Source organism: Proteus penneri, assembly GCF_003144535.1.
Classification (GTDB): domain Bacteria; phylum Pseudomonadota; class Gammaproteobacteria; order Enterobacterales; family Enterobacteriaceae; genus Proteus; species Proteus penneri.
Genome location: NZ_PHFJ01000010.1, coordinates 115,343 through 173,013, shown reverse-complemented (window position 1 = coordinate 173,013; position 57,671 = coordinate 115,343). Strand labels below are relative to the sequence as shown.

Sequence of the window (57,671 nt, the reverse complement as noted above, 5' to 3'; positions counted from 1 at the left end):
ATGGGCCACCAAAAAGGTGAATACCAATACCTGAACCCGAATGACCACGTCAATAAGAGCCAATCAACAAACGACGCTTATCCTTGTGGTTTCCGTGTAGCGGTTTATAACTCTATTATCAAATTAACTGAATCTATCGAACTGCTGAAAGCAGGTTTTGATAGAAAAGCAGTTGAGTTCAAAGACATCCTGAAAATGGGTCGTACTCAATTACAAGATGCTGTACCAATGACTTTAGGTCAAGAATTCCATGCTTTCTCTGTACTGATGAAAGAAGAAATCAAAAACCTGAAACGCACTGCTGAGTTACTGTTAGAAATGAACTTAGGTGCAACTGCTATCGGTACTGGTCTGAATACAGCACCGGGTTACCAAAAACTGGCGGTTGAAAAACTGGCAGAAGTAACTGGTTTAGCTTGTGTTCCAGCAGAAGACTTAATTGAAGCAACTTCTGACTGTGGTGCTTATGTGATGGTTCACGGCGCGTTAAAACGCTTAGCTGTGAAAATGTCTAAAATCTGTAATGACTTACGTTTACTGTCCTCTGGTCCTCGTGCAGGTCTGAAAGAAATCAATCTTCCAGAACTACAAGCAGGTTCTTCAATCATGCCAGCTAAAGTAAACCCAGTAATTCCAGAAGTTGTTAACCAAGCTTGCTTTAAAGTTATCGGTAATGACACTTGCGTGACTATGGCTGCTGAAGCAGGTCAATTACAATTAAACGTAATGGAACCCGCTATCGGTCAAGCAATGTTCGAATCAATCTCTCTGTTAAGCAACGCTTGCCGTAACTTAGTAGAAAAATGTGTTGATGGTATCACTGCGAATAAAGAAATCTGTGAACACTTCGTATTTAGCTCAATCGGTATCGTTACTTATCTGAACCCATTCATTGGTCACCATAACGGCGACATCGTTGGTAAGATTTGTGCAGAAACAGGTAAGAGCGTACGTGAAGTTGTTCTAGAACGTGGTTTATTAACCGAAGAACAACTGGATGATATCTTCTCTATCGAGAACTTAAAAAACCCGGCTTACAAAGCAAAACGCTTCGATGATTAATAATTGTGTTTTATAACATGACACTGTTAAACATAAGAATGAGCTCTTAAAAATACAAGGCACGGACTCTTTAAGAGACGTGCCTTTTTACTTGATTGTAAAAACAAAAATTTAACTTATCTTTCTCATTTTTTTAATTATCTCAAGGAGTAAACGCTATGCTAGCCGCAGAATTGATTATCGTTCTGCTGGCCATTTTCCTCGGTGCGAGACTTGGGGGAATTGGTATCGGGTTTGCCGGTGGTTTAGGGGTTTTAGTTTTAGCCGCTATCGGTGTTAAACCTGGTTCAATCCCTTTTGATGTTATCTCCATCATTATGGCTGTTATTGCCGCAATCTCTGCGATGCAGGTTGCTGGTGGTTTGGATTATCTTGTTGGCCAAACTGAAAAACTGTTAAGACGTAATCCAAAATACATCACAATTCTTGCGCCAATTGTGACTTATTTCTTAACTCTATTTGCAGGTACAGGGAACATCTCTTTAGCAACACTACCAGTTATCGCTGAAGTTGCAAAAGAACAAGGCATCAAACCTTGCCGTCCTTTATCAACTGGTGTTGTTGCAGCTCAAATCGGTATTACTGCATCACCTATCTCTGCAGCGGTTGTCTACATGGCATCTGTCATGGAAAACCCTGCAATGGTCGGTGAAGGTAACACTGTAAGCTACATCACTCTGCTGTCTATCTTGTTACCAGCGACTTTCCTTGCTATTATTCTGATGTCATTCATCGTGTCTTGGGTATTTAACTCAAAACTGTCTGATGATGCAGTCTATCGTGAGCGTTTAGAACAAGGTCTGGTTGAGTTACGTGGTAGCCAAGCGCGCAGAGAAACATTACCAGGTGCTAAATCATCTGTAATGCTGTTCTTACTAGGTGTTGTCTGTGTTGTTACTTATGCAATCATCAACAGCCCAAGCTTAGGCATTGTGAAAGAACCGTTAATGAACACAACTAACGCTATTCTGATCATCATGCTGAGTGTTGCAACACTTATCACTGTTTTCTGTAAAGTGAAAACTGACACCATCCTCAACTCAAGTACTTTTAAAGCAGGTATGAGTGCATGTATCTGTATTCTCGGTGTTGCATGGTTAGGTGATACTTTTGTTTCAAGTAACATTGATTGGATCAAACTGACTGCAGGTGATTTAATCACTGGCCATCCTTGGTTATTAGCCGTTATCTTCTTCTTCTGCTCTGCACTGTTATATTCACAAGCAGCAACAGCAAAAGCATTAATGCCAATGGCTTTAGCGCTAGGTGTATCTCCATTAACTGCAATAGCATCTTTCTCTGCGGTTTCTGGTCTGTTCATCCTGCCAACTTACCCAACACTGGTTGCGGCAGTTCAAATGGATGACACAGGTACAACCCGTATCGGTAAATTAGTCTTCAACCACCCATTCTTTATCCCTGGTACAATTGGTGTGGTATTAGCTGTCGGATTTGGTTTCCTCTTCGGCGGTATGATCCTGTAGTTTGAAGTAAAAAATTAAAACATTGCAAAAAAGCGCCTAGCGCTTACAAAAAATAAAAAACAAGAAAATACCCCGTCGCAAGATGGGGTATTTTCATTTTACCCTGTCGCCTCTTGCTTTCATTTTTAGTTAAAGTCTGCTAATTATGATGTTCTCGCGACAACGTGATTTAAGGAGATTTCCGTGCAACGTGAAGCGTTATTAGACCACGTACTTATCCAGTTAGAGCAATATGGCTTAGCGGCGACTTTACCAGAGCTTCTTCAAGATTCGGGTATCAATGAATCTCAACTTTATCCATTCTGGCCGGATAGAGACGCCTTAATTTTTGATTGTCTTCGCCATCATGGGCAGCAAATTGATATTTGGCAACGCCAAGTGATGTTAGATGAAGAACTGACTATCGAACAAAAATTACTGGCACGTTATGATCAGCTCGCCATACGTTTAGAGAAAAACCGTTTTCCTGGTTGTTTATTTGTTGCAGCATGTAGCGCATACCCGGATGAACACACTCAAATCCACCAATTAAGCCAACGTCAAAAACAAAGCTCATTTGATTACTCTAGAACACTACTACGCGAGCTTGATATCGAAGACAGTGAGTTAGTTGCTAAACAGATGGAACTCATCTTAGAAGGCTGTTTAAGCCGTTTAATGGTGAATCATCATGCTGATGATATTATTACAGCAAAATTATTGGCAGAGGATATTCTTAAGATAGCTCAATGCCGTAAAAATGGCGCATTAAGTTAGTGTTGAATGTTGGAAAACGAAAGAAATGAGTTATTTTCTCGCGCCCCTCAATTTCTTTCTATAGAGTAGCAAAAAAGAAATTAAATCATCAAAAAAGAGAAAAATTTCTCTTTGACATGCAAAAAAGTGGATATCTTTACTGATTGTTATTTAAGCATTTTTTACTAAAAAATAGCTTATGATGAAAATTTAAACGTGAATAGAATAAAAAGAAAGCAAACAAACTTATTTTTGCATTTTTTATTAAAAAGACGTTGACGCATCCGGCTGAATACGGTTTAATGCGCCTCGTTAGCCCGAATAGCTCAGTCGGTAGAGCAGGGGATTGAAAATCCCCGTGTCCTTGGTTCGATTCCGAGTTCGGGCACCATCTTTAGAAAAACCAGCCTTAGGGCTGGTTTTTTGCTTTTATAGACTAATTTAATAGTTATTCTTAATAAATATCGTTCCCCTTTCTGCCTATTTTATTCCTATCTACTAAAAAGTAGATCAAAATAAATACAACACTATTAATAAAATGCTAGTTTAATAATGGGGTTTTTCAGTACGATAGCTATCATTTGTTTTTCTTTCAGTCATCTGCATTCTTGCTTTTATAGGCTATTTCTTTTCCTCTTTTAGTCTATTGTTAACACCTTCACCTGTTGCACTGTTTCAATCGCCTTATATCATCTCATTAATCAGCTTTTTTATTTATCTTTATCTCAATAAGTTATATTGAGACCTATAAAAAATAAAATAGAAAACTAAATATAGAATGTGATTATAACTACATATTTTTTCAGCGTATTAAAAGTGTGGTAAGAGATATTAATATAACAAAGATATTACCATCCAAAGGAAGAGTTGTTGTAATATATATTATGAATTTTATTAATAATTAAATTTATAGAAATTTAATTTTCTAAAATTAATAACGTCATGATTAACAATAAATAACAATATTATTTAACAAACGATTATACCCCGTACATAAAATCCATATTAACTCACACTCTGAAAAGAATGAAATAAATAAGATATTAATAAGAATCACTCTTAATCTATTTATGAGATCTCTCTCTAAAGATAGGAAATTAACTTAGGATTAATAGCATAGAGATGATAGCATAAAAAATGCAATAAATTAGTTCTATAATTTACATGACTTTAGTTTAAATAAATTAAAAATTTTTAAATATATTGTCTTCAATTTATTAACAAGCAAGATAATACATATCTTCATTAATAATTATTTAAACGTACTATTCTAATGTTTAGATTAACGTTATCGAAAAAATTATTCTATTTCTGTCTGAGTTAAGACATTTTTATACTCGACGAGTAGCTACACAACAAAAATACTTTCAATAAAAGTGGGCGTACTATGAAAAGCATGTTTACGACTCGGGAGCTCCCTGACGTAGATCGGTTTTCCGTATTCAGGGATACAATAAAAGACCGCTTTTTATCGTCTTATGAATGCAATGAAGTCGAATTGCCTCCTCATTCTCGATTTTATGCCAATATTGTCGAGCAAAAGGTGACAAATATTCGCTTTATTCAGTTAGAGTCTAATGGACATTGGGCAAGTAGCCGTCCTTTGAGCCATAAACTGAGCTTAGAAGAACATTTTCAAATTGAGATACAGCGTTCAGGAACCAGCCATCTAACTCAAGATGGAAGAACCGCATTTCTGCGACAAGGCGACTTTTGTATTTTTGATATGGCAAGACCCGTATCTTGGTCTTTTGATAACGACTACTCGTTATTTAAGATCCTGATCCCAAGGGAGAAACTGGCATCACGTTTAGGTAATACCCAAAATCTTACTGCAAGGGCGATACGTGGTAATAGCATTACCGGCTCTCTCGTTTATAGTTTTGTGATGCGTTATATTCCATTCTTGGATTCAATGCCACCACAACATGCACAACAACTTGCTGATATTTTATTGAATTTAATTACCTCAGCCTTTAGCGAATTCAGTATTGCGACACCACCGCAAAGCTTAGGAAGATCAACACTGTTTTATTTTGCTCAGCACTATCTTGAGCAACATCTTTCTGATCCTGATCTCAGTGTGAATGAATGTGCTAATGCATGTGGGATCTCAGTACGCTATTTACAGATGTTATTTAAAGAGCAAAATACCTCTGTACTTCGTTGGATCTACCAAAAACGTCTTGAGAATTATAAAGCGGCGTTAGTTAATCCACTTTTAGCAGAGAAAAATATTACACAACTGGCTTATGAATGTGGGTTTAGTGATATTTCTAATTTAAGTCGAAAATTTAAATCTGAATTTTTTATGACACCTTCAGAGTATCGAAAAATACATTCATTGAGATAAATAGATTAATTATCTCCCCCCTCTAGTTTCTATTTGGAGGTTATTCTAGAGAGGGGAAATAAAAGTTATCACATCAACCGTAACGAAACTCAATGCCTAGTGTGCCACACGGATATTCCCATTTCTTTAAAATCGTCTCGCCACATAACACACGACAAGTACCGCACTCTAAACACCCCGCATAATCAAAAAGATATTGCCCTTTTTCATCTCTTTTATATAACCCTGCGGGACAAGCTTTCATTAAGATTTCAAATTGTGCAGGATCGATATCATCCTTTAAGACAATATGCGGATTTTCTTCATCCACATTAAATTTATTAACGCCTAATTTAACGTCTACGTTTACTTGACTCATAAAGAACGTACTCCTTTAAAGCCATCTTTAATTAAGTTCATCACACCGACTTTCTTAACTTGAGACAGTATTTTCTTACGTACTGGTTTTTCTGGGCCATTAATCACGAATAAATCATGCATAACATTGGCTGCCATTTGCGGGTAATCCGTAAAGAATCTGGTGTTATCGAGGAAAGCAGGTAGATCTTTATATAGCTTCATATCTTTCATAACAAAACTGTCATTTAATAAAGATTGATAACAATTCAGCTCTCTTTGACTGTAGCTGTTTTGTTCTTTCGCCATTAATACCGCTTTTGCGGCAGCTTCGCCTGAAGCAATCGCCAGATCCATCCCTCTTACGGTATAACCCACATTGAGGCAAAAACCAGCAGCATCCCCCGCCACTAATACACCATCTCTCACTAATTCAGACACCATATTCATGCCACCTTCTGGCACCATATGGGCTGAATATTCTAATAATTTGCCATCTTTGATAAGCGGTGCAACAACAGGATGTTGTTTAAAATCTTCTAATAATTGAGGAACCGTTTTTTCGAACTTATCGACATTATGTAGCCCTAAAACTAGGCCTAAAGAAACGGTATTTTTATTGGTATATAAAAAACCACCACCTAAGTATCCCCCTGATGGTGCGCCCGCAAAAAGCCAAGCTAACCCTTCATCATTGGTGCAACCAAATCGGTCTTCCATTTGTTGAGGAGTAAATTCAAGTAATTCTTTAACACCAACAGCAACAGTATGAGGATTAACTTTCTGTGTCATACCTAATTGTTTTGCTAATAACGAGTTAACACCATCAGCAAGGATAACCACATGGGCTTCAATTTCATCATCACCCGCTTTAACGCCACATACTTTGCCATCTTTTACTAATACTTCATCGACACGAACGCCCGTGATCACTTGTGCGCCAGCATTTTCTGCTTTTTCCATTAACCACTGATCAAATGAAGAGCGCAATACAGTATAAGAGCGTGCAGCTTCCTCTTCTTGCTGAGTATGCTGATAATCTAACGTCACACCATCTGTCGGTGTTAACATGGAGATCTTTTCACGCGTAACAAGGCGCTCAACTGGGGCTTCTTCGGCAAAGTTGGGGATAATTTTTTCAAGGCTGTGTGCGTATAAACGTCCGCCCGTCATATTTTTACTGCCAGCGAAATTACCTCGCTCAACCACTAATACATCACATCCTGCTTGCGCTAAAACATAGGCAGCAGTACCACCAGCAAGTCCACCACCCACAATAATGGCGTCAAAAATATCGTCTGACATACTTTTCTATCCTTTTATTATGTGTGGTCGCTTAGCATACGTTCACTAAGCGACCGACGGGAATTAGCCGCCAAGTTTTGCTGTTAATGCAGGTAACACTTTGTAGAGGTCGCCGACAATCCCGTAGTCCACCATATTGAAGATAGGCGCATTTTTATCTTTGTTGATACCAACAATAATTTTTGCTCTATCTACACCGACCATATGTTGAATTTGTCCTGAAATACCGACAGCAACATATACATCCGCACCTAAGGTCACGCCTGAAACACCAATGTAACGGTCGTGTTCCATCCAGCCCTCGCCTTCTGCAATTGGACGTGAACAACCCACTTCACCTTGAAGGGCTTTCGCCAATGCTGACGCTAACGCAATATCATCCGCCTTACCAAAGCCACGTCCAACACCAACAACACAATGCGCTTTACCTAAATCAACGCTACTACCTTGTTTTGGCTTACGTGCCAACACTTTTAATGTATGCGCAGGGGCGATAAAGGCACCTTGCACCACTGATGCATTGGGCGCATCTGTAATGACCTCCACATCTAATGCACTACCAACGGTAGCAATAGCATAAGGTGAGCGAATTTCTGCTTTAGCATGTGCTAAACCACCATAAACTTGGTGTGTTGCGATCACAGTATTGTTTTCAACAGTCAGACTTAATGCATCACTGACAACACCCGCTTTTAACGTCACACCTAGGCGAGCCGCAATGGCTTTTGCTCGTTTTGATGATGCTAATAAAACCAATGCATTAGCACCTGCTTCTTTAATAATTTCAGCAAAAGAGGCCGCATAATCTTCAGCAATCACACCTTCTTGTGGCGCAAAGCAATAGACACAATCAGCGCCAAGGCTGACACATTCACGCGTGCTTTCATCATCACCGATAAATAACACATTCACTTTTTCGCCAAGATCACGAGCAAACGCTATCAGCTTCGCTAAATCATCCGCTTTCTCGGCATAAACAAAGGTAGTAGGTAGTAAACTAGCCATTTTTAATCTCCTTATTGATTAACCGCTTGGCGTAAATGCTCAGCAAACGTGGCAATATTTTCATCTGAATCACCTTCTAAAATAATACCAAGGCGATCAGTCTGTTCTGGTGCGCACACTTGTGTTTGCACTACTGTCAGTGCTGAAATATCAACACCAATATCGCCTAACCCAAGTTTCTCAACCGGCTTTTTATTCGCCGCTAAAATGGCTTTCATTGATGGTAATTTTGGGGTGTTAATGCTTGATGTCACACAGACAACGGCAGGTAATGTCAGCTCTAGCTCTTCAGTGATATTTTCTAGATCACGTTCAACAATGATTTTGTCACCTTCAACGGTGATTTTATTAACGGCATTAACACAAGGTAAGCCTAAGTACTCACCTACCGCTAAACCTGTTTGTTGAGCGTATAAGTCACCCGAACCTTCACCGAAAACTAATAAATCAAAACCCACTTTTTGTGCGGCTTGCGCAATAATATTGGCAGTATCTGTTGAATAAAGAGCATTGCAAGCATCATCAGCAACAAGTGTTAATGCATCAGGGCCACGCGATAAAATATCTTTTTTAATTTTCGCGTTTTCTACCATGACACTTGTCCCCACACTTAATGCGGTTACGGTGCTATCCCCTATAGCCGAGGCAATTTCTACTGCGGTTTCAATTGCATTTAAATCATATAAACTAATTTTTAAACCCGCATTATCAGTTGCGAGTGTACGATCAGGCCGCGTTGTGATGTCTTGTTCGTCATGAACAACCTTACAGCAGGCAATAAGTTTCATAATTCACATTCTCCGTTTTGCTCAAGGGAGCAAATTAATAAAATCCCAATGTCATTACGCTAAAATATGTTTAGCGATCACCATGCGTTGCACTTCGCTTGTGCCTTCAAAAATTTCAGTGAGTTTTGCTTCACGCATTAGGCGTTCAACAGGATAAGATTTGGTGTAACCCATACCACCGTGGAGTTGAACGGCTTTTTGAGTTACATAGGTTGCTGTTTCAGAAGCGTATAACTTGGCTTGTGCTGATTCGCGGGTATAAGGAAGCCCAGCAATTTTTGCCGCAGCTGCGCGATACACCAACATACGAGCACAATCTACGCGGGTAGCCATATCCACTAGCATCCATTGCACACCTTGGTTGGCTGCAATAGGTTTTCCAAATTGAATACGCTCTTTGGTGTAATCAATCGTGGCATCTAATGCACTTTGTGCGATGCCTAACGCAATCGCTGAACAGCTTAAACGGCCACCATCTAAGGTTTCCATGGCAATACTAAAGCCTTTACCTTCAGCACCTAAACGTGCGCTAACAGGTACAACACAATCACTAAAACTGACAGAACAGGTTTCAGAACCATTCATACCCATTTTTTCTTCTGGTAAACCAATGCTGATCCCTGGGTTATCACGCTCAACTAAGAATGCCGTGATCCCTTTAACGCCCGCACTTTTATCAGTCATGGCAAATACGATAAAGAATGCACCTTGAGGGGCTGCTGTGATCCACAATTTAGAGCCATTGATCACATAATTATCACCTTGACGAACTGCAGTTGTTTGTTGAGCTGCGGCATCACAACCCGCACTTGGTTCGGATAAACAGAAACAACCAATTTGTTCACCTGAAACCACTCCCGGTAAAATACGTGCTTTGGTTGCTTCATCAGCATATTTTTGAATAACAGGCCCAGTTAATGAACACTGTGACCCCATGATCATGGCGTGTGCAGCGCTGACTTTTGCCATTTCTTCTGTTGCTAATACATAGCTAATTGCATCAGCTTCTGTTCCACCATAATTTTCATCAATATTGAAACCAAAGAGTCCTAATTCAGCCATAGGTGCAACGCTTTCACTTGGAAAACGGTGTTCTTTATCAATTTCGCCAGCAATAGGCTTAATATCATTTTCAACAAACTCTCTGACCATATCGCGGATCAGGACTTGTTCTTCTGTTAGCTGAAAATCCATGTTTATCTTCCTCTGTGAATAGATAGGGGTATCTCTATGGCGTGCGATTTCACGTTTGTCGTCTTATCGCACGCATTAATCGGTTAACGTTATTGCTACATCGTCGCTATGGATGCAGGTAAGAAGGTGTACAGCAGCAACATAAACATCATGGCTAACAATGGGATAGCGAGAGTTAACGTTCCTACAGGGCCATAGCCCTCTTTATGGCTGACACCACAAACGCTAAAGACAGTAATAATCAATCCGTTAAATGGCGGAGTTGTACTCATTGATGCCATGGTGGCCACACGGTGTAAGGAGCCTTGATCAACCACAGTTGCAGGGAACATTGCAGCAATCATTGGCATAGCAATACTTAACGCACCGGAGCCTGAGCCACTGATAAACACCAAAGCGCCGACCGAAATTGCGGTCACAACAAGTGGATTCAGCCCCGATTGAGCAATCGCTTGGAATGATTCTTTGAACGCAGGTAAGGTCATCACTAATGCCCCAAACCCAACAATAACCGCCGTATTAAAGAGAGAGGTCACCCCTTCCATTGTTCCTGCAGCCAAATTAGGTACGAGCTTTTTCCAATCGAGATAGCGTAAATACACAATCAAGGCGGCGATAATGGCGCAGAATAGTGCAATAGCAGGGTCCCATTTCAGGATATTCAGCACGACCAGCAAAATAAGCATAGGGAGTAATGCAACGAGCACATTGGGTAATTGACGATCTTTTTTACCTTCCTCTGCCTTCGCTGTTTTTTCGTCTTCAACCCAGCCTTCACCTTTCGCTTTTACACGCTTAAATAACCAAGTGAGATAAATAATCACTAAGGTGATTTGGAACAATGCTGTCAACATACCCGGTACTAAACCGGCCGTAGCTGACGTACCTAAGAACTTCATTGGGATAAGGTTTTGGATTTGTGGTGATCCCGGCATGATCATCACAAACGTACCTGCACCGGCAAAATAGACAGCAGGAATAAGTCTGCGAGGAAGATTGGCTTTGCGGAATAAACTCACCATCATCGAATAAACAGTAAACAGTGCAACAAACACTGACACACCGCCGTAGGCTAAAATGGCACAAGCCGCAACTAATGAAGGAATAACGGCTCTTTCACCAAATTTACCAATAATAAAAGAGGCAACACTATCAGCAGCGCCACTGATAGCGGTTAATTTGCCAAAAATCGCACCTAGTACGAAAATGAAGAAGAAACTACCAAAATAGCCACCTAACCCACCGGTATACACTTGTAACAGTGCATCGACAGGATTAAGCATATCGGGTGATACAAGCCATGCAGTCACAGCAAGAAATAGGCTAGTGGTAAAGACAGAAATGAAGATATGTATGCCTTTCATACACATGATCATTAATATCGCTAGCCCAATGATTAAACAAATAATACCCATGATTGCCCCACTTATATGTGTTAGGGTTCAATTGACCTGTGCTATCCACACAGGTCTTTTGTGACTATTGATTAATGTTGTTAAGCAGAAAGCACATCAGCAAAAGTTTGCAGTGCCGTTCTAGCTTGTTCATACGTTTTAGTTTGCTGATCGATTTCGATAATGATGGAAGGAATGCCTTCTCTATCGAGGAATTTCTTCACTATCGGGGCATCGAATTCTTCAGGATCACAGAATTTTGTTAGCAAATAGACAACACCATCAGCACCTGTATTTTTCACCATATCGGCAATTAAACGGCCGCGTTTTTTCTCTGGATCATATAAAAGTGAACATCCTTCAAGCTGGGCAATTTGCTCTGCCATTGCTTCATAAGGTGCGTTATTTTCTGGGATATCTTGACGGAACTGACGAGACTCATGTGCCACTTCATCTGCCACAATCGCCATCTTGTTATCAGCCAAAATTTGTAGAATAGAAGGGCTATCCGCAATAATGCCTGTCACAACAACTTTGTGTCCTTTCCAAGGTTCTGCAGATAAGGTTTTGCATTGTGCAACAATGGCTTCAACGGCTTTTGTATGTTCAACGACATCCATAAAATAACCACTTTTGATCACAGTATTACGACGTTGTGGCGTGATTAAGTTTGGATGAAGCGCAGCCATCTCTGAAAATTCACGTAACGCGGCACGACGCTGATTAAACAGATGGATCGCATTTTTTAGTGCATCATCTGTCACAGGCAGACCTGAAATTTCCCCTAATTGCAGTGCAATTTTTTTGTATTGTTCGGTTAAAAAAGCAATACCCGCTGCGGTTTTACGATTTTGTGGATGCACCAATTGGATAAAAGGCACTTGTGGCACACCGGCTTTCCAGTTTTGCCCTAAGCATTTTAAGGTGTCACACAAAGAAGGAATTATGGCTGCTGACAGCTTATTCAGCGCACCATCCAATCCCATCTCAAGTGAAGAAAGTGCCAATGCACAATAGAATGGCGGAAAATATTTCTTCGCTTCTGAGATCTCACGTCCTTCCGCGCCCCAAATGCCAAAAGGCACCATACCTGCCGCATAGACAATTTCATTCGGAGTATATTCAGGAAAACAACCAATCACCTTTTTGCCACTACGAATAAAACCTTCTAATTGCGCAACGGGGTTATCCACCACCGCTTGCAGCTCATCAAATCTATCCGTTAATGTTTTCATTAGATGTCTCCCTTTTTCATATCTGCTTTATTCGCAGCCATAATTTCTGTTAATGCTTCAACACGGGTGACATACTGCGCTTCAGAGAAAACACGAGGATCTGCTTGGTCGCCATCAAAAGTCACCGTTGGGATCTTAAGTTCATGGCGAATACGGCGCTCAATTTCGGGCATAATGCCACTCCAGAGCTTACAACTGCGGTTAACGTGAATAATTGCACCATCAACTTTATTTTGACGGCTCACATCAATACGCATATCTGCCGCACGCTCAACAGAGACACAGTTAGGAACGTAAGAGTAAGCACGCATCATCTCGTCACTATTTTGATAAATCACACCAAATGCAGTGGCGTAAACAGTAGCGGTAACGTTGATACCTTGCTCTTTTAACGGGGTAGATGTGGCACGCAAATAAGGCCAGCAGGCGATACCTTCAAAGAGAACACGGTATTTTTCTTCACCGCGATAAGTCGATTTTTTCTCTTTGATGTTTTGTTCCATCTCTTCACACAGTTGCTCAAAAGCCAGTGCGGCTTCTAATTTACCGCGAGCACAAACAGCAACAGCCATGTGATTAAACAGATCAAAACCATTCATTGGAGACGGTTCATATTGGCAATATTCTGCGGCTTTTAGCCATGCACGCCCTGTGCGTTGTGAGATTTCACAAACTTCTTTAAATTTTTCTTCAGAGAAGACTTTGCCAGTGACTTTTTCAAGTTGTTTAATCGCATCATCAAATTGCGCTTGAACATACTTCACTGTCACGTCATCAGTGTCATAATCATTTTTATAAGGAATATCGATAAGGATCATTGGGATATTCAATTCGTATGCGATATTTTCATACCACTTGATCATGCAGTTACAGATATTGTTGCAGCACAGCAAGAAGTCAGGCTGAGGCATATCCATCTCTTCACACTGTTTAATATCCATGTAAGAGAGGCTGATCCGAGCATAAGCACAGATATCATTGGAATATCCCATGCTTTCTGCATGCTCACACATTTTTAAACCCGCGCCTTTTGCTGCAATCGCAGCAGCTTGGTTTTCGGGGTAAACGACACATAAACCTAATGTTTCAGCGATTTCTTGAGGGAAGTTAGAGGCACACCACCCTATTTTCTCACCGCTATTTTTAGCATCCCACGCACGCTGATAAGCATCAGCAGCGATTTTTTGCAGTCGTTTTTTCGCAGGAATATAATCCGGCGCATTCATATCTACATTGCTCATTTTGATGTTCCTATTGTTAACGCATCGTCTTCCAATTGATGGCGGTACGCTTCAAAGGCATAAATGGCGGCACCTATCGCCCCGTTGTATTGTGATAAAGGTGAGGTAGCGATAGAGGCGTTCAGCTCTTCGCTTACATAACGAACAACTTCAAAATTACTGGCAACACCGCCTGTCATCACGACAGGGGCTTCAACCCCCACTCGTTTTGCAAGACCAGCAATACGGCTAGCCACAGAGCGGTGAATACCATTAATCACGTCGGGTATTGTTTCGTTATTCGCGAGATGAGAAATGACTTCTGATTCAGAGAACACAGTACAGGTTGAGCTAATCGTGACTTTTTTAGTGGACTTAGCGCCCTCTTGAGCGAGATCAGAAATCTTGGTTTCTAATACTCTCGACATGACATCTAAAAAGCGTCCTGTACCGGCAGCGCACTTATCATTCATCACAAAGTTTAATAAACGGCCCACACCATCCATATGAAGTGCTTTAACGTCTTGACCACCGATATCAATCACTGTTTTTACGCCCGGAAAAAGAAAGTGCGCGCCTTTGGCATGACAGCTCAGTTCGCTCACTTCTTTATTGGCTTCTTTCAGAGAATTACGGCCATATCCTGTTGCACAGATCCAACTGATCTGACTGAGGGAGCCACCAAACTGGCTTAATACTTCAGCGATCGCTTTTTCAGGCCCAGAAGTTCCTGCACCCACTGATGCCAGTGATTTAGCGACAATCGCGTCACCATTTTTCATGATGATGCATTTTGATGCAGACGATCCGATATCAACGCCCATTGTGAAAATGTCTTGTTGCATGCCTTTGCTCTCCTGAAAATTAAAAAAATAAGTGGATTATTCTTTCCACGTCATCACGTCTTTATTGGCTTCAAGGCTGGCAATTTCTTCTGCGCTATACCCTAATTCAGCTAATACAGACGGTGTGTCTTCACCTAACAAAGGACCACGACGATATTCAGGTAAGCCACTCTCTAAGAAATCAATTGGTGGACGAACTAAGGCTTTTTCACTGCCATTTTTGTACTTCATGCTGTAGAAGGTGTTAATTGCCCAAGCCTGTTTGTCTTCCAGTACCTCTTCCCAAGTTTGCGCAATACTGAATGGGATATCGTTTTTGGTGAAAATATCGGCCCACTCTGACGCTGTTTTTTGCTCAACTTGCTGCCAAATCAGGTCATATAATTCAGGGGAGCGATTATTTTTTGCCACTTCTTGTAGGCGTGTATAACGAGTGTCTTGCGCTAAATCTGGGCGACCAATACAAGAAATAAAGGTTGGATAGTAGGCGTCATAAACAGGCATACAGACTTGAATAAAACGGTCATCTTTTGTTTTATAAGCCAGAATAAATGGGCTGGTGGTATTACGACGATCGATTGGATACGGCTGACCATAATCTGGGTATTGTGCCGCTTGGATCATGATTGCTTGGGTATAAATTGAAGTATGCAGTAAGTTAGTTGAAACATACTCACCTTGACCAATATTTTTAGCGCGAATATAAGCAGCTAGTACACCAGACACTAAACCTAATGCACATTGGTGATCACCAAGGCCAGGGATCACGTTCATCGGCACTGTGCCTTTTTGGTACAGCGAACCTAAAATGCCGCCACGAGCAAAGAATGCCGTGTAGTCAAATCCGGGTAAGTCTTTATCTGGACCTTCATCACCATAGCCTGTCACGCTGGCGTAAACTAATTTTGGAAAGCGTTGTTTTAACGTTTCATAATCTAACCCTGCGCGTTCTCTTGCCCCAGGACGCCAGTTAGTTAAGAAAATGTCCGCTTTTTCTAGCAGCTCAAACAGAATTTTTTTCCCTGCTTCTGTTTTCGTATTCAACACGATGCCACGTTTATTGGCGTTTTCTAAATCAAAACTGGTATTTTCATGTTGATCTAACGGACGGCCTTCAGTCGGTGCGGTGTAACGTAAGTTATCACCACTTGGGGATTCAATTTTGATTACGTTCGCACCCATATCAGCTAAAATACGACCCGCTGCGGGTACGGCAATAAAGGTCGCCAACTCAACTACTGTGACGCCTTCTAGTGCTTTACGACTTGTCATTTTTTCTCCTAATTATTTTTAGACTTCATACTGCTGTTGTCAGAATGTGGATAAATCCTTTGTCACTTAACCCGCTACTTTGGTTTTTTCATCCTTGATTGAAACGCCATAACCCAATTGCAATTTCAGGGCTTGCACATCAATTTTTCCGCAAGGGGTATGAGGAAACTGCGTAAAGAAATGGAGTTCTTTGGGGATTTTGTAGCGAGCTAGTCGCTCTTGTAGAAATGCACGTAATTCGCTTTCATTTAGGGTGCAGTCTTTTTGCACACAAATAGTGGCAATCACTTCCTCACCTAAATCGACAGAAGGAATGCCGAACGCTTTCGTTGCGTCAACACCGGGATATTCCGCAATGGCCTCTTCTATTTCACAAAGGCTAATATTTTCACCACCACGAACGACAATCTCTTTCATGCGATAGGCGTAGTGGTAATTTCCTTGTTCATCGACATAACCAATATCCCCTGTATGTAACCAACCTTCTTCGTCTAGAGCTTCCTTGGTTTTATCTGGGGCATTGTCATAACCCATCATCACATGGAAGCCTCGGGTACAAATTTCACCCAAAACGCCCACTGGCACAGGTTTAGCCGTTTTTGGACTAATGATTTTCATTTCAACAAAAGGTAATGGTTTACCGATAGAGCTGCGTTTTATGGGTAATGCATCGTTTGGTAATGTTTGAGTACAACAAGGCGAAGCTTCTGTTTGTCCATAAGAGACGGTGATCCCTTTCATTCCTAGCGTATTTTCAATCTCATTAATTAATGCAGGAGGAAAACTTGCTCCGGCAATAATGCCTTTATCAAGACTAGATAAATCGTAGTGAGAAAACTGCTCGTGTTTCATTAAACGGCTAAAAATCGTTGGTACGCCATGCATAACGGTGCAACGATAGTCTTGGACGACGTTTAAAACATCTTCAGCACAATAGTTATCAAGAAGAACTAATTGGCATCCGGTTGTTAACGCAAAAAAGAGGCAAGAAGAGAGCCCAAAGCAGTGGAACAGAGGAACCGCAAGACAAATGACATCGTTATGCGTTACGCCTAATCGCTGTGCTGACAGCATGGCATTATTAATCACATTATATTGGCTTAACATGACACCTTTAGGCATCGCTGTACTGCCTGAAGTCATTTGAATAGTCAGTAAATCTTTTACACTGACTTGTGAAATAGCCTGTTGATATTCTTTCTCTGATATTGTTTGGCTAATTGCTTTTAATTGAGATAATGAGACGCTTTTTTCTGCCGATTTATTTCCCATGCTAATAAATAACTGGGGTAATACATCCTTATTTTCAGTTACTTTTTTAGCAAGGCAATTAATCACTTCAATAAAGTCATTACTTTTAAACCCATCAGAAAAACATAAGGCTTTAATACCGGTTAATCGACATAAATCTAATAACTCTCTTTTTTTAAAATGAAAGTTAATACAAACAACAGGAACACCAATTTGAGCCGCAGCAAGAAAACAAATTATCCACTCTTTACTATTAGCAGACCAAATACCTAAACGATCACCTTTTTTTAAACCAATCGCTAAAAAACCACGCGCAACATTTTCTACTTCTTGTTGTAATTGTTGCCAAGAAAGTGTCTTTTTACTTTGGCTTTCAATCAAGGCAATTTGTGAAGCATATTGCTTTACAATATTGTTTAGACATTCTTTAACTGTCGTTTCTAATAAGGTCATAAATACCTACTCAACCGCTTTTTTGCTGGTGTTTGCGTCTGTAATGATCTTATTCTGGGTAGGGGAAATTATTCATTCTTGGTAAATAACGAACTGTTTTTCGTCATTTGAATAGTCTGAGAGAGATTTGTGATTGGGGTCTAGATTTGATGAGTTAAATATAATTTGTAATTGAAGATGAATTAATAACAATGAAATAAATTTGAAACTAAGGCGTTATAAAGGTGTTATATTTAAAAATAAAAGAGAGAGTGATTTTATTTAAATAATAAAATCACTCTCTTTAATATAAATAGCCTCATCCCTCTTTAAGGTATAAACAAATCTTATCAATAATTATTGGCGTGATAATTTAAATTAAAATAATATAAAAATAAATACAATAACGATTAAAATTTATAACATCTAAATAAAAAATGATTTAAATTGCTTAACTTATTTTCTTGCTTATCAATTAAAGGTGTTATTTACCCCGTCTCATTGGCATGGTTGAAGTTTGATTAAGCGTTAATCCTTTGGTTTCTGGTGCAAACAACACAGAGACTATCATGCCGAATAAAGAAATTGCGGCACCCACTAGCATCGTCGTATTAATCCCATAAGTAGCGATAAAGGCAGGTAATGCACAAGTTGAAATGACCGTACCAATACGGCTTATCGACATAATAATGCCCACTGCTGATGCACGAATATCGGTTGGAAACAATTCGTTAGGATAGAGCCATTGTAAAATTCCGGGACCACCAGAGAAAAAGGCGTAAGTCGCAAACGCTAAGATCACAAATAAAATAGGCAGATTAGGGAAAACACCCAGCACGAATAATGCCAATGTCATCATGGCAAAACTACCAATCAATAATGGGCGTCGTCCTGTCTGGTTTAACCAAAACATAGCAGGAATACACCCAAACATAAAGAATAGGCTGATGACCACATTACCCAATGCCGCACTTCGTCCAGTATCCCATCCTAATAAACCGACAATTTGTGGCCCAAAAGTATAAATGGCAAACATTGGGATAACTTGGCAAGTCCAAATCACCGCAACAAACAACACAAAAGAGAAGTGACGTTTATTAAATAGCTCGATAAAACGCGTTTTTTTGGCATCTTCCGCTTCAAAAACCACTGGCTCGCCAAAGAGTTTGATCATCATTTCATTACACTCTTGAATACGCCCTTTACGTATTAACCAAAGCGGAGATTCAGGCAAATCAAAGCGACCAATTAAAATAATAGCGCAAGGAATAAAAGCACTGCCCAACATCCAGCGCCAGCCATCTGCAACATCATATAAAAGATAACCGACTAAGTTGGCACATGTTGCCCCGATATACCACATTGCGGCAATAAAACCGACAGCGAAAGCGCGTTGTTTTTTATTGGAAAACTCCGTGATCATTGATGTCGCAATCGGGTAGTCAGCACCAATCACAATCCCAATCAAAAATCGCATCACCAACAAGCCCACTGGCGTTGACACAAACATCGTTGCAATCGAAATAAGCGCAATAGCCACAATATCCACGAGGAACATTTTACGGCGACCGACTTTGTCACAAATATAACCAAAGAGTGATGTACCAATAAAAAGCCCTGCTAATGTTGCCGCACCAAGCAGACCGATCCATCGAGCATCAAGTTGTAATAACGGTGTGAGTTGCTCTAATGCCACACCGATAATCACTAACACATAGCCGTCAAGAAAAGGGCCGCCACTCCCCCATAACATCACCCGACGATGTACAGAGGTAAAACGAATATCATCAAAGTTTCTGGGTTGCATGACTGTGTCCTGGTATTTTTCTAAATAAAATAAAAAAGAAAAGCTCCCAGGCCGGAGACAGCTCTGGGAGAAAAGTAGCGATACATCATCCGTAACGATATTCCACGCCAAAAGTTCCGCGTGGATATTCCCATTTTTCAAGCGCACTATCTAAACCAAGAATTCGACACGTTCCACACTCTAAGCACCCTGCATAATCAAAACTGATAGTGCCATCTTCTTGTTTTTTATATAGACCTGCAGGACACGCTTTGACTAAGGTTTCTAATACCTGCCTATCGGGTTGATCTTTAACAACGATATGTGGATTTTCTTCATCGACATTAAATTTATTGATGCCTAGTTTGACATCGACATTTACGGGAGAACTCATATTGCTTTTACTCCTTTGATCCCATCTTTGATCAGATTCATCCAACCGACTTTTTTGGTATGACGCAGCATGGTTTTACGCATTGGTACGGGTGCTTCACCCGTAACGGTAAAGAGATCTTTTGCGATACCAACGACCATTTCAGGATAAGCAGTGAACATACGAGGATTATCAAGTAAATCAGGCATACGCTGATACGCTTTCATATCGCGCAATGGGCCATCTTCTAAATGTTTGAGATATTCATTGAGTGATTGTTTACTAAAATCATTTTTTGCCATAGCAGAAAGCACCGTTTTTGCAGCCGCTTCACCAGATGCCATCGCTAAATCCATGCCACGGATAGTAAAACCAAGGTTCATACACATCCCTGCTGCATCACCAGCAATTAATACACCATCGCGTACTAATTCGTTTTGCATTCTTAAGCCCGCTTCTGGAACGACATGCGCACCGTACTCCACCATTTTTCCACCCTCAATGAGCGGAGCAACAACAGGATGCTGTTTAAAATCTTCCAACATTTGTGGTACGGATTTTTTCGCATCTTTAATATGGTGAAGCCCACAAACAAGACCTAAAGAGAGCGTGGTTTTATTGGTATATAAAAAACCACCGCCCATTAATCCATCGGTAGGTGATCCCGCGAATAACCATGCCGTGCCTTCGTTATCTTTTAGGTTAAAGCGATCTTTAATCACACTTTCAGGCAATTCGATGATCTCTTTTACACCTACTGCGACATTTTCAGCGGCAACACGTTTTGTCATCCCTAACTGTTCAGCTAAGATAGAATTCACACCATCAGCTAAAATAACGGCTTTAGCCTCTAACACATCACCATCAGCTTCCACACCGACAATCTTGCCATCACGCTCGACGAGCTTATCAACGCGAATACCTGTAATACATTGTGCACCCGCATTTTCGGCTTGTTCCATTAGCCATTGATCAAATTCACCACGTAATACAGACCAAGAGGCGGTTTTGGGGTTATTTTCTTCGGCATTTTGGTAATCAATTGTCATTGCGCCGGTTTCAGTCATAAATGACAATTTTTCGTGAGTAATAACGCGTTCAACGGGTGCTTCTTGCGCAAACTCAGGAATGATGCGTTCAAGAGTATGTGCATACAGACGACCACCGGTTACATTTTTCCCGCCAGCGTAGTTACCTCTTTCTATTAGCAATACTTGTGCGCCTTCCCTTGCCAAAACAAGTGCAGCCACAGATCCTGCTAATCCTGCGCCAACAATAATGGCATCGAAAATATCTTCGGAATCGGACATAACATCTCCAGAATTTGCGATAAACGCAGAGAAGTCCCCTTCCCTGCTTAAATAAATCAGTTAGATAATTGACGGGTTAATTCAGGTAAAATCTTCATTAAATCACCGACAATGCCGTAGTCAGCAAATTGGAAGATAGGTGCATTTTTGTCTTTATTAATAGCAACAATAGTTTGTGCGCCATTAGCGCCAACCATATGTTGAATTTGCCCTGAAATACCGGCAGCCAAATAGAGTTCTGGTTTCAGCATCAGGTTAGAAATACCGACATAGCGCTCGTGTTCCATCCATTTTTCGTTTTCAGCAACAGGACGAGAACAGGCGATTTCAGCACCAATGGCTTTCGCTAATTCTTCTGCAATGACGATATTTTCTTTGCTACCAATACCGCGACCTACACTGACAACAAAGCGTGCTTTATCTAAATCAACGGCATTGATTGCACGCGGCTGAACTGAATTACGAACGATAGTTTGAGATGGCGCAATCCATGCCACTTTTTGTGCATTCCCCGTCGCCCCTGTTTCTGGTGCAACATCAAAGGCACCTACACTTGCAGTCACTACGCAATAAGGCGTTTTCAGCGTTTCATCACCAAAGGCAAGACCACCGTAAACCATGTGTTTTGTTACTAATGCATCACCCTCTGCTTTTAAAGATTGTGCGTCATTAGAAACAACTGCTTCTAAACGATGGCCTAAGCGTGCTGCAAGTAATTTGCCACGACGTGTATTAGGTAATAACACTAAACCTGCATCACCTTTTTGTTTGATGGTTTCAACCATGCTTTGTGCATAGTCTTCAATAATGCGATCGTCTGGTTTGCCTTCTAATTGGAAAACCGCTGTTGCACCTAATTTAAAGGCAAGCGCACTTTGTTCATCATTTAAGGTAAATACATTAATAGATTGACCTACTGAAGAAGCGCCACCCATTAATTCTGGTAAACGGGAAAGTGCATCACTAAATACCCAAACAGTTGAAAACTGACTCATAACTCCCCCTATTACTTAAGAATTTTACGTAAATGTTCTGCCAGCTCAGCAATCTGATCGTCACCATCACCTTCAATAATGATGCGTTGACGCACTTTCTGTTTTGGTGCCGCGACTTTTTGCTCTGAACGCGCAGTAATCACATCCAGACCAAGATCGGCAACACTCCATTGCTGAACAGGTTTTTTGGCAGCGCCAAGAATGGCTTTCATCGAAGGAATTTGAGGTGTGTTAATGTCAGTAGACACCGCAATGACAGCAGGTAATGGAATGGTCAGTGTTTCAATTTCATTTTCTAATTCACGTTCAACGGTTATTGAGTCATTAGAGAGAGAAACAATTTTATTAATGCCATTGATTGCAGGGATATTTAAAATTTCACCCACCAGCAAGCTAACTTGTTGTGAACTGAGATCTGCAGAGCCGTCACCGCAAAGAATTAAGTCATAACCTTTTTTAGTCGCCGCCGCAGCCAGTGCAACCGCCGTTTGATAAGGCAGAGAGGCTTCAAATTGCTCATCAACCACAACAACTAAATCGTCAGCGCCACGAGAAAGAACGTCTTTACGTGCTTTCGCATTTGTCAGTGCTTTACCACCCACACTCATTGCCGTGATTTGAATACCATCAAGTTGCGTCTTAAGCTGATTAGCGGCTTCAATCGCATTTAAATCATATTGGCTAATTTTGGTATTAGTGCGAGAAAAATCTAGCGAACTGTCCGCGCTATTTACCGTAATATCCTGCTCATCGGGAACACTCTTGTAACATGTAATAATATTCATTACATCTCCTGAAATTAATAAATAATGTCATTTACTCTGGCAATGTAATATAGAATTAACATAATTAAGTGATTAAAAAATTAAACCTAGGTCACCAATATTGAACATTATTAAATAAAGAAGAGATAGCGTTCAATATTGCTAAATACATCACCAATATTGAAATTAGTTTTAATTGAAGTGTTCAACTTTCAATATTGCTACTTCGATCAACAATATTGAACATAATAAATATAACGGTATTTAACATTCAATATTGCCACTCAGATCAACAATATTGAAAGACGGAATATAACAAGCCGATTACATATAATGCAATATCAATAATTATCAATAACTTACAATGAAAACAAAACGTTATAAACCGTAACATAAAATCGACAAAAAGAATAGTGTGAAGTGAATAACAGAATAGATTTCTTATAATATCCATTATTCTTCATCATTAATGAATTTGTGAATTAGCCAATGACTTTATTTTTCTATTATGATGAATCACCAATAGACAAAATATTCATAAATAAACTTAACTGTTTTATTAGTTATTAGGAATTAACACTACTTAAACTTCTGCGCTAAATATATTTGGAAAATTTACCTATGAGCAAAGATAATAAAAAGGCAGGAATAGAACCGAAGGTTTTTTTTCCGCCATTAATCATTGTTGGTATTTTATGTTGGTTAACGGTTCGCGATCTTGATGCTTCAAATGAAGTGATTAATGCCGTATTCAGCTATGTTACCAATGTCTGGGGTTGGGCCTTTGAATGGTACATGGTTATCATGTTCGGGGGTTGGTTTTGGTTGGTCTTCGGTCGTTATGCCAATAAACGTCTAGGGGAAGACAAACCTGAATTTAGTACCGCAAGCTGGATCTTTATGATGTTTGCGTCTTGTACTTCTGCTGCCGTCCTTTTCTGGGGTTCGATTGAAATATACTACTACATTTCAAGCCCACCTTTTGGGATGGAAGGTTATTCGACTCAAGCTAAAGAAATTGGCCTTGCTTATAGCTTGTTCCACTGGGGTCCTCTACCTTGGGCAACGTATAGTTTTCTTTCTGTTGCATTCGCTTACTTCTTCTTTGTTCGCAAAATGGAAGTTATCCGTCCAAGTAGTACCTTAACCCCATTGGTAGGTGAAAAACACGTTAATGGCTTATTCGGTACTATTGTTGATAATTTCTACTTAGTCGCCTTAATTTTAGCCATGGGGACAAGTCTTGGGTTAGCCACACCGCTTGTCACTGAGTGTATTCAATACTTATTTGGTATTCCTCATACCCTACAATTAGATGCCATCATTATCTCTTGCTGGATCTTATTAAACGCAATTTGCGTGGCATTTGGTCTGCAAAAAGGGGTGAAGATCGCCAGTGATGTGCGTACTTACCTGAGTTTCTTAATGTTGGGTTGGGTGTTTATCGTTGGTGGTGCGAGCTTTATCGTCAATTATTTTACCGATTCTGTCGGTACATTGTTGATGTATATGCCTCGTATGCTGTTCTATACAGACCCTATCGGTAAAGGTGGATTCCCTCAAGGCTGGACTGTCTTCTATTGGGCATGGTGGGTTATTTACGCCATCCAAATGAGTATCTTCTTAGCACGTATCTCTAAAGGCCGTACTGTTCGTGAACTGTGTTTAGGAATGGTTGCAGGCTTAACCGCAGGAACTTGGTTAATTTGGACAATCCTTGGTGGTAACACCTTACAACTGATTGACCAAAACATTCTCAATATTCCACAACTGATTGAGCAATATGGTGTTCCACGCGCCATTATCGAAACATGGGCGGCATTACCACTGAGTACAGCGACAATGTGGGGCTTCTTTATTCTCTGCTTTATTGCCACTGTCACCTTAATTAACGCCTGCTCTTACACACTAGCAATGTCCACTTGTCGCTCTATGAAAGAAGGCTCTGAGCCACCTTTATTAGTGCGTATCGGCTGGTCTGTGCTGGTCGGTATTATCGGCATCATCCTATTAGCACTTGGGGGTTTAAAACCTATTCAAACCGCCATTATCGCCGGAGGATGCCCACTATTTTTCGTCAATATCATGGTCACCTTGTCCTTTATTAAAGATGCAAAAGTACATTGGAAAGACTGATCCGCTATACGCAAAGAATGACATATTAAGAGGTTATTAACATGGATTTTAGATTGAATGATGAGCAGGAACTGTTTGTTGACGGTGTCCGCGAATTAATGGCCAGTGAAAACTGGGAAGCTTATTTCGCTGAGTGTGATCGCAAAAGTAAATACCCAGAACGTTTTGTCAAAGCCTTAGCGGATATGGAAATCGACAATCTGCTTATCCCTGAAGAGCACGGCGGCTTAAATGCAGGTTTTGTTACTGTTGCTGCAATCTGGATGGAATTAGGTCGTTTAGGTGCGCCAACTTACGTGCTTTATCAATTACCAGGTGGCTTTAACACCGTCTTACGTGAAGGGACTCAAGAGCAAATTGATAAAATCATGGCATTTCGTGGTACAGGTAAACAGATGTGGAACTCGGCTATCACTGAACCCGGTGCAGGCTCCGACGTTGGTAGCTTACAAACCACGTATACCCGTAAAAATGGCAAAGTTTACCTCAACGGTAGCAAATGCTTTATCACCAGTAGTGCCTATACCCCTTACATTGTTGTGATGAGTCGTGACTCAGCATCTCCAGATAAACCTATCTTTACTGAATGGTTTGTGGATATGAGTAAGCCGGGCATCAAAGTGAACAAGTTAGAAAAACTGGGTTTACGCATGGATAGCTGCTGTGAAATTACTTTCGATAACGTTGAACTTGAAGAAAAAGACATGTTTGGCCGTGAAGGTAACGGCTTTAACCGTGTGAAAGAAGAGTTCGATCACGAACGTTTCTTAGTGGCTCTCACTAACTACGGTACAGCAATGTGTGCATTCGAAGATGCCGCTCGTTATGCCAACCAGCGTGTGCAATTTGGCGAAGCTATCGGCCGTTTCCAATTAATTCAAGAAAAATTCGCACATATGGCGATCAAACTCAATTCAATGCGCAACATGTTATATGAAACTGCATGGAAGAGTGACAACAACTTAATCACTTCTGGTGATGCGGCTATGTGTAAATACTTCTGTGCAAATGCCGCGTTTGAAGTAGTTGATAGTGCAATGCAAGTGCTTGGTGGTGTCGGTATTGCTGGCGAGCACCGTATTTCTCGTTTCTGGCGTGACCTTCGTGTTGACCGTGTATCTGGTGGTTCTGATGAAATGCAGATCCTGACATTAGGACGTTCAGTACTTAAACAGTATCGCTAATTAATCACGAAAACTCTCTCATGATTAGGTGAGAGAGTATTCACTAAACCACTTACGAGGTGACTCTATGACAGAACATTTACCAATGCCACAATTCGGCCCACTTTCAGGGGTTCGTGTTGTGTTTTCAGGAATTGAAATTGCAGGGCCATTTGCAGGACAAATGTTTGCAGAATGGGGTGCTGAAGTGATTTGGATTGAAAACGTTGCATGGGCTGACACCATTCGCGTTCAACCTCACTATCCCCAACTTTCCCGACGCAATCTTCATGCGCTATCGTTAAATATCTTTAAAGACGAAGGTCGTGATGCGTTCTTAAAATTAATGGAAACAACCGACATCTTTATCGAAGCCAGTAAAGGCCCTGCCTTTGCACGCCGTGGCATTACTGATGAAGTATTGTGGGAGCATAATCCTAAATTGGTTATTGCGCATTTATCGGGTTTTGGTCAATACGGCGATCCGCAATATACCAATCTACCCGCTTATAACACCATTGCTCAGGCCTTTAGTGGTTACCTGATCCAAAACGGTGACAAAGATCAGCCGATGCCAGCCTTCCCTTATACCGCCGACTATTTCTCAGGGATGACAGCAACCACATCCGCATTAGCTGCACTGTATAAAGTCCAACAGACAGGCAAAGGCGAAAGTATTGATATTGCTATGTATGAAGTGATGTTGCGTATGGGGCAATACTTCATGATGGATTATTTCAATGGTGGTGAAATCTGCCCTCGAATGACCAAAGGGAAAGATCCGTACTACGCAGGCTGTGGGCTTTACCGTTGCCAAGATGGTTTTATCGTGATGGAAGTTGTCGGTATCACTCAAATTGAAGAAATTTTCAAAGATATCGGCCTTGCTTATCTTTTAGGTACACCTGAAGTGCCAGAAGGTACTCAACTTATTCACCGTATTAATTGCCCTCATGGTCAATTATTTGAAGACAAGTTAGATGAATGGTTAGCAAAACAACCGATCACTGAGGTTCTTAAACGACTTTCAGAGCTTAATATTGCCAGTGCTAAAGTACTGACTATTCCTGAGCTTGAAGACAATCCGCAATATATCGCGCGTGAATCGATCACCGAATGGCAAACCATGAATGGCGAAACCTGCAAAGGGCCAAATGTGATGCCGAAATTTAAAAATAACCCAGGAAAAATCTGGCGCGGAATGCCATCTCACGGCATGGACACTGACGCAATTTTGAAAAATATCGGTTATAGCGACGAACAAATCAGGGGGCTGGTCGATAAGGGACTGGCTAAAATTGTAAAGTAACACTGTAAAATTCAGGCGCTGTATAGACATAAAACACGTCTGAATTTACAGCGAAAGAATAGGGTAATAGTTTAATGGATGTGATTGGCAAACAAAACTTACGTCAAATGTGGGATGATTTGGCAGAGGTTTATGGCACAAAAACAGCGCTAATTTTTGAATCCGCACAAGGACACGTGAGACAATTTAGCTACAGTGAATTAAATGAAGAGATAAATAGAACCGCGAATCTTTTCCATGCTGGTGGCATAAAAAAAGGTGATCATGTTGCCTTACATCTTGATAACTGTCCTGAATTTTTCTTTTGCTGGTTTGGGCTAGCAAAAATAGGCGCTGTTATGGTGCCCATTAATGCGCGCTTTATGTATGAAGAGAGCGCATGGATAATCAATCATTGCCAAGCTCATTACGTGGTAACACGCGATAATTTCTATCCTATTTATCAACCTATGTTGCAGGATGAACAAAATCCTTTAACTCAGTTGTTTTTAATAACAGAAAACACACTTCCTACTGAGAAAGGGGTTATTGATTTTCTAAAAGAGAAAGCCAAGCACCCTGTTACGCTTAATCATCACACCCCATTAAGTGTGGATGACACTGCTGAAATTCTTTTTACCTCAGGAACGACCTCTCAACCCAAAGGCGTCGTTATCACTCACTATAACTTACGCTTTGCGGGTTATTACTCATCATGGCAAAACGCATTACGAGAAGATGATATTTTTCTTACCGTTATGCCTGCATTTCATATTGATTGCCAATGTACGGCATCACTGCCTGCCTTTTCTGTGGGCGCCACCTTTGTTTTACTCGAAAAGTACAGTGCTAGAGCCTTTTGGAAACAGATCCTTAAGTATCAAGCAACCGTAACAGAATGCATCCCCATGATGATGAGAACTTTAATGACACAACCTGTTTCATCAGAAGAAAAACAACACAAATTACGCGAAGTGATGTTCTATCTCAATCTCGCAGATGAAGAAAAAGACGCTTTCATTGAGCGCTTTAACGTGCGATTACTCACCTCTTACGGCATGACAGAAACTATAGTGGGTTTAATCGGTGATAGACCTGGCGATAAACGCCGTTGGCCCTCCATTGGTAGACCCGGTTTTTGCTATCAAGCCCAAATCAGAGACAAACAAAACAACGAAGTCCCTGATGGGGTTGTAGGCGAAATTTGTGTAAAAGGCGAGCCTGGAAAAACCTTATTCAAAGAGTATTACAACCGACCCGATGCTACAGCAAAAGCACTAGAGCCAGAAGGTTGGTTACATACTGGTGATTATGGTTACCGTGACGATGAAGGTTTTTTTTATTTCGTTGATCGTAGTTGCAATATGATCAAACGCGGTGGCGAGAATGTCTCTTGTGTTGAGATTGAAAACATCATTTCTTCGCATCCCAAAATTCAAGATGTGGCGGTAATTGGTGTACCTGACAACATTCGTGATGAAGCAATTAAAGCTTTTGTGGTACTGGTTGAAAATGAGGCCTTGAGTGAAGAAGAGTTCTTCCATTTCTGTGAGCAAAATATGGCGAAGTTTAAAATCCCCTCTGAAGTTGAATTTAGAGATGGCTTGCCTCGTAATTGCTCAGGAAAAGTGATTAAAAAGCATTTGAAATAAGGCATAGGTAAGTTTAACCACAAATTAATAACCTCAATCATAAATGCTTATTTTTGATGACGAAAAGGAATACAACATGAGCCAGTCATTACACCTAACAACTCGTGGTTCTGTACTTGAAATTGTATTAGATAGACCCAAAGCCAATGCTATTGATGCGAAAACCAGCCATGAAATGGGCGAAGTTTTCCTGCGTTTTCGTGATGATCCGAACTTACGTGTCGCGATTATTACAGGTGCAGGTGAACGCTTTTTCTCCGCAGGCTGGGATTTAAAAGCGGCGGCTGAAGGTGAAGCCCCTGACGCTGATTTCGGTGCGGGTGGTTTTGCGGGTTTAACCGAGCTTTTCAATCTAGATAAACCTGTTATTGCTGCAGTTAACGGCTATGCTTTTGGTGGTGGATTTGAATTAGCACTCGCTGCCGACATGATGGTCTGCTCAGACAATGCTTCTTTTGCGTTACCTGAAGCACAACTAGGCATTGTGCCTGACAGTGGTGGCGTATTGCGTTTACCTAAACGTTTACCCCCTGCTATCGTCAATGAAATGCTAATGACCGGCCGTCGCATGAATGCGGACGAAGCATTACGTTGGGGCATTGCAAATCGTGTTGTCAGTGGCGCTGAATTAATGGATAGCGCTCGCGAGCTGGCTGATCAAATCGCTAATAGCGCACCACTAGCTGTGGCTGCTTTAAAAGAAATTTATCGCGCTACCAGCGAACTTTCCATTGAAGATGGCTACAAATTAATGCGCAGTGGTGTATTAAAACATTATCCAAGTGTTCTCCATTCAGAAGATGCCACAGAAGGGCCACTTGCCTTTGCGGAGAAACGTGCACCTGAATGGAAAGGTCGGTAATGATCTAGTGTTTCGATAATGCAACAAAGAGGAAAACGGATGAGTATCTACGCGTTTGAAGGCCTTGTTCCTGTGGTACATCCAACGGCCTATATTCACCCTTCAGCCGTATTAATTGGCGATGTGATGATTGGTGCAGGTGTTTATATCGGCCCGCTCGCTTCACTCAGAGGGGATTATGGGCGCTTGATTGTTGAAGCGGGCGCTAACCTTCAAGACGGTTGTATCATGCACGGTTATACCGATATGGATACCATTGTTAGAGAAAATGGACATATTGGGCACGGTGCCATTCTTCATAGTTGTATTATCGGGCGTGATAGCCTAATCGGCATGAATAGCGTCATTATGGATGGTGCAGTGATTGGTGACGAAAGCATTGTCGCAGCAATGAGCTTTGTAAAAGCGGGTTTTCAAGGACAACCTCGCCAAATGTTAATTGGCAGTCCAGCCAAATATTTCCGTGATATTACCGACCAAGATATGGAATGGAAACGGATGAACACTCGTGAATACCAAAATTTAGCGGTACGTTGTCGTCAAAGCTTAGTTGAAACCACGCCATTAACTACTCCTGAGCCTAATCGTCCGCGTTTACGTGGGATAACAGACGTTAAACCGAAAGGTCAGTAACAAGTAGCGACAGGCGCCATTGCGCCTGTCGTACTCTCTTTATCGTTAGATCAAACATGATCTATTAGCGTCGTTGTGATTTTGACAACATCCATTGCCATTTTTGCTCATGGTTTAATCCATGAGGGATCATGCTGGCTAATTTTTCAGGTGAGCTTTGACTGCTTTTACCTTGTACATGACCTTTTAAGCGTGAATAAAGCTGAGGATCGATATGACTGACTTTGATCATTCGTTGGCATTGGCAACCTCGGCCTTCAAGCTGATTAGGAACACTTTTTGTTTCACACTCAATTTCTTTTACATCAGAAAGAATGTAAGAAACGATATTAATCGCATTGCATTGAGGGATATCGAATTTTTTCGCGATCTCTTTTGCACTTACCCAACGCTCTTGCTCTTGAACCCAATCAGCAATAGACAGATAGAGTGGCTTATTCATGTATTCTTCACACATATTTACTCCAGTATCACAAATAAAGTTTTATTTATCGCTAAATAAAGATAATAACTGAATATGTTAATTATCATTGCACCGCGGAGTATCGGTTTTCCCTGTTAATTAGGTAATTTAACTACCCCATTAATATAATATTAGTTTTTTAACAACCAAACTCTTTAATTAACACGCCCGTCACAATTTATTATTTTGTTATTAAAACCAAAGTAATAACAATTAAACTGAGTAAAAACAAAAAAACAATTAAATTTAAAAAATATAAAAAAATCGTAACAAACAAAATATAATGGATTGATATATAACTTATTTATAATAACAAAATAAAAAACATAGATTATATTAATAATCCATTTATAGACTAACATTATAGTAATAGATCTGAATTTAGATTGCCAGAAAGGTGGCTTATTATTAGATGTAAATCAATATTCGTTTATTTTAAGCTATATTAACCTAGTTATTAATACATTAGTAAAAATGAAGATTAATAACTCCATATACCAAATTTGATAAATTAAGTGCTATATAGCGCTATAGCACTTAATCTCATATTATTAATTTAATTATAAAAAACGACGTTCGAATGCTGTTTGCCAATCATCCGAAAATCTATTTACTGCATCATCGACAACCGGTGAGCGAATAATGGAGTAAGCAAGCTCAATCGGTAATGTCACCGAAGAAGCGCCAGCTAATAAACAATCGACCACTTGGCGTGGCGTTTTAAAACTCGCGGCGAGGATTTTGGTCGGTAAATTATGCATGGAGATCAAAGTTTGTAACTCTTTAACCACTCTTACCCCATCAGAGCCTTGCCTATCCATTCTATGTACATAAGGAGCAATATAATCTGCCCCTGCTAATGCTGCCATTAAACCTTGTGAGACACTGTAAATTGCCGTGCCTAATACCAACATATTTTTTTGTTTTAATTGTTTAATGGCGACCAAACCCGCTTCAGTAACTGGAATTTTAATCACCGTATTATCAGCAATATTGCCAATACGTAGCGCTTCTTCAATCATAGTATCGACATCACTGGCAATCACTTGTGCAAATACGCGCCCTTTACCACCCATTGCCGCTTTTAATTCAGGTAACAGGGTTTCGATATTTTGTGCCGATTTAGCAATAATGGAAGGATTGGTGGTGACACCTGCAATAGGAAGAACTTGAGAGAGTTTTCTGACTTCTTCGATATCCGCGGTATCTAAATAGATTTCCATAATCGCACCTCAATGATGTTGGTTTTAAGCTAAATAATTATAGGTATAACATAGAAAATAACATTGTAAGCGGTCGATTTCTAGTCAATTTAATGAAAATAGCGCCCATGAAAAGGCGCTATTGATTAAATATCAACAATAAATAACCGTTATCTTTATTTAATAAATAAAAAACTAATCTAAACTTAGATTTTAAATTAAATAGATTAGTTTTTAAATTCTGCATCAATAACTTGATAAAATGCATTCTTTGTATCGGCGATATCCCAGACACCTAAAATAACCTGATAACCTGAACGCTCTGGTATATTACAATTTATCTCTACGGTTTCTTTTGGTATTTCACCATTATCATTTTGTTGGCAGAATGGTGTTAAATCAAAATCATCACGAGTCAGCGGTTTATTAACATCCCACCCTGGTTTAGTAATAAAAAACCGCCATGATTTTGTGCTGTGCTTCGCAGTTAATGTCCATTTAAATGTATTCTCTCCACTTTTCATTGCTACTTTATGCCAGCGATCAGCACTTTGTTCATTTAACTCAGAAAATGCCGCATTTCCACCACTGGCAATTTTACCATCAACAGGCCCTTCTTGAGGAAATTTGTTAGGCCCTTCAATTGATTGAGGTTCATACTGTATTGAACCACAGTTTTTATTTAAATTGTTTCCTTTTGATGAGCAAAGAAAAGCTCTGCTAGGTGGCACATCAATATAGCCATGTTTTAACGTTACATCAGCTGACGCTGTTGAAATAAAACCCGCTGATGATAATAATAACGTCGCAGTAAATACCATAAGTTTATTTTTCTTCATAATAAAGCCTCATAATTATTAATAAGTTTTTTTAAATATAATGATTGCATCAATCACAATATATACTAGTCAAAAAAAGATAATTAAATATTCATTTATTTATATTTGTGAGCGATATCGATATTTAATTTAATATTAAAATGGAACTAAAACAGTCATTTAATATTTATTAAATGACTATTAATAATAAAAACAATAAATAAATTTATTTTTAATACTTTATTTTATCTTTTATTAAAAAGATTCAAATTATCGGTATGAAGTAAAAACAACCCAAATGAGACAAGAAAACTGTCTCACTGGGTTGCCTGTTTTGGGTTTACCCAAAAAATACGAAAATCTCCTTGAGATATTGCCGAACGATTCAAATCAGCAATTTGTATTTGAAAATCAATATAACCTATCTTTCAGTTTATCTTGAACCACTTGACGTCTAGGCTTTCTCGTTTAAATGTGACGATAGTTTGTTCTCCATTCTATTATATTGATTTTTGGGATGGTAATTCGACCACTCACTTTTTCCAAAAATTTCCTCATGAGATATTTTTTTACCATCACGGTAAAATGTCAGGTTGGAGCGAACTTCGGGGAGATCTCTATGTCGGTATAACCAACGAAGCTCACTGGATGTTATACTCGTCCCGTACCCCTTTTTTGATACAACCACACCAATATCATCTCCAATAATATCGGCAATAAAATGAAGCGGTTTTTTTCTGACTAACAACTGAAACTCCAGCCCGGCTTTACTCGTCTTGTTCCATAAAGGAATACTCAAGTGCTTTTTTCTCCATGGTTTTAACTTAAGTTCAGTCGCTTCATCCTGAGCTATGACGTTGTATCTCTCATGAGAAGAAATAAATTGTTTGAATTGAATGGCTCGCTCAGGATCGTTTAACCGTTTATTTGTCCTTTTGTCATCAGAATACTCCGTAGGTTTGTTAATATCCCAGACAGCATTAGTGACATCACTTTGAATGAAAATATTAGTTTTCTCTTTCGCTTTCCGGAAAAATCGTCTAATTAATTTAAAAATATTATTAGTAGATGGTTTAATTGCTTCTTTTCTTTTAAAGCCGGAAGAGTTCAACACAGATACAAAGCTCTCTAGAGGCTCATCTAAGCCATAAAGAATATCCCCCCACTGAAATATTTCTGTCAAAGGTGTATCATTTGGTATGGAGCTAATAGTTGGTGCTCGCCCATCAGGATCATGAAGTGTTACGGGGTTATTGCGCACCATTCGATATAAATTCAGCCCGTCAATCGTACCGGCGGGATCAGCACTTAGCCAACGACCAATCCACGGCTGATAATAACGGTAACCGTAGTAATACATTCCTGTAGAATCTTTTTCTTTCCCTGAATAACGAATGGTTTTGTAATCCGCCTCTACCGCATTTTCGCTGGACCAAATGGCTGTACCCCCATAAGGGTAATATTCCTCATAACTGACTAATTTTCCTTGACCGTCCGTTTCTAATCCACTGTTACCAATACCATCATCATAGCTATAACGCAGTGAGTTATTTTCAATCCCTTTCGGTGAGCCAATCTCCCAACACAATGCCCTGACTTTTGCACTGGTGCCTGCTTGAATTTGTACAACGGTATATTTCTCTGTCACAGAACTTGTGCTCACTTCCCATTGTTCAATATTCGGTAAATAGTGCGTAGTCACCTTTTCTAAATCACCGTCAGCAACTTTGCGCCCGCGTATTTTCGTCACACGTTGGCTCGCACTGTTATATTGATAGGTTTCGCCCTCAGACAAATGCCCACTTTCCATTATCTCTTTAGTGGCTTTCAGATGATTACGGCTATCCCAAATAATGGCATCCCCATTAAGAAGCTGGGTTAAATTACCACTCTCATCAAAATAGCTATCCACGTTTTTTGGATCTGAACATTGTGACTTTAATAAGGCACGATTGTTTTTATTTGAAACGGTAATATCTTGAGTAAAACTTTGTTGCGCAATAGCGGAGTGATGGCGAATTTGCGTTAAATTACCGCCTCTATCGTAAGCGTATAAGCGGGTGTAATTAGTATAGCTTTGCGTATCTTTGACTAACGTTGTCACAGGCTGAGATTGCATTGAAGCAGGCGTTTGTTGATTGGCGGATTCACGCCCTGTTGCACTGACCAATTGATACAGTGAATCATAAATATAGCGATTTTCAGGCACCACTTTCTGATTGCGCCAATAACGCGTCGCTTCTGCATCATTTTTCAAACAAATAATGTTGCCCACCGCATCGTACTCATAACGCAGATCTTGCATAACCTTCGCCCCTAACGCATGACCTTGAGGGCGCTCTGTTTTAACCTGCAACAAACGTTGCGTTTCTGGCTCATATTCATAGGTGGTGACTAAACCATTACCCTGCTCTTCACGCAGTTTTTGCCCCGCGGCTGAATAGGTTAAAGCACGTAAAATCGCTTGCTCTGATTGTCCTTTTAACGTCAACCAAGTTTGTTTTACAAAGCCTGCAATATCATAGGCAATACGGCGTTTACTTCCCTTTGCATCGGTTTCTTCTAATACAGCACCTGTGGCATCATAACGATATTCCGTCGTGTATTTTTCGGTGTGTTCAATACTGGCTTCACGACTTGGAGCCCAATCAATATGATTATCTGTCACAAACTGTTGCGTTTCTGATATCACTGCGCCGTGTAACGAATAACGGCGATACGTTTTTTTACCCGCAGTATCAAAATGTTCAATACATTTTCCCACTTGGTTGGTATCGATTAACTCACTCGCGTTTCCTTGTCCCCATTTAAGTTTTTGCACCACGGCAGTTCTGCTTTCACCGAGTTTTCCTTCTTTTACTTGCTCTAAATATCGTTCAATGCTTTGCTTGGAATATTCGTACGTTGTCACTGTGCCTTGTGCATTAATCTGTTGTGAAACGGTACCCTCAATATCATTAAGACTAAAGCTTGTACCATTATCAACCCCTTGAGATAAAGTAATGGCGCCACCTAAGCTTATGGTTTGTTGAATATTAGGTTGAATAGAGGTGTCTGACTGTTGTGCGTCATACAGTCTTGCATCAATGCTGCGTTCTAAATAACCACGCACATGATACTGATGGCGCGTAATGCGTTCATCGGTTTTATCCAGTGAATCAGGATGACGACAATAACTAATCTCACGAATGGATGATCCGCGATTATCATAAACCACCACGCTGGGGGTTCGGGTGTGTAATAATTGATTTGACATCTTTTTAATTCCTTGTGGTTTTCTCTTTATCGTTAATAATTATTTTATTAGTCATTAACGGTGAATAAATACCTTTGTTTATTAAGATATATTATTAATTTATTTATAGGTTAAATACCTTGTGATTAAATTAACCACACTTAGTCCTTAGCCTCTAATCATTATTAATCGAGTTACAATAAGATTATTCTAGTCTCTGCAGTTTAGGATCATAATTCATATTGGACCTACAAACTTCGCCACGACAAAATGAGCAGACAATATTGTCATAGTGAATATTATTTTTCTTTAACTCCTTGAAAAGCGCTCCTATTGACGTTATTGAAGGTATAGTGAACCCATCAAAAAGAGTCCGGTTATTTACTGCGACAATATCCGTTTTTACTGTTTGTTTTTGATTGGTTTGTATAACCGCTCGATTGACAGCCAATGCATCACCTATTCTATCGGGTGTATCGTCCGCATATTTGGTTAATATATAATTTGTAATATTAATTACACTATTCTTATCGTTTTCTGCTGCTTCCCAATGCATTTTATTATACGGTTCAATTTCTTTCCAAATTGTATCGTTATACGCGCCTGTTACTGTCCTTATTCCCAACAATTCCATTTGCTCAACCGCGAATTGATTATGAAAATCTAGACGATGATTGGAAATGGAAAATAACGTATACTTCTTATTTATTGCGAGGTTCTTAATACTCGGGTCCTTTAAGTTAGTCCTGTGTGGATTTAAGAATTCTAATGTCACCCCATCGGGTATTGGAACGGCGCCGCGGTTTAAGGTAAAACCGCCATCGGCAGTAACAATAAGTTGTTTTGATGGAGAATCCGGGGTTGAATAGAGCGTAAAATACGAACCTAACTTACTGGCGGTATAGTGAGTCTCTCTTTTAAAATCTCGTGAATTTTTTTGATTCCAAGCCTCAGCCTTTTTAATAGTCTGCTCCCCCCGATCATTTGTTTTTATTTTATGAAATGAAGTCGGTAATCGATTGATAAAATGCTCACTTGTTGTTGCAGAAGTCGATGCGGTTGAAGGAGTGGGCGCTCGCCCATCCGGATCATGCAATGTCACTGGGTTATTGCGCACCATTCGGTATAAATTCAGCCCATCAATCGTACCGGCGGGGTCTGCACTTAACCAACGACCAATCCACGGCTGATAATAACGGTAACCGTAGTAATACATTCCTGTAGAATCTTTTTCTTTCCCTGAATAACGAATGGTTTTGTAATCCGCCTCTACCGCATTTTCGCTGGACCAAATGGCTGTACCCCCATAAGGGTAATATTCCTCATAACTGACTAATTTCCCTTGACCGTCCGTTTCTAATCCACTGTTACCAATACCATCATCATAGCTATAACGCAGTGAGTTATTTTCAATCCCTTTCGGTGAGCCAATCTCCCAACACAATGCCCTGACTTTTGCACTGGTGCCCACATTGATTTGAACGACAGCATATTTCTCTGTAATAGCACTTGTACTCACCTCCCATTGTTCAATATTCGGTAAATAGTGCGTAGTCACCTTTTCTAAATTACTGCCAGCAGCTTTACGCCCGCGTATTTTCGTCACACGTTGGCTCGCACTGTTATATTGATAGGTTTCGCCCTCAGACAGATGCCCACTTTCCATTATCTCTTTAGTGGCTTTCAGATGATTACGGCTATCCCAAATAATGGCATCACCATTGAGAAGCTGGGTTAAATTACCACCCTCATCAAAATAGCTATCCACGTTTTTTGGATCTGAACATTGGGATTTTAATAAAGCGCGATTGGTTTTATTTGAAACGGTAATATCTTGGGTAAAACTTTGCCGTGCAATCGATGAATTATGGCGAATTTGCGTTAAATTACCGCCTCTATCATAGGTATAGAAACGGGTGTAATTAGTATAGCTTTGCGTATCTTTGACTAACGTTGTCACAGGCTGAGATTGCATTGAAGCAGGCGTTTGTTGATTGGCGGATTCACGCCCTGTTGCACTGACCAATTGATACAGCGAGTCATACACATAACGATTTTCAGGCACCACTTTCTGATTGCGCCAATAACGCGTCGCTTCTGCATCATTTTTCAGACAGATAATATTGCCGACAGGATCGTACGCATAACGCAGATCTTGCATAACCTTCGCCCCTAACGCATGACCTTGAGGGCGCTCTGTTTTAACCTGCAACAAACGTTGTGTTTCTGGCTCATATTCATAAGTGGTGACCAAGCCATTACCCTGCTCTTCACGCAGTTTTTGCCCCGCAGCTGAGTAGGTTAAAGCACGTAAAATCGCTTGCTCTGATTGTCCTTTTAACGTCAACCAAGTTTGTTTTACAAAGCCTGCAATATCATAGGCAATACGGCGTTTATTTCCCTTTGCATCGGTTTCTTCTAATACAGCACCTGTCGCATCATAAGTATATTGAGTAGTAAATTTTTCAGCTTGTTGAATGTCATTTACTTCACGACTTGAATTCCAGTCAATAACACTCCCCATATAAAATTGTTGCGTTTCTGCAATAGCATGCCCCAAGAGAGAATAATTTCCATATGTTTTTTTACCTGCCGTATCAAAGTGTTCAATACATTTCCCAACTTGGTTGGTATCGATTAACTCACTCGCGTTTCCTTGTCCCCATTTAAATTTTTGAATAACCTTCGTGTCTGAATTCCCTAATTTTCCTTCTTCTACTTTCTCTAAATATCGTTCAAACCCAGACTCACTATATTTATAGATTGTGACCGTTCCTTTGGCATTAATCTGCTGTGCAGCCGTGCCTTCAATATCATTGAGATTAAAGCTATTCCCATTATCAACACCTTGTGAAAGTGATAATGCCCTCCCTAAACTCACCGTTTGTTGAATATTAGGCTGAATGCTGGCGTCTAACTGTTGTGCGTCATACAGTCTTGCATCAATGCTGCGTTCTAAATAACCGCGAGCATGATAATGGTGACGAGTAATACGCTCATCGGTTTGGTTAACCGTATCAGGATGACGACAATAATTAATTTCGCGAATAGCCGATCCTCGATTATCATGAACCACCACCGTTGGCGTTCGTGTATGTAATTGTTGATTTAACATATTTCTATAATTCCTTAGTTTGTATATTTTTTATTATCTAGCGCATTGGTACCGAGCTAACTTTTTGTTGCCAATATTTCTGCCACCGCTTTTTTATCGGTATTACATTTCTCTAATACCAACATTAAACGCGCCACATAATCAGGATAATCCCCCCACACTTGCACATTAAAAAACGGCGCGGAACATGGTTGTAATAAGTGTGTTGGTACAAATTTATCTGGCGCTTTAACGACGGTTAAGGGTGTTTTGCTGCAACTGGATAACAGCGTCAGGCACAGACTCATTAGCACAAGGCGCTTGAGCCAAAATTTGCCGTAACTCTTGGCGTATCGCATGATTTTCTTCCTCTAAATAGTGTTGCTCCTTTTGTTGACGCGTTAATGTTTCTGACATTTTTTCGGCTTGTTGATGCCATTGCACTAATTGTGATTGCAACGTGCTTTGTTGATATTCAAGCTGACTATTTTGCTCAGAAAGTCGACTTATTTGGTTATGTTGATAACGAATAACTAGCAATGTAACGACGACAATGAGCGCTCCCCCACCCTTAACCCCCAAACGTAAAAAAGTGCTTATATTCATGGGTATGCCTCACGGCATAATTCGTAATGGGGCCCATCGCGAAATGAAACCCAATTTCCCCCCCAATTAATTGAAACACCTAATTGGGAAGATGCTTGTTTCATGGCTTTTGATACTGATTCAAATGCAGACCAATCTTGCCAAGGGATCGCACCATTTACTAATGGCACAATATCAACTGCATGGCCCGTTAAATGGCGACTATTCAGTGTTTTGCTTTTGCCCTCTTTTATGAGTGCTTTTTGACGTTCTAATGAACGAACGCCTTCAATCACCACAAAATCATATTTACTCAATGTCAGTGCCAAATGGACAACGCGGACAAGATCTTGATGTACATCCTTTAGGTTATTTTGGCTTCGTTGACTCAATGTATAAGTATTCATTTCGGCTCCTTAAGGTTGTTCACACCAAAAATACGGTGCCACAACCAAATCAGTGTTGTACCCCCCATTGAGCCAAAAAGTCCTGCAATCATGTAAGACATATAACGACTTGCACCACTTTCAAAACTTAACAAGCCCCCCAATAGTCCAGTAAAAACTGAGATAACCACTTGGCTTGTAATTCCACACCAAGACCACTTTATTTGTTTCTGTTTTATTTCCATTAAATACCTCACGATACCTCCCCAGGCTGAAAATCCACCGATAATCATCCAAGCGAGTGCATCACTTTCAGATGGGATTGCGACCAGCATAATAAAATTCCTACGTTAAGCGGGTTAGAGAGAGAAGAGTCAATAACCCGCATTTCATCACCTTATGTTAAAGTGTCATTTTCATCTTCCTGCACAATAAACCAAGGTGTCACAAGGGTATTACGCTGATAACCTTTGGCAGTAATAACCCGATATAAACGCCCCAATGCGTCATAGTAGTGAGTATCAGCAAAACGATTTTGCTGAGCTGAACTATCAGCAAGATAACGCCAGTCATTAAGAAAGTAAGGTTGATAAACTCGCTTTACATTCCCTTTGTTGTCATATTCTGTTTCGCCTGAAATAGCCCAACGAATCGTGGTGCTCTTTTGTTGCGCTCTCTGATTTTTATCAACCCTCAGTGTGGCATTATCGCTACGTAAAAAGGCTTCACCGGCTTCTACTCTGATAGAGGTTTGCAGTAAGCGACCAAAACCATCACTAAAAGCAATTTGCTGGCGAATTTGCTGCAGTGAGTCACTGTCATAACGGTCTGTCATGATTTGCAATGCATGAGGCGGTAATTTTGCTGATGTTGACATCCAGCTATCTGTCACATACACAAAACCCGTTGCAATCGGCAGTGGCGAGGTTAATGCTAAAGCCCCATCGATGGTTGTCGGCATAGTAAACGCTTTATCGCTATAACCGCTTTGTTTGCCGTCTTCCGTTCCTGAAAAACGCGTCGTCGTCACACGACCAAAGCCATCAAAAGTCACTTGATGAAGGTTTTTATTTTCATCAGTTATTGTGTTAGGTGATAAAAAGCGCCAATCGTAAGTAAGATGGAAATCTTGTGTATTTAAGGGTGATTCTTTGCCTATGAGTGCACAAAATTGCTTATCCCATAGTAAGTTATATTCACAGGACAATGCAGATTTCTTATAAATCAGAGGCTTATAAAATTGCACTAATGAACCATATTGGATAATACCTAACAATGGTTTCACCCACAGCGTTTTGCCTTTTTTCTGACTCATCAGCAAATAAATACGCTTTTTGCTGATAACCTGCATTTTTCATAATGTTATCCAGTTTTAAATTTGGATAAGGATGTGAAATAGCGTTTGCTGTTTCTTCATCTAATTCCGCCGTTTCGCTATAGGCCAAACGCACAGGGAAATCAGGTTCTGATAATGTCGCTTTACCTTCAGCATCCATATAAGCAAGCTGCTGTTGCCCTACAAAGACTGATCCTGCTTTTTGTGTCAGCAAATTATTGGCTGCTAATAAAGCTTCGACACTTAATCCTTCTTTCGGCTGTTTTTCTGCTCCCAATGTCCAAATGTCTTGACGACTCGCATTAGTAATCGCGAGCTGATAAACCTGTTTTTCAGGATGAACAAGATGATGGCAAGTTTGACGCGATAAACTCAAACATAGTGTCTGTTGTTGTTCGTCATAACTTGATGCCCATAACGTTTCTGGCAGGCTTTCGTAATGCTGATAAGGATTTTTCGCCCCCTTAGCGCGTCTTGGATAGTTAATCGAAACGGCTTTAGAAACAAAACCATAGTCGTCTTGCTCTAAGGTGATCTGTTGATGACAAACAGGATCAGAAGCAATACGCTCATAATGATAGGCTCGACTTTCCACGGTAGACGGCATCACGACTGGCGAGCGCCCTTGCGCTTCAATTAAACGCACTTGTGGTCGTTGTTCAGTGACAGCATAAGGCACATCAGCAACCACTGCGTTATCTAACCCATAGATTTCTTTTCTGCGTAACTGACCTTGTAACCCACGCTCAAACCAATAGGCATGTTCCTGATAAATAGCATCATCACAGGCTTTTTCTGAGCTGCCTTCACCTTGTGTAAATCGAGGAGAAAACAGTGCAAATGCAGCATCGTCGCCTTGCCAAAACTCATCAGGCATTTGGGTATCAACGACGGATTTTCCTGTTAAAAACCATTGTCGAGTTAACGCACTTGGCGTTTTGTCTGCCAGATCTTCTTCACTTTTAAATGACTCTGCATTGGTCATTTCAACACAACCAAAACCACGAAACTCTTTTTCTATACCATCCCAGACACCATGACGATAGTGGTAAGTTTGTGTTAAACGGCTTTGCGTAATTTCATCAATAGTTTCAATTTTCCACAGCGTATGCAGTGCAAAAGGTAAATGGCTAACCGCTTTCTTTTTATTTTGTTGTTGACGAGCCAATTTCTCATCCAGCCAATATTGCGCTGAACTACGGTAGTGCAGAGTTTGAATCAAACCCATATTGTTATTAATCGATGTTAATAACCACGGTTTTTGATTTTGTAAAGAAAGCACCCAATGTTGTGGTGTTGGATACGATTTTGTCAGTAAAATACTGGCAATTCCTAAACCTTGCACATCAGCAACTTGTAATTGGCAATGGCTATCAAAACGTATCCCTTTAGGTAATGCGATATCATCACCACGCACAAATTGTTTCCCACTTTGGTTAAAATACACTTCTAAATGGGTCGATTGAGCGTAAATAATATCAGTGGTACCACTACCATCGAGATCCGCTAAATAGAGTTGATTAGGGTTGAATTTAAGGCGATCGGCAGAAAATCCAGGAATAGTGATGGGTAAACTGAATTTCCCCTCACCTAAATGAACCCAACATGTCAGACCTTGGTAATCCACTTTAATTAAATGTTGCTGACCTGAACCCAACACATCACTAAATGCCACTAAGGTACGACGATTGACGTTTTTAATGGGTAACGTTACGCCTTCAGCCTGCATCACCTCTTTGCTTTTTTTCCAACCTTGAGCAGAGCCAGCATAAAGACGAATACTACGAGGACCAATTAAGGCGAGATCAGCAAAACCACTGCCTGTTAATGAAGTCATTTCCGCTCTAGGATGAAAATATTCCACAGGTAATGCATCAAGTGGCACAAAATTCAGCCAACTTTCTGCTTTCGTTTCATCCTGAGTGTAATAACCATTGGCATGACCTTGTGTCACTAACCAATCCAGTTTTCCATTACCTGTTACATCCGTCAGCATGGCTGAGTTTCGTAATGATGGAATAATGGGGAGTTTTTTCGCTTTGTCCCAAGTGACCGCATTTGGGTTTTGCTTATCTTCTTTTCTGATGGGGGCGCGATACCACCAAGCGCCACTGTCTTGATACAACACACCTGCAAGCCCTTCACCCAATAAATCGACATATTGATAAGGCTGTTGTGGTGTAAAAGAAGCCAGTTCATCCAATGATTGCCATTGTGCTTGTTTAGTCGCACCTAGCATTTGCCAATCAAATTTCACAGGGGGCAATGTGACTAACGACTGAGCATCTTTATTATCGTTAAACGCAGATTGTTGCGCCGAAACTAAAATTGAACCCGATCCCGACTCGGCATAAGTCAGTGTTAATCGAGCAACTAACTCTGGAGTTTCTGCTAATGCAGCCTGTTTTTCCAAGCTTTCAAGACGGTGATACATCAACACTTGGCGGCATAAACGACGAGTGCGTACTTCAAAACCGTAATGAAAAAGAGAAAAACAGTCTTTACGTAATGCCCATGCTGAATTGCTCTGCCATTGAGGATAAGTCGCTAACGCACTACTGCGTTCACCGTAATCAAACACCAGCACAAACAGGGCGTTTTTCGATAATGTATTATCGGATTTGACACAAGAAAAAACACGTTCACCCACCGGATTACCGTAATACACTTTCTCTAAATAACGTTGTGTATTGGCATTCGCATGCGATTGAATTTCTTGTTGATCACACCCCTGTTCATCTTCAGCACGATAATGATATTCAATTTGTTCACCTGTTGCAGAAACAGACGCATTCAGGTTCCATTGCGCAATGCGCGCGCGATTTTGGCTATCCACAATCTGTGCCGTTATTTCATAGCCGAACAAATGAGCATCACCATTTGCATTCAACATCACCCAAAACTGAGTAGGGATATTTGCAGGGGCATTCTCCTCATGTAATGACCAAAACTCAAAACGACTAAAGCTTTTTTCAACACGCGAGCGATAAGTGATAACTTGATAGTGATGAGCAAGTTTTACGCCAAATAACTCATCCCGTTGCGCAATTTCAACTTCACCGTTCTTATTGATAATCGGCACAATCACTTCGCCATTAGCACCCACAAACTCATCTAATTGTGTATAAGTCGGTACGCCTTTTGAAGTACGACGACGGATCGACATCACACCGACAGACCAACCAAACCCAAATGCGCCGTTACCTGCTTGATTTTGATAGGTTAAGCTTAAAGAAGGGGCATAACCACGACCTTTACTAATAGGCAATGGTAAGCTAAAAGTGGCAGCACCATCAGGGCCGACTGCGCCCATATTGCCCGTTAACCCTGTGACTGCACCACCGCCTTTCGGTAAATTTGGAGCATCAAAGGCCAAGTTCTCTGAATTTTGCATGTAGAACTCCTGACAGGCTCCTTACGGAGCCTGTAATTAATTAAGATTTAGATAATTAACGAATGGTGTAATTAATATGGAGAATGATGTCGTTTAATGTCAGTAACATCTCTTTTTGCTTATCTGTTGCATCAGGGAAGCTTAAAGTCAGTGTACTGGTATCATCCACTGGTAAACCTTCAAATGGTAGATAACGATCATCATTAAAATTCAGTTGGAACTGACCGCTGTCATTCATGCCATGAGAAATCGCAATCGCACTACAGCCACGAGGTTTCACTGCACTACCACCATAATTCAGCACTGCACGAATATTCTGATAAGCACCTGTCAACATAGGTAATGTCACACTAATTTGTTTAACGCGACGCAATTTACCTAAATCAGCAGGATAATCTTTTCCTATTGCTAAGTCAGAGAGCTTAATAGAGGCTTGTAGCTGTCCGTCTTTTAAGCTAATACCATTTTCAGCCGTACCAAGCTGTGTTTTCGATTTGTTAATCACATCAGCGACTTGCTCAAAACCAAACTTATTGCTGCTTAAACCTTGATACACATCGGCCAACGACACAATCTTGGTGATTTCCAATACACGGTTATCTTTTTCAAAGTAGCTGTTTTCCATTTGGATCAGGTTATGCATTAAGCTTTCACCCGCCATCAAACCAGAATAGTTACCTTGCCATGCCCTTGGACGAATAAAGGTTTGTGTTTCACCTAAGTCGTACTGATAAGCCAATTCTGCCATACGACAACGAGAAACAGTTAAGTCGTAAAAAGGTTTATAAATCGCCATTAATTTACTGCGTAACCAGCTATACAGGGCTTTATTGGTAAACTTATTTTGCAAGAAGGTTAAGTGCTCTTGTGTTTGCTGTTGTTGTAACTTCATACTATCTAACTGCAGTTTCGCCGCTTGTCGACGAACCTCTAATGCGGCAAGTTGAGCATCAAACTGATCTAATTCGGATTGTGCGGTGTCACATAATGAGCCCCACTCTTCATAACGTCGACGATAAGACTCTGATTGACTTAATCTATCTGCGGAAATACGGGTGGCAGAACTTGATAATTGCAGAACAATTGATGTTGCATTAAAAATAGCGCCAAAACGTGATCCCCCGACAGCCATACCATAAATATTTGGCACAAGATCTGCAGCCGCTGCTGCCATATTGAGCCCTTGGCTTGCGGTATTTAACACAGAAGAGCTCAAATAGAGATCCATGGCTTGTTGTTCTCGTGTGCTAATATTCTGGTTATACAATTTTTTATAATAAGTAAGGCGTTTATCAGCACCTGAACGTAAATCCTGTAATGCTTTTTTATTATGCTCAAACTCTTCCAGCGTTTTCTGCTGGTATTTGATATTTTGCAGAATAATTTCGCTACCTTGAGTGATCAATAATTCAGACAATGCTTGTGCATCTTGGCGTTCTGTAATGCTAAAAAGTGAGCTACCAAATTGCATTAGCTGATTGACCACGGATTTTGCGCTATTTAAAATAACAGGGAAGCGCTGTGTTGGCATCACTGCATTTGGCAAACCACCACCACCTTGTGATTGATACACGGCAGCATTTTGCAGTGCTTTAGGATCTGCTGGTGTCGTATAAATTGGCAGTGACAACGGTTGTCCATCAATCGATAAATTGTGACGTAAATTAAATAAACGAGCTTTTAATATATCTCGATACTGCGCTAATTTTTCATTAATTTGCGGTAAAAAAACCGAAGTTAAGGTATTTGCAGTACGCGGTAACTCCCCATCGTCACACACTTCATGAATTACGCGTGTTGAGGTTGTTTTTGATGCTGCATCAATTAGTTTTGGTGCAGACCAAATAGCGTCACTGACTGATTCCGTTTCAGCACCTAACAGCTTCAGCGCCTGCACATACCACATTTTAGCTTCATTTAAAGAGTCTCGTTCAAGTAGACGATAAGCGCTGTCTCCCCTTGCCATAACAATATCGAGGTACTTCATAAACGTAGCCAGCTTATAGTGCATTGGATCAGCTTGTGCCACAGCATCAGGATCGGTTGAATCCAATTGGTCATTATCCCAAGCTATATCTGCTAACAATGGCTGCGAATTCCAAACACGATGAGTATGAGTATCACTATCAATATAACCAATTGGACTAAATACATAACGTAGCCAACGATTAGCTTCATCGTAATTTTGTCCTTCTAACATCACATTTGCTAACATCATCGGAGTGTAATAGAACAGTTCCCAAAAATAGAGGGCATTAGCACCATTAAAATCCATCGGTACGTCAGCACCTTCATCCAAAGCAGGTTCAGGTAGCCTCTGAGAACTTAATGTTAAAATAGCATCAATTCCTTTATTCGCACGTTTGACTAATTGGCGTGCAAATAACGTATTTAAACGTACTAACAAAGGTTTATTTGCTACTGTCATTGACATATATTGAGCATGTTTTCGATTTGTTTTTAAGCTAATAACACTTTCATTTATATTTTCCAATTCACTAACTTTGAAAGAACATAAGATTTCAGAAATAACTTTTTGTTTCTTATTAACCGCTATTACTTTTGTAGTTAATATTAATTCACCATCATCATTAAATTCACTTAGCGGCACATCAAGCTTAAGTACATTATTTTTACTATTGAAGCTATTACTGCCTTCATTTAAAGAAGTATTGGCTTTAGACCATTGTTCAAGAGAATAGGTGACTTTATTATCTGGATTAGAAGATAATGTTATCTTAATATCTTCAATCATTTCATCATCAGTATAGATAACTTTATTTAAATCACTCTCACTAATAGTCAATGGGTAAGATATCATTTTCCCATATGCACCCAGAAGCAAGTCACTCTTTGTTTTACCTGAAACAGAAAAAAGAAATCTTGGCGTTTCTATGTTTAAAAATTTTTGTAACGATACATCGCCTAACTCATTAGAAAGTGTAAAGGCTATTTCATTTTTCGATGTATAAGTTAATAAATCATTTGACTGTTTAGTGAAAAAAGCCAGTTCTACGTTATAATCTTCTCCATTATTAATATCTGAGCCTTTAATTACCGCATTTTTATTATTATCATAAATAAAGAAGTAAACTGTATTTGTATTAATATCAAAACCCAAATAATAACTGTAATTAGTTTTTATATTAAAAGCCAAAGTTTCTAACTTACCGACACTACCAGAAGTATAAACAATATCCTCTAATAGAGCCCCATCTTTTAACAAACCTTTAAAAATATCTTTAATAGATGCAGGAGCAAGATGTCCATAATTAACATCACAATTAATAAAAGCAGAAAGATAACAAGATAACCTTTCATTTTTCGATTCTATATTTACGCCATTAATTAAACTGCCTGAAAGAGAAACATTTTTAGAATCAGTTGTTTTTATATTATCAATAGGATCATGAGAGATAGAATAAGCAAATTTTCCTCTCAACATAAATTTGTTATTAACATTATTAATGGATTCTTTACCAACTATGTCAAATTCAGATTTCACATTAATATAAATGTTTTCTGCATTTTCTTTATTTGAGTCCGATATATTAGAAAATATCATTTCATTATCAATAGAATAAACATTATACTCCTTATTTCCATCATCATAGGTATCCTTAGTGATATAAGTTAAAAAGTATAATTTATCAAGCTCTTGATCATAGCTTAAATGAAAATTCCCTTCTTTTTTCTCTATGATATTATTAGAAAATTGGAAATCAATAGGTAAACTCCAAGTTCCATCATAACGAATATGAGATAGATTTAAACTATAATGTGCCTGCTTAGAAATTGGTACAGACGTCGTTTTTTCTTTATTTTCAATTTCTCTATTTTCAACTTCTTTACGTTCAATCCAAGCAACATATAATCGATTATTAAAAATAACAGGGCGAATTAAATTATTGTAAGGGTTAGCACCATTCTCAATTTTCGTCCACTCAGTCCAAGCATTTGCTGCCATGACACCTTTTTTTATTTTACTATGATCTGCACTACGCCAATAATAACTTGCTTTTTCTGATGCATTATGACCAATAAAATAAGTCTTTCCATCTTCTAATGTCACACCATCATGGTAACCACTAATTACATCTAAATTAGCAATTTGTTCAAAAGAAGTTAAATATGTTTTAAATGCATCATCAATCGTATCACTATTAATGCTATTTTGACTGATCGTCTGTAACAGCGTATCCATCATTTTAGTTTGACCAATACGTACTGTAGGATCAATATAATTTTCAGGATAATAAGTTAATAAAGAGATGCCACTCCAAGTGCTATAACGCTTATTATATTTATCCCAATCTATAAAAAATTGACGAGATTTAATAGGTGTGTGATTAGCTTTCATATCTAAGGATAAAAATTCATTGATATATAGCTGTATACTTGCAATAGCTTGCTCTATCTTTGTGGTTTTTATTTCAGATGAGATCTTATTATCAATCAGTAAATAATAATAAACATCATCACTAGTTACTAAATTTAACTCACTAAACTGATTAATATAAAATGCACATAATGCAACACTCTTTTTTTCATCCATTTTATTTTTTAGTGAAATAGCTTGTTGAGCGTTTAATCCACTTTGTAAGTTTTTACTGACTCTATCCCAATTCAAATAATCTTCTTCTTTATTACCACTTATGGAAAATTTTAATTTAGTTAATAAATCAAAATTATTTGGTGTAATATTAAAAACTTTAACCATATCAATATAGCTAGAAATTTCTTTGATATTATCAAATTTAATCACATCATCAAGTTTCAATAGAGAGATTATTTGATTAATCACATCTTCACTAACTTTATATATTTTTGATAAAGTTGAAGCTCTATCTCTACCTATAATAATATTTAACAGCTCCTCTTTATTACTTATTTTATCTAAATAAAAATGATGAAAATCAGATAAATCCTTTATTGACTTGATATTTGGAAGGATTCTTTCATTACCAATCGCACGTTGCCTCCCCAATATATCTATCTCATCTTCATTTAAGCCTATTTTAGCAAAAATAGCGATCATTTGGCATAAATTTTGTATATAAGTAATAATATTATTTTTATCCTCTTGTGTTTTATCTTCCTTATTGATTAAATCAACAAAATTATAAATAGTTAAATTTAATGAAGCTGTAGATTCCAGAGTAATCCATACGGAACCAGCTTGCTTTAAAGAAGAAATATGAAAATAAGAAGATATTATAGGTAAATAAGATTCTAATATTGTCTGTGGATATAATAAGGCATTATTAACTAACTTAACATTCATTAATTCTTCAATAAGATTTTTTATTTCATTTGTATAGCGCAAATCATATTGATTTGCCGTCATTACATATAGTTCCGGAATATTTAATTTATAATCTTGAATAAACTTTAAATAATTATCTATTGTATAAATTAAATTAGCCGCATCATCCGATGAAGATTGTTGATTAATGGGTTTACTAAAAGGATCTGACAACATATCGAGTAATAAAGAAAGAGTATAAATATCTAGGCCATGTACTGTTGCCAATAAATATACTCGATATAACAGTGAAATATTTTCTATAGAACAAGTAAATTCCGTTGTTTTACCAGAAGCTAATTTCCACATAGCAGCAATACCAATATCATCGGCATGAAATGCTCTTTTTAAGGTATTAATACGTATAATATCATCTGGAGATGATGAATTAAAATCAAGTGCTTTATTATCTGCAATAAATTTTAATTCACCTAAAGGAGGAGAATTAAATAAAACATCAAATAGAGACAAGGAATTATTTAATGTTTTTTCATTAATATTAGCACCATTAAGTACTATAGATTGTTCAATATTAATATTGTACTTCTCCATAATATATTGCACATGAAGAATAGCTCGGATCACCTCAGAATCAATATTGTTATCATTATTTTTTGTTTTAATTAAAATAATTAAATTATCAACAGAGATCCCCGTTGCTTTATGCAAGCGAATAATTTTATTTAAGATCAACATGCCTTTTGAAGATAATTCATTATTTACTTTAAGTGTATTAAATAATGGTAATATTTCTTCTTCTGGAATAGAATAATATTCAGATAAAAATTTTAGATTGTTTTTTAAACTAATATCTTTATTTCCGAAATTTTTCTCTACTAGTTCATCAATATTATTTTCAGAAATTACTTCTGTTAAAATAGTATATAACTCAGGAGAAATCGATGAAATAATTGTTGAGATCCATTCTGTATCCAAAATATCAAGAGAATCCTTAGCTTTCACTAATTTATCAACCAAGCCATCACGTAATAATAATGTTTCTCGAATAGTTTGATAAGGTTGATGATAAGGATTTTCACCCATTGTACGGTGTGTTGCTAGTTCTTGAAATAAATCTTTATCATTACCTAATTTATGTTGTAATGCTGTGGTTAATATTTGATTTGATAAAGACAGTGTTGAAATTTCTTTATCCATATTTTCTTGAGAAAGTACTAATTCTGCTAAATCAGGGCGGCGTCTATTAAGGCGATACATTGGGTTTTCAGCATGTATTTCTTTCGCTTCACGATAAAGTTCTGTTAAATAACCCGCAGGCGAAAACATCGATGCTACAGATTTAGAATCGACATAATGGTTATCTCGATTTGGGATCCAATTTTCTAATGTATTACTTTGAGCAATCTGAGATCGCATTCCTAAAGCCACTGCATTTTGCACTTGTGGATTACGACGTGCTAAATAGTGCGCTTCATTGATTTTACTCATTTTGGCGGCTTTTTGTGCTTCTTTATATAATGTTTTTGCTTCATGCCAACTGAGTTTTTCTTCACTAAGTGCATAAATTTCATGAAGCGATAATGGTGCTAAATCGTTAAGCGAGATCATGTCTGATGTATTCGCCTTCATTTTTGTTAAAAGCGTATTAATGTTTTTCATTAAATATTTTCCTAATATAAGTTAATTCAAAATAGAGAGAGTAAAATCTGTATTTCATCTCGAGAATTAAAATATCAAGAAAAAAAAATAAGAAAATTGACTTTTTTATAAGCTACTATTGAGTTTTTTTATTCTTTACCGACTAATTACTGTTTTCAATTAAAAGATAAGTGTAAAAATAGAGATAAACAACAAGTAAAATATATTGATAAAAAGCAATCAATCATTTGATTTTGTTTTTTATAAAAAATACGACTATTTATTATTAATATTAGTCAATAATATCGTTTTTTAACTTTAGCTTTTGAATTTTTTCATTTTTAGTCGTTAAAAAATCATTATTGATAAACATCAATATAAAAATATCACTCAAGGCGATTATTAAAAAATAATTTATATGAGATTTATATGATTTGTGGAGAATGTCTGAATGTTTTTCTCACGAAAAATAAACCAGTTCTTTGCTGTTGCGACTTGTCAAAGCCTAGTAAAAGCAGCAGAACAAACTCGTGTTACCCCATCCGCACTACGCCATGGTATTAATGAACTTGAAAGCCAATTGGGTAAGTCACTGATTAAACGTTCTAAAAATGGGATGGATCTTACCCCTGCGGGAAAATCACTCTATAACCGTTTGTATCCTTATTATGAAAAAATCCGAAAAATTGAAAACCAAATAATGAACTCAAACGAGGAGAATACCTCGCTTTGTATCAAGTTAGATGGTCTTTATTATCCTGACTTAAAAACAAAATTATTGGAGATCCGACAAGAAAACAATCAATATAACTTATCGTTAGAAGATGGTTGTATCGATAATATTAACGAAGAACTTTTTGATAAAGAGTTTGATCTTGTTATTTCGTCTCTTGAGTTTGATTATTCTTATGAAAAAATCAATGCGATTAATTTATGCACACAAAAGGTTGGTTTATTAGTAAATAAAAAGCTGATTGAAAAATATCCAGATACCAAAACCTTCTTTGCCAAAGAAACCTTAATACAAAGAAGCAGTTCTTTGCGAAATCCGATATTTACAACCATTTTAGAAAGACTAAAAAATAAGGGATATCAATATCACACGTTAGGGTTAACGGAGATGGCAGATGTCTTACATTGTGTTGATGAGGGCGAGGGTTACTGCTTTATACCCGAAAATATTGACTATATTTCAACCATTACAAACGATGAAGTACAATTTATACGCTCTCCTTTTCCTTTTGACTTCTTCTTACATCAAAAAGTCTATTTTAAAAAAGAGAATAATAAAAATTTAGCCGATATCGCAATGACACTGCGTTAATGACTTAAAATAGCGAATTAATATATTCAGAGGTAAACCCTCGATATTGCAGATAGCGAATTTGTTTGGCTCTCTCTTTAAAATCTTTGGGTTTGTCTGTACCAAATTTTTTCTCTTTAAGATCTTGGCAGAGTGCGTACCAATCGGTATCTGTTTCTTCTAATACACGGTCAATAATTTCGCTAGGGAATCCTTTTAGGCGTAATTCTTGACGAATACGTAACGGCCCATAGGATTTATTTAAATAACTACGAAAGAAACTATAAATAGTTCGATTGTCATCAAGATATTGGCTTCCAAGTAAGCGTTCGATTACTTGAGGCAAACATTCGGGGGCAGTAGGTGAATCTTTCTCAGTTTCACGAATTCGGCGTTCGATTCGACGTTGTAGCTCATTTGTACTGTAATCACGACGAGAGAGCATAAAAATAGCGTACTGGTAAAGCTCCTGATAGGTCATAACGGTCCTTTCTTAAAAGCGTTCATAGGATATAGCTATTATCATAACGTTTTATTGCCCAAATAACTTATTCCGATAGTCATTTTATCGAAATAATAAAAAGTAATAATTAAAATAAGAATAATCATTATCTTTTATAGTTTAAATCGACTACTTTTATTAAGATTAGCTTAGAAAAAATAAGGTTTTTTACTTAATAATCCCTTAATAATCCCATGATAACGCAAAATATAAGCATCTCTTACTGTATATCGCACTTATAGCTGGTGATCATTAATAAGAAAAAGATTAAAATTTCCGACTACTCTTTTACTACTTACTTTTTTAATTTTCTGTGGGTTATATATGAACTTTTCTAATTTAAATAAGGTGGTATTAACCGCCTCCCTTCTTGTGACTGGCTTTTCTTACGCGGATAGCGATCGCCCACTGCTTTCTTTAAGTGTTAGCCAGTCCGGCGGTACTGCTTTAAATAGTGAAGGTTCATTAGATACTCGTACCCCTGCCAGCCAATCTCGCGTTTTACCGATTTGGGGCGATGAAGCCCGTGCCCGTGGTTATGATTTACCCGAGCCTTTTGGTGCCAGCTATAGCTATATGAATCTGCGCCAAGATATTATTGTGGATAAGATTGGGTTTGCAGCTAGTGAATGGCCACAAATGAGTGATGTTGTAACGGTTGATGTAGGACACACTCGTGAGAAAAGTGAAACTCATTTGCTTAAACTTGATAGTTGGGTTTTTCCTTTTCTTAATTTATACGGTGTATATGGGAGAACTAAAGGCACATCTAGCACAACTATCAACCAAGTTATTGTTGATTTTGGCTTTCCTTTTCCTGTAGCTCAAAACGAAAAGTTTAATTTAGATTTTAAAGGGAATACTTATGGTGCAGGTTTTACTTTAGCGGGTGGCTATAACCAATTTTTTGGTACTTTTGATTTAAACTACACCAAAACGAATCTTGATATCTTAGACGGTGATATTAAAGCGTTAGTGATTTCACCTCGTGTGGGTTATGAATTTGTTTTCTCACCTCTAATTTCAGGCCAAGGTAATACTAAACTACAAGTGTGGACAGGTGCAATGTACCAAGATATTACCCAACGTTTTAAAGGTGATGTAAGTAAACTGAGCTTACCTGGTAAATTAAATGATTTCTTAAATTCTCCAGATTTAGATATCGGGAACGTTAAATTCGATGTTGAACAACACCTTGCCCATAAATGGAACCAAACGGTGGGTGCCCGTTTAGAAGTCACACGTAACTTTAATGTCATTACAGAACTCGGTTTTAATAACCGCAATAGCTTCTTTGTTTCAGGTGAGTTCCGTTTTTAATGGTTAAATACCCTTTTATTTTGGGGCTGGCTTTTGCCAGCCTCTTTACTTCACACACCGCACAAGCACAGCTCTTTCCCGATAGACAACAAATAGACCAATGGTTAGTGGGATTAGGGGGGGGGAGAATAACTTCGATCGCAGTAAAACTATCGACTGGGGAATATTACCGGGCCCTTTTTATACACCAGAATTAGAGTTGGGTGTCGGGATTGCCCTTGTTGGGCTTTATCAAGCAGATAGTCGCCCTGATAGCAAAATTTCGTCTTTCTCATTAAGTGGCTTTGGCTCATCAACGGGTGCTTTTGGTATGACCTTTAGCAACTACACCTATTTAGCAGATGATACTTGGCGCTTTTATCTCACTGGTAGATTAAACAACGTCCCTACCAATTATTGGGGTGAGGGTTATCACGAAGGGCGAGTAAAAGATCATTTTGGCGAATTTCGCTCTCAAGAATTGCGTCTAACACCGACTTTACTGCGCCAAATTACCAAAAACACCTATATAGGCTTAGGGTGGGATTACTCCAATCTACAAGCAGCCGCCCCCGATGATCCTTTTAAAGCCTATATGAGTACACGCGATTTACCTTTGCGTTCAACTAGTTCGGGAATAACAGCTCGCATTACTTACGATAGTCGCGATTTCTTACCGAATGCTTATCAAGGTCAAGCTTTTGATATCAGCTATACCCATTATTCACCGAAAACAGGCAGTAATAATCGCTTTAATGCGACCCAAATACAATATAACTACTATTATCCTTTAAGTGATAATGCGGTATTAGCATTTGATAATTATGCACGCTTTACGTCGGGCAATGTGCCTTGGAGCCAATTGTCAAAACTAAGCAATGGGCACCAAATGCGGGGTTATTATGAAGGTCGATACCAAGATAATCACGTATTTTCAACCCAATTAGAGTACCGCCAAAAACTGGATTGGCGCCATGGCATTGCACTTTGGGTTGGTGGCGGTACGTTAAGCGATCAAGCGCGCGATTTAGGTAAAGGTCATTGGTTGCCGAGTATCGGTATTGGTTATCGATTTGAATTTAAACCCCGCATGAATGTACGTCTCGATTTTGGTATCGGTAAAGAAAGTACAGGATTCTATTTTCAAGTAGGTGAAGCATTTTGATGTTTAAGCGGTTTCTTTTTATCAATACCATTGTCTTCTTCTTATTTATTACGGGTTGCACTCAAGTCACACCGGTTAAATCTCTGCATGCCAATCTTGATAGTGTTACCCACGAAGAAGCAACACAACTTTGGCAAACACCTACACCGTTAACAGCACCCAATGGTTTAAGACCTTGTTGTGCCTTTGGTTACAACTTAAAAGTTAAAGCGTTCGAAATTCCTATCCCGTTTTATCGTATTGATAATGTTGTTGAAGCCTCTGCATTGGGTAATCATCGTTATAACGACAGTTTTTGGCTCGGTACTGTGGCAGTATTAGGGATTGGAAGCGAAAAATCCGGTTTAATTTATTCACACAAAGGGGGATTTCTAGATATCGCCCATATTCGTGACACCGCAGATTATACTTATTATCTCTTTAGTCATATCTTTCCAAAATTAGGCCAAGAGTGGACATTAGCGCTAAGTGATGAGTTAGCACAACGTAAGATCCACTTTAATGCATTTACGCCACCTAAAAACGAATTAGAACGTTATACTTTAAGCGCCTATCTTGCCGCACACCTTGGTTATCGCCTCGCTGTCTGGCATGAAATTGCACAATGGTATGGTTTTCGTTCTGTCCCCGGTTTTTCAGAAGGTATCTCAGCATTTTCACCTGAAGATCTCTATTCCAATTTAATTGGCGCAAGGCTTTCTCTTACACTGATCTTAAAAGGCCACGCCACCAGCCTTGAGCAATATAATCAATCAATGCAAGGTATTATTCCTTCTGCGCTCTACCAGTTAGAAGCTCAGCCTCGCCAATTAACACAACAATGGTTTGATGTTATTGATGGACAATGGTGGGATAGTCAGCAACGAGTTCCTGATAAATTTTTAGTTCTAATGCGTGATTATCATATCTCAGACCAACGCTATCCAGTGTTACCTTTTGAGGAAACAACGTCGCCTCACTACCTCACATTACCAAATACTTATTCTGGTTACGTTTTAGAACAATTAGCAGAATTTCAGCTTTGGCCAACAAAAGAGATGGAGAACTTACCTCATCCCAAAACCTACTGGAGTGAAGTGGATTTTACTGATTTAACAGAAAAAGCGCGTGAA

General features: G+C 39.0%; 42 protein-coding genes, 1 tRNA gene and 1 pseudogene (2 of these 44 running past the window's edge). 15 read left to right on the top strand and 29 right to left on the bottom strand.

Annotated elements, in window-relative coordinates; translation table 11 throughout:
* From aspA to CUB63_RS12825, 5 genes are all read left to right on the top strand, one after another.
* A protein-coding gene (gene aspA / locus CUB63_RS12845) for an aspartate ammonia-lyase (RefSeq protein WP_072064394.1) crosses the window boundary here: on the top strand, window positions 1-1,062 show its 3' portion. 363 nt of this gene lie to the left of the window's left edge; only the last 1,062 of its 1,425 coding nucleotides appear in the window; its start codon lies beyond the left edge, outside the window; the stop codon is at window positions 1,060-1,062.
* A gap of 158 nt (window positions 1,063-1,220) precedes the next feature.
* A complete protein-coding gene (locus tag CUB63_RS12840; RefSeq protein ID WP_109848198.1) occupies window positions 1,221-2,546 on the top strand; it encodes an anaerobic C4-dicarboxylate transporter in 1,326 nt (441 codons plus the stop codon).
* Window positions 2,547-2,729: 183 nt separating this feature from the next.
* Window positions 2,730-3,302, top strand: coding sequence for a division control transcriptional repressor DicD (gene dicD, locus CUB63_RS12835; protein ID WP_006536177.1), 573 nt, complete (start codon window positions 2,730-2,732; stop codon window positions 3,300-3,302).
* A gap of 294 nt (window positions 3,303-3,596) precedes the next feature.
* Window positions 3,597-3,672: transfer RNA gene (locus tag CUB63_RS12830), tRNA-Phe, on the top strand.
* 996 nt (window positions 3,673-4,668) lie between these two features.
* Window positions 4,669-5,634, top strand: coding sequence for a helix-turn-helix domain-containing protein (locus CUB63_RS12825; RefSeq protein WP_006536178.1), 966 nt, complete (start codon window positions 4,669-4,671; stop codon window positions 5,632-5,634).
* A 73-nt stretch (window positions 5,635-5,707) separates the two neighbouring features.
* Here the strand turns inward: CUB63_RS12825 and CUB63_RS12820 are convergent, their stop codons facing one another.
* From CUB63_RS12820 to CUB63_RS12745, 16 genes are all read right to left on the bottom strand, one after another.
* Window positions 5,708-5,992 carry a ferredoxin family protein gene (locus CUB63_RS12820; protein ID WP_006536179.1) on the bottom strand — a complete coding sequence of 95 codons (285 nt, stop codon included), beginning with the start codon at window positions 5,990-5,992 and terminating at the stop codon, window positions 5,708-5,710.
* Window positions 5,989-7,275, bottom strand: a complete 1,287-nt coding sequence (gene fixC / locus CUB63_RS12815; RefSeq protein WP_109848197.1) for an FAD-dependent oxidoreductase FixC — start codon at window positions 7,273-7,275, stop codon at window positions 5,989-5,991. The genes CUB63_RS12820 and fixC (CUB63_RS12815) overlap by 4 nt, the downstream gene beginning before the upstream one ends.
* Window positions 7,276-7,338: 63 nt before the next feature.
* On the bottom strand, window positions 7,339-8,280 hold the full coding sequence (locus CUB63_RS12810; protein WP_109848196.1) for an FAD-binding protein: 942 nt from the start codon (window positions 8,278-8,280) through the stop codon (window positions 7,339-7,341).
* Between the two features lie 11 nt (window positions 8,281-8,291).
* Window positions 8,292-9,068: a putative electron transfer flavoprotein FixA gene (fixA, locus tag CUB63_RS12805; RefSeq protein WP_109848195.1), complete on the bottom strand. Its 777-nt coding sequence runs from the start codon at window positions 9,066-9,068 to the stop codon at window positions 8,292-8,294.
* A 54-nt stretch (window positions 9,069-9,122) separates the two neighbouring features.
* Window positions 9,123-10,262: an acyl-CoA dehydrogenase family protein gene (locus tag CUB63_RS12800; protein WP_109848194.1), complete on the bottom strand. Its 1,140-nt coding sequence runs from the start codon at window positions 10,260-10,262 to the stop codon at window positions 9,123-9,125.
* 95 nt (window positions 10,263-10,357) lie between these two features.
* Window positions 10,358-11,677 carry a GntP family permease gene (locus CUB63_RS12795; RefSeq protein ID WP_006536187.1) on the bottom strand — a complete coding sequence of 440 codons (1,320 nt, stop codon included), beginning with the start codon at window positions 11,675-11,677 and terminating at the stop codon, window positions 10,358-10,360.
* Between the two features lie 80 nt (window positions 11,678-11,757).
* The gene (locus CUB63_RS12790; RefSeq protein ID WP_109848193.1) at window positions 11,758-12,891 is read right to left on the bottom strand and encodes a 2-hydroxyacyl-CoA dehydratase subunit D; all 1,134 of its coding nucleotides are present in this window, start codon (window positions 12,889-12,891) and stop codon (window positions 11,758-11,760) included.
* Window positions 12,891-14,132: a 2-hydroxyacyl-CoA dehydratase subunit D gene (locus tag CUB63_RS12785; RefSeq protein WP_109400051.1), complete on the bottom strand. Its 1,242-nt coding sequence runs from the start codon at window positions 14,130-14,132 to the stop codon at window positions 12,891-12,893. Before CUB63_RS12785 ends, CUB63_RS12790 begins: the two co-directional genes overlap by 1 nt.
* Window positions 14,129-14,956, bottom strand: coding sequence for an acyl-CoA dehydratase activase (locus CUB63_RS12780; protein ID WP_072064401.1), 828 nt, complete (start codon window positions 14,954-14,956; stop codon window positions 14,129-14,131). Before CUB63_RS12780 ends, CUB63_RS12785 begins: the two co-directional genes overlap by 4 nt.
* Window positions 14,957-14,992: 36 nt before the next feature.
* Window positions 14,993-16,228, bottom strand: coding sequence for a CaiB/BaiF CoA transferase family protein (locus tag CUB63_RS12775; protein WP_006536191.1), 1,236 nt, complete (start codon window positions 16,226-16,228; stop codon window positions 14,993-14,995).
* Between the two features lie 66 nt (window positions 16,229-16,294).
* On the bottom strand, window positions 16,295-17,932 hold the full coding sequence (locus CUB63_RS12770; RefSeq protein ID WP_109848192.1) for an AMP-binding protein: 1,638 nt from the start codon (window positions 17,930-17,932) through the stop codon (window positions 16,295-16,297).
* Window positions 17,933-18,395: 463 nt separating this feature from the next.
* The gene (locus tag CUB63_RS12765) at window positions 18,396-19,718 is read right to left on the bottom strand and encodes an MFS transporter (protein ID WP_072064404.1); all 1,323 of its coding nucleotides are present in this window, start codon (window positions 19,716-19,718) and stop codon (window positions 18,396-18,398) included.
* 85 nt (window positions 19,719-19,803) lie between these two features.
* A complete protein-coding gene (fixX, locus tag CUB63_RS12760; protein WP_072064405.1) occupies window positions 19,804-20,091 on the bottom strand; it encodes a ferredoxin-like protein FixX in 288 nt (95 codons plus the stop codon).
* Window positions 20,088-21,380: an FAD-dependent oxidoreductase FixC gene (gene fixC, locus CUB63_RS12755; protein WP_072064406.1), complete on the bottom strand. Its 1,293-nt coding sequence runs from the start codon at window positions 21,378-21,380 to the stop codon at window positions 20,088-20,090. Before fixC (CUB63_RS12755) ends, fixX begins: the two co-directional genes overlap by 4 nt.
* A gap of 56 nt (window positions 21,381-21,436) precedes the next feature.
* Window positions 21,437-22,375 (bottom strand): FAD-binding protein, encoded by a 939-nt coding sequence (locus tag CUB63_RS12750; RefSeq protein WP_109848191.1) that lies wholly within the window; start codon window positions 22,373-22,375, stop codon window positions 21,437-21,439.
* 11 nt (window positions 22,376-22,386) lie between these two features.
* Entirely contained in the window at window positions 22,387-23,160 is a 774-nt protein-coding gene (locus tag CUB63_RS12745) for an electron transfer flavoprotein FixA (RefSeq protein ID WP_109848190.1), read from the bottom strand.
* A 600-nt stretch (window positions 23,161-23,760) separates the two neighbouring features.
* On the opposite strand from CUB63_RS12745, the gene caiT reads away from it, so the two are divergent.
* The 6 genes from caiT to caiE all read left to right on the top strand — a co-directional run bounded on the left by caiT (window position 23,761) and on the right by caiE (window position 30,873).
* A complete protein-coding gene (gene caiT, locus CUB63_RS12740) occupies window positions 23,761-25,275 on the top strand; it encodes an L-carnitine/gamma-butyrobetaine antiporter (protein WP_006536199.1) in 1,515 nt (504 codons plus the stop codon).
* A gap of 41 nt (window positions 25,276-25,316) precedes the next feature.
* Window positions 25,317-26,459 carry a crotonobetainyl-CoA dehydrogenase gene (gene caiA, locus CUB63_RS12735; protein ID WP_109848189.1) on the top strand — a complete coding sequence of 381 codons (1,143 nt, stop codon included), beginning with the start codon at window positions 25,317-25,319 and terminating at the stop codon, window positions 26,457-26,459.
* A gap of 67 nt (window positions 26,460-26,526) precedes the next feature.
* Window positions 26,527-27,747 (top strand): L-carnitine CoA-transferase, encoded by a 1,221-nt coding sequence (caiB, locus tag CUB63_RS12730; protein ID WP_006536201.1) that lies wholly within the window; start codon window positions 26,527-26,529, stop codon window positions 27,745-27,747.
* A 74-nt stretch (window positions 27,748-27,821) separates the two neighbouring features.
* Entirely contained in the window at window positions 27,822-29,378 is a 1,557-nt protein-coding gene (caiC, locus tag CUB63_RS12725) for a crotonobetaine/carnitine-CoA ligase (RefSeq protein ID WP_109848188.1), read from the top strand.
* A gap of 76 nt (window positions 29,379-29,454) precedes the next feature.
* Window positions 29,455-30,240 (top strand): crotonobetainyl-CoA hydratase, encoded by a 786-nt coding sequence (caiD, locus tag CUB63_RS12720; RefSeq protein WP_109848187.1) that lies wholly within the window; start codon window positions 29,455-29,457, stop codon window positions 30,238-30,240.
* A 39-nt stretch (window positions 30,241-30,279) separates the two neighbouring features.
* Window positions 30,280-30,873 (top strand): carnitine operon protein CaiE, encoded by a 594-nt coding sequence (gene caiE / locus CUB63_RS12715; protein WP_109848186.1) that lies wholly within the window; start codon window positions 30,280-30,282, stop codon window positions 30,871-30,873.
* A gap of 64 nt (window positions 30,874-30,937) precedes the next feature.
* Here the strand turns inward: caiE and caiF are convergent, their stop codons facing one another.
* The 12 genes from caiF to CUB63_RS12660 form a co-directional block, all read right to left on the bottom strand.
* A complete protein-coding gene (gene caiF, locus CUB63_RS12710) occupies window positions 30,938-31,330 on the bottom strand; it encodes a carnitine metabolism transcriptional regulator CaiF (protein ID WP_072064411.1) in 393 nt (130 codons plus the stop codon).
* A gap of 566 nt (window positions 31,331-31,896) precedes the next feature.
* Entirely contained in the window at window positions 31,897-32,559 is a 663-nt protein-coding gene (gene fsa, locus CUB63_RS12705) for a fructose-6-phosphate aldolase (RefSeq protein ID WP_109848185.1), read from the bottom strand.
* Between the two features lie 206 nt (window positions 32,560-32,765).
* Window positions 32,766-33,377 (bottom strand): lytic polysaccharide monooxygenase, encoded by a 612-nt coding sequence (locus CUB63_RS12700; protein WP_006536210.1) that lies wholly within the window; start codon window positions 33,375-33,377, stop codon window positions 32,766-32,768.
* A gap of 433 nt (window positions 33,378-33,810) precedes the next feature.
* Complete coding sequence (locus CUB63_RS12695; protein WP_109848184.1) at window positions 33,811-36,612, bottom strand: RHS repeat-associated core domain-containing protein; 2,802 nt, start codon at window positions 36,610-36,612, stop codon at window positions 33,811-33,813.
* 184 nt (window positions 36,613-36,796) lie between these two features.
* Window positions 36,797-39,706: an RHS repeat-associated core domain-containing protein gene (locus CUB63_RS12690; protein ID WP_109848183.1), complete on the bottom strand. Its 2,910-nt coding sequence runs from the start codon at window positions 39,704-39,706 to the stop codon at window positions 36,797-36,799.
* A 56-nt stretch (window positions 39,707-39,762) separates the two neighbouring features.
* Window positions 39,763-39,993 carry an Rz1-like lysis system protein LysC gene (gene lysC / locus CUB63_RS17995; protein WP_006536220.1) on the bottom strand — a complete coding sequence of 77 codons (231 nt, stop codon included), beginning with the start codon at window positions 39,991-39,993 and terminating at the stop codon, window positions 39,763-39,765.
* Complete coding sequence (locus CUB63_RS12685) at window positions 39,935-40,291, bottom strand: DUF2570 domain-containing protein (protein ID WP_072064413.1); 357 nt, start codon at window positions 40,289-40,291, stop codon at window positions 39,935-39,937. Before CUB63_RS12685 ends, lysC begins: the two co-directional genes overlap by 59 nt.
* Window positions 40,288-40,677, bottom strand: coding sequence for a M15 family metallopeptidase (locus CUB63_RS12680; protein ID WP_006536222.1), 390 nt, complete (start codon window positions 40,675-40,677; stop codon window positions 40,288-40,290). The genes CUB63_RS12685 and CUB63_RS12680 overlap by 4 nt, the downstream gene beginning before the upstream one ends.
* Window positions 40,674-40,991 carry a phage holin family protein gene (locus CUB63_RS12675; RefSeq protein ID WP_109848182.1) on the bottom strand — a complete coding sequence of 106 codons (318 nt, stop codon included), beginning with the start codon at window positions 40,989-40,991 and terminating at the stop codon, window positions 40,674-40,676. The genes CUB63_RS12680 and CUB63_RS12675 overlap by 4 nt, the downstream gene beginning before the upstream one ends.
* A 62-nt stretch (window positions 40,992-41,053) precedes the next feature.
* The gene (locus CUB63_RS12670; RefSeq protein ID WP_109848181.1) at window positions 41,054-41,941 is read right to left on the bottom strand and encodes a hypothetical protein; all 888 of its coding nucleotides are present in this window, start codon (window positions 41,939-41,941) and stop codon (window positions 41,054-41,056) included.
* Entirely contained in the window at window positions 41,889-45,386 is a 3,498-nt protein-coding gene (locus CUB63_RS12665) for a SpvB/TcaC N-terminal domain-containing protein (protein ID WP_109848180.1), read from the bottom strand. Before CUB63_RS12665 ends, CUB63_RS12670 begins: the two co-directional genes overlap by 53 nt.
* Before the next feature lie 55 nt (window positions 45,387-45,441).
* Window positions 45,442-52,311 (bottom strand): Tc toxin subunit A-related protein, encoded by a 6,870-nt coding sequence (locus CUB63_RS12660; protein ID WP_109848179.1) that lies wholly within the window; start codon window positions 52,309-52,311, stop codon window positions 45,442-45,444.
* A 430-nt stretch (window positions 52,312-52,741) separates the two neighbouring features.
* Between CUB63_RS12660 and CUB63_RS12655 the strand changes: the two genes are divergently transcribed.
* Window positions 52,742-53,614, top strand: a complete 873-nt coding sequence (locus tag CUB63_RS12655; protein ID WP_109848178.1) for a LysR family transcriptional regulator — start codon at window positions 52,742-52,744, stop codon at window positions 53,612-53,614.
* A gap of 4 nt (window positions 53,615-53,618) precedes the next feature.
* On the opposite strand, the gene CUB63_RS12650 is transcribed toward CUB63_RS12655, so the two are convergent.
* Window positions 53,619-54,074, bottom strand: a complete 456-nt coding sequence (locus CUB63_RS12650) for a regulatory protein RecX (protein WP_006536241.1) — start codon at window positions 54,072-54,074, stop codon at window positions 53,619-53,621.
* Between the two features lie 345 nt (window positions 54,075-54,419).
* Between CUB63_RS12650 and CUB63_RS12645 the strand changes: the two genes are divergently transcribed.
* The 3 genes and pseudogenes from CUB63_RS12645 to CUB63_RS12635 all read left to right on the top strand — a co-directional run.
* On the top strand, window positions 54,420-55,415 hold the full coding sequence (locus CUB63_RS12645; protein WP_109848177.1) for a hypothetical protein: 996 nt from the start codon (window positions 54,420-54,422) through the stop codon (window positions 55,413-55,415).
* Window positions 55,415-56,559 (top strand): annotated as a pseudogene (locus CUB63_RS12640) (BamA/TamA family outer membrane protein). Before CUB63_RS12645 ends, CUB63_RS12640 begins: the two are co-directional and overlap by 1 nt.
* On the top strand, window positions 56,559-57,671 hold the 5' portion of the coding sequence (locus CUB63_RS12635) for a DUF4056 domain-containing protein (RefSeq protein WP_006536245.1). Its footprint extends 42 nt past the window's final position; only the first 1,113 of its 1,155 coding nucleotides appear in the window; its start codon is at window positions 56,559-56,561; its stop codon lies off the right edge, out of view. The pseudogene CUB63_RS12640 and the gene CUB63_RS12635 overlap by 1 nt, the downstream one beginning before the upstream one ends.

Coding starts and splice junctions, on each gene's coding strand:
- CUB63_RS12785 (WP_109400051.1), bottom strand. CDS start 14,132: ATGAGCAATGTAGATATGAATGCGCCGGATTATATTCCTGCGAAAAAA.
- fixC (WP_072064406.1), bottom strand. CDS start 21,380: ATGTCCGATTCCGAAGATATTTTCGATGCCATTATTGTTGGCGCAGGA.
- CUB63_RS12665 (WP_109848180.1), bottom strand. CDS start 45,386: ATGCAAAATTCAGAGAACTTGGCCTTTGATGCTCCAAATTTACCGAAA.
- caiT (WP_006536199.1), top strand. CDS start 23,761: ATGAGCAAAGATAATAAAAAGGCAGGAATAGAACCGAAGGTTTTTTTT.
- CUB63_RS12790 (WP_109848193.1), bottom strand. CDS start 12,891: ATGAAAACATTAACGGATAGATTTGATGAGCTGCAAGCGGTGGTGGAT.
- CUB63_RS12745 (WP_109848190.1), bottom strand. CDS start 23,160: ATGAATATTATTACATGTTACAAGAGTGTTCCCGATGAGCAGGATATT.
- caiC (WP_109848188.1), top strand. CDS start 27,822: ATGGATGTGATTGGCAAACAAAACTTACGTCAAATGTGGGATGATTTG.
- CUB63_RS12695 (WP_109848184.1), bottom strand. CDS start 36,612: ATGTCAAATCAATTATTACACACCCGAACCCCCAGCGTGGTGGTTTAT.
- fsa (WP_109848185.1), bottom strand. CDS start 32,559: ATGGAAATCTATTTAGATACCGCGGATATCGAAGAAGTCAGAAAACTC.
- CUB63_RS12820 (WP_006536179.1), bottom strand. CDS start 5,992: ATGAGTCAAGTAAACGTAGACGTTAAATTAGGCGTTAATAAATTTAAT.
- CUB63_RS12650 (WP_006536241.1), bottom strand. CDS start 54,074: ATGACCTATCAGGAGCTTTACCAGTACGCTATTTTTATGCTCTCTCGT.
- lysC (WP_006536220.1), bottom strand. CDS start 39,993: ATGAGTCTGTGCCTGACGCTGTTATCCAGTTGCAGCAAAACACCCTTA.
- CUB63_RS12795 (WP_006536187.1), bottom strand. CDS start 11,677: ATGGGTATTATTTGTTTAATCATTGGGCTAGCGATATTAATGATCATG.
- CUB63_RS12840 (WP_109848198.1), top strand. CDS start 1,221: ATGCTAGCCGCAGAATTGATTATCGTTCTGCTGGCCATTTTCCTCGGT.
- CUB63_RS12810 (WP_109848196.1), bottom strand. CDS start 8,280: ATGGCTAGTTTACTACCTACTACCTTTGTTTATGCCGAGAAAGCGGAT.
- CUB63_RS12770 (WP_109848192.1), bottom strand. CDS start 17,932: ATGACCTTATTAGAAACGACAGTTAAAGAATGTCTAAACAATATTGTA.
- CUB63_RS12765 (WP_072064404.1), bottom strand. CDS start 19,718: ATGCAACCCAGAAACTTTGATGATATTCGTTTTACCTCTGTACATCGT.
- fixA (WP_109848195.1), bottom strand. CDS start 9,068: ATGAAACTTATTGCCTGCTGTAAGGTTGTTCATGACGAACAAGACATC.
- caiB (WP_006536201.1), top strand. CDS start 26,527: ATGACAGAACATTTACCAATGCCACAATTCGGCCCACTTTCAGGGGTT.
- CUB63_RS12655 (WP_109848178.1), top strand. CDS start 52,742: ATGTTTTTCTCACGAAAAATAAACCAGTTCTTTGCTGTTGCGACTTGT.
- CUB63_RS12825 (WP_006536178.1), top strand. CDS start 4,669: ATGAAAAGCATGTTTACGACTCGGGAGCTCCCTGACGTAGATCGGTTT.
- CUB63_RS12775 (WP_006536191.1), bottom strand. CDS start 16,228: ATGACAAGTCGTAAAGCACTAGAAGGCGTCACAGTAGTTGAGTTGGCG.
- CUB63_RS12680 (WP_006536222.1), bottom strand. CDS start 40,677: ATGAATACTTATACATTGAGTCAACGAAGCCAAAATAACCTAAAGGAT.
- CUB63_RS12780 (WP_072064401.1), bottom strand. CDS start 14,956: ATGCAACAAGACATTTTCACAATGGGCGTTGATATCGGATCGTCTGCA.
- caiE (WP_109848186.1), top strand. CDS start 30,280: ATGAGTATCTACGCGTTTGAAGGCCTTGTTCCTGTGGTACATCCAACG.
- caiF (WP_072064411.1), bottom strand. CDS start 31,330: ATGTGTGAAGAATACATGAATAAGCCACTCTATCTGTCTATTGCTGAT.
- fixX (WP_072064405.1), bottom strand. CDS start 20,091: ATGAGTTCTCCCGTAAATGTCGATGTCAAACTAGGCATCAATAAATTT.
- CUB63_RS12800 (WP_109848194.1), bottom strand. CDS start 10,262: ATGGATTTTCAGCTAACAGAAGAACAAGTCCTGATCCGCGATATGGTC.
- CUB63_RS12685 (WP_072064413.1), bottom strand. CDS start 40,291: ATGAATATAAGCACTTTTTTACGTTTGGGGGTTAAGGGTGGGGGAGCG.
- CUB63_RS12645 (WP_109848177.1), top strand. CDS start 54,420: ATGAACTTTTCTAATTTAAATAAGGTGGTATTAACCGCCTCCCTTCTT.
- fixC (WP_109848197.1), bottom strand. CDS start 7,275: ATGTCAGACGATATTTTTGACGCCATTATTGTGGGTGGTGGACTTGCT.
- CUB63_RS12750 (WP_109848191.1), bottom strand. CDS start 22,375: ATGAGTCAGTTTTCAACTGTTTGGGTATTTAGTGATGCACTTTCCCGT.
- CUB63_RS12700 (WP_006536210.1), bottom strand. CDS start 33,377: ATGAAGAAAAATAAACTTATGGTATTTACTGCGACGTTATTATTATCA.
- CUB63_RS12690 (WP_109848183.1), bottom strand. CDS start 39,706: ATGTTAAATCAACAATTACATACACGAACGCCAACGGTGGTGGTTCAT.
- caiD (WP_109848187.1), top strand. CDS start 29,455: ATGAGCCAGTCATTACACCTAACAACTCGTGGTTCTGTACTTGAAATT.
- CUB63_RS12660 (WP_109848179.1), bottom strand. CDS start 52,311: ATGAAAAACATTAATACGCTTTTAACAAAAATGAAGGCGAATACATCA.
- caiA (WP_109848189.1), top strand. CDS start 25,317: ATGGATTTTAGATTGAATGATGAGCAGGAACTGTTTGTTGACGGTGTC.
- CUB63_RS12675 (WP_109848182.1), bottom strand. CDS start 40,991: ATGCTGGTCGCAATCCCATCTGAAAGTGATGCACTCGCTTGGATGATT.